Source organism: Caryophanon tenue (assembly GCF_001700315.1).
Lineage (GTDB): Bacteria > Bacillota > Bacilli > Bacillales_A > Planococcaceae > Caryophanon > Caryophanon tenue.
On the sequence record NZ_MASJ01000012.1, the window covers coordinates 1 to 57,671 of the forward strand.

The following is a 57,671-nucleotide window of genomic DNA, read 5'->3' on the forward strand; positions in this document are numbered from 1 at the left end:
AATCAATTATCCGGTATTAGCTCCGGTTTCCCGAAGTTATCCCAGTCTATAGGGTAGGTTACCCACGTGTTACTCACCCGTCCGCCGCTAACGTCATTGAGAATCAAGCTTCTCAAGTCAGTTCGCTCGACTTGCATGTATTAGGCACGCCGCCAGCGTTCGTCCTGAGCCAGGATCAAACTCTCCAAAAAGAATTTGAGTTAAGCTCAAATTTTTCATCTCAAACCGAAGTTCTCAATGTTGCTGGCATCATTTAAGATGTCATAATTTTGTCGGTTAAACCGACTATGTTTCATCAACGTTTGTTGTTCAGTTTTCAAGGTTCATGTAAGCGCTCTAAATGAGCTAACTTTTAAAATGATACTCTACCATCGATCTATTTGTCAACAGCTTTTTTCATCTCATTTGTTTTGGCGTCCTCTTAAGGACAAGTAATACTATATCGCACACTATTCACTTTGACAAGTACTTTTTTAAAAAAACTTTTTAAGACTTTTAATATCAACAACAAACAGCATAATTCCCAGCAAAATAACGACACCACCGAGTAGCTGCAACCAAGAAATTCCCTCGTTCAATATAATATATGCTAATATTGCCGCTCCAATTGGTTCAAATAAGATAGCAATTGAAATCACATTCGTGCTGACATACGCGATTGCCCAGTTAAATAATGTATGTCCTAAAAGGTTTGGCACAATCGCTAATAATAAAAACCAAAGCCAGTTCTCTGCAGAGTATGGACCGAATGATTCGCCTTTTCCTACTATATAGAAGAACAACGTAATGGTACTCGCCGAATAAACAATCATTGTATACGTCATAAGCGAAACACGTTGACGCACATCTTGACCAAATAATAAATACCCCGTAATTAACGCACATGCAATAAGCGCTAAAATATCACCATATAAAGCAGAACCACTTACTTGGAAATCGCCCCACCCAATTAAAAAGCTACCGCAGATTGCAATCAGTCCGGCAATGAATGTTTGAAGGGTAATTTTTTCTTTAAAAAATAAATACGTACCAATAAACGCAAACAATGGCTGCATTGTTACGAGCACAGTGGAACTTGCCACCGATGTATAATTCAACGACTCGAACCATAAAATAAAATGAAACGCTAAAAAGACACCTGCGATTCCTGAAAACAACCAGTCTTTTTTCGATAGCGTTGTCAGTTCATGCCGATATTTCACTAAAAAAAACGGTGCCATTAACAACACAGAGAACAGCATCCGGTAAAAAGCAATGACGCCTGCATCAGCTGTAGCGAGTTTCACAAAAATTGCGGACATCGATACAGAGAAAACGCCAATTGCAATTAAAATATATGGATTTACTTTCATCTAGTAATTCCCCACCTAACTACTGCCAAGCTTTCGTGTACAATACAGTAAATGCGGTTTTATTCTCTCACGTTCGTATGTTCCTCGCAACTAAATACAGAGGAGGCTACTTTATGCTAGCATCTATTACTGACATTATTTCATTAGAAACATTATTTAAATTAATCATTGCTTGTATTTTAAGTTTAGTCATTGGATTAGAACGGGAATTAAAAAAGAAGCCAGTTGGGTTAAAGACAAGTCTTGTGATCGCTAGCTTTAGTTGCTTATTAACGGTCATTTCAATTGAAACGGCTTATTCAATGCCTGGACGCGAAGATATTAATATTACGATGGACCCGCTTCGATTAGCGGCACAAATTGTAAGTGGTATTGGCTTTCTAGGTGCTGGTGTCATTTTACGCCGTGGGAACGATAGCATTTCAGGGCTAACGACAGCTGCGTTAATTTGGGGTGCAGCTGCGATTGGTATTGCAGTCGGTGCAGGGTTTTATGCCGAAGCTTTCATCGCCGCCGTTATTGTGCTTATCGGCATTGAATGGCTTGCTCCATTTTTAACGCGTATTGGTCCAAAACGTTTACGCATGAAAGAAATTTCGCTTATCGTTCAAGTAGCAGACATTCATCAATTACAAGATGTCATGAATTATTTGGAAAAGGCGCAATTACTTGTTGAGCATGCGCACGTAAAAGACCGTTACGATTCACAGCTTGTGTGTCGGCATGAATTGCATTTACGTTTAGCAGCGCCCGCTTCGGTTAAGACAATTGAACTTTATCAACAACTGTACGAATTACCATACATTCAACGAGTAGAAATCGAGTTATTGTAAATGGGAGGTACTGCGTATGGGAGAACTTTTTGCATTATTAAAAGATGGGAACCGTCCATCGTTGCTCGCAGCTTGTGTGAACTTCTTTTTAGGCTGTATTAAAGGTGTTGCATTTTTCTTTACTGGAAATGTTGCAATGTTCGCGGAGATGATGCACTCGTTTGGTGACTCAGCTAACCAATTTTTCGTCTTTATCGGTTCAGCGTTATCGAAAAAAGCACCAAGTCCGCGATTCCCAAATGGTTTTGGACGTGTCGTCAATCTCGTCTGTTTAGGGGCCGTTTTAATTGTTGGGATTTTAGCGTATGAAACGATTCGAGAAGGTTGGCATCACTTCCGCCATCCTGCGACAGAGTCAACAGGTATGTGGATTGCACTTGGTGTATTAGCACTTGGTATTATTTTAGAAGCAGTTGTACTTCATAAGGCAGCAAAAGAAGTGTTACATGAAGTAGGGGTTGAATCAAAGGGTATCATGTCCATCCCTGAATCCGTTAAATATTTAAATCGCGCAAAGCCTGCAACAAAGCTTGTTTGGATGGAAGATTTAGTGGCAACATCAGGAAATATTCTTGCCTTTTTAGCAATTGTCATTGCAAATGCGACAGGCTATTTTGCACTTGAAGGTATTATTTCGATGGTGATTGGATTAATGATGTTTTATGTTGTGGCACGTGTCTTCTTAGATAATGCGCGTGGTGCGATTGGTGAAACGGATGGCATTATGCTCAACCACATTGCGCACTTAGTAAGTGACCATCAAGATATTCGTGATATTTCACGCTTAGATGTCGTCAAAGAAGGCGAGTTCCTGCACGTCGATTTAGTGGCAGAAACAAACCCAGCTTTATCACTTGCCTACTTAGATGATGTCCGTGACCACTTAACAGAGCTGATTTTAAGCCAGCCAGGTGTCACAAAAGTGATGATTTACTTTGATGAGGATGACGGTACACAGCAATGGGTTCATCGCGGAGAACGTCCGACGGTGCTCCATAAAATTCGTCCGTAATATTTAAAAGGGGTTCGTTCCACGTCGTCATTGGCGTAGAACGAACCTCTTTCATGTATTATAATGATTTCTCTAAAATCTCATACACATCTTCAGAATCTAATCGTGCAAAATGTCCAAACGGGCCATCGATTAATGCATGCTCCACCATACGATCAATTTGCGATGCATCAATGCCATAATCCGCTAGACGGGTCGGCGCACCAATGGATGTCCAAAATGCGCGTAATGCTGCAATCCCCTCTTGCGCGACTTCTTCAATCGTCTTTCCTTCAGGCGTCACATCAAATACACGCACTGCTAACTGCGCAAAACGCTTCGGGCTAATACGTACATTATGCTGCATCCAATTTGGGAATAAAATCGCTAAACCGCCACCATGTGGAATGTCGTATACAGCAGAAACAGCATGTTCAATGCCATGCGTTCCCCAATCACCAACAGAGCCCATTCCTAAACTATTATTAAGCGCCACTGTCCCCGCAAGTAATATCGTTTCGCGGTATTCGATATTTTCTAAATCGGCTAAAAGGAGTGGTGCTGTTTCGATTACAGTACGTAACACGCCTTCACACATGGCATCGGTTACTTTCGTATTCGTTGCGTCATGGAAATATTGTTCAAATACGTGCGACATAATATCAACGATGCCGTAAATCGTTTGGTCGCGTGGCACTGATAGCGTATAACAAGGGTCTAAAATTGAAAAGGCTGGAAATACATATTTACTTGCCCAATCAATTTTTTGCAGTGTTTCGCCATTTGTAATAACCGAACTAGCATTCATTTCTGAGCCTGTTGCCGCCAGCGTTAATACCGTACCAATCGGCAACGCTTCCGTTACTTTCACATTTCCACGTACAATATCCCATGCATCTGCTTCCACTTTCGCAGCTGCTGCAATTAATTTGGAGCAATCAATGACTGAGCCACCACCAACTGCTAGTACAACATCAATTTGATGTTCCTTACAAAGTGCCGCTCCTTGACGCGCTGTTTCAACGCGTGGATTCGGCGCAACACCGGCAAGCTCAATAATGTCAAAGCCCTCTAACTGTGCTCGAACATCATCGTATACACCATTTCGTTTAATGCTGCCACCACCATACACAAGCAAAACTTTTTGACCGTATTTTGCGACCTCTTTACGTAATTTTTTCACAGATTGCTTCCCAAAAATTAACTTCGTTGGGTTTTGAAACGTAAAGTTATGCATCTGTAATACCTCCTTTAATTATGTAATACATGTCTTCTATTTATAAGTTCGCGTCGTCTAGCTAAAATTCCTTGTCACAATGAAAAAAAGCATCAAAAGCACGAGTGCCTTTAATGCTCTTTCTATTACTTTACTAGCTGTTTACACCCATCCGCGGAAGCGAGAAGCTTCTGCTGTACGACGCACACCAACCATATATGCAGCTAAACGCATATTAATATTACGTGTTGTTGCAGTTGTGTAGACGTTTTCAAAAGCGTCTACCATTTTACGATATAATTTTTCACGTACTTCTTCTTCTGTCCAGTAGTAACCTTGGTTGTTTTGTACCCACTCAAAGTATGATACCGTTACACCACCAGCTGATGCTAATACATCTGGTACTAAAAGAATGCCACGTTCTGTTAAAATTTTCGTTGCTTCTGCTGTTGTCGGACCATTTGCCGCTTCAACAACGATTGATGCTTTAATATCGTGTGCATTATCAGCTGTAATTTGATTTTCAATTGCAGCAGGCACTAAAATATCACATTCTAACTCTAATAATTCGCGGTTTGAAATTGTATTTTCAAATAAGTTTGTTACCGTACCAAATGAATCACGACGGTCTAATAAATAATCAATGTCTAACCCTTCTGGATCATGCAACGCACCGTGTGCATCTGAAATCCCGATAACTTTTGCACCTAAATCATGCATAAATTTCGCTAAGAAGCTACCTGCATTCCCGAAACCTTGGATAACAACGCGCGCGCCTTTTACTTCTAAACCGCGCTTTTTCGCTGCTTGTTCAATCACAATCGTTACACCTTCTGCCGTTGCACGGTCACGACCTTGTGAACCACCAAGTACAAGTGGTTTCCCTGTAATGAAGCCTGGAGAGTTAAATTCATCAATTCGGCTATATTCATCCATCATCCATGCCATAATTTGCGCGTTTGTAAACACGTCTGGCGCTGGAATATCTTTTGTTGGACCTACGAATTGGCTAATTGAACGTACGTAGCCACGGCTTAAACGTTCGATTTCACCCATAGACATTTGACGTGGGTCACAAATAACGCCACCTTTACCACCACCATATGGTAAATCAACGATGCCGCACTTTAACGTCATCCACATAGATAATGCCTTTACTTCTTCTTCGCTTACCATTGGGTGGAAGCGTACGCCACCTTTTGTTGGTCCAACTGCGTCATTATGTTGTGCACGGAAACCTGTGAACACCTTAGTCGTTCCGTCATCCATTTTTACTGGAATACGTACATGTAACATGCGAAGTGGTTCTTTTAATAAATCGTACATGCTTTCATCATATCCTAGTTTACCTAATGCTTCGTGAATTACTTCTTGCGTCGATGTGAACAGGTTTAAATTTTCAGCCATTTCATTCTCGCCTCTTTATCCTAAATTGGTTGTATTCCGCATCATTGTAACACATTCTCTATCGTTTATGCAGAAATTAAGTTAAAAAATCTCCATATTTCTAGCAATCTATCATACGAGTAATTGTATTTTTCAATGCGATGTAAAAGTACCCTCATTTTTGCATTTCATCCATAAAAACGCAAGTATTATTCAATTAATTTTTCTATAGAAGATTAGCATCAGTTCCATCGAATTTATCGCATATAAAAAGCATGCGTACGCCGTTCCGTGTACACATGCTTTTTCCGCTATTTACTGACCTGATTGATCGATCCAATCTTGCAATTTGTTTCTTAACGAATTAAAACCATTTGCATCATTTTCATCGACATGGTCTTGCAATGTTTTGCGTGGTGTCGCTTCTCGTCGTTTGACAGGTGGCTTTTCTTGTAGCGCTCGAATTGAAAGACTAATTTTTTGCGCTTCATCGTCAATTTCGAGCACTTTCACTCGTACATCTTGACCGACTGTTAATAAATCACCTACATTTTTGACAAAGCCATACGTAATTTCTGAAATATGCACAAGTCCTTGTGTTTGTTCGTCTAGCGCTACAAACGCCCCGTATGGTTGTACGCCGGTTACGGTACCGGTTAAAACGTCACCTACTTTGTATTGTTTTGCCATCAACCGTTCCTACTTTCTATTACATACATGTTTAAAATATCAGTTAAATTATAACAGACCACTGGTAACGTGGCAAAACATCGCATTGAGCCATGCTCGGATTATGTGTTGAAGTGGCGATGTTCTCGCTTAAATCTTGATAGAATTACTCGGTACGTCGCCAAGCACCATCTATCTTTTCAAACATAACAGATGCCTTACCGTCTGCTGTTTGAATATTCGCTTTCATCTGCTCCTCTTCAGAAACAATATAATCGATGCCAATAACAGCGGATGTATCAATCGGCAATGTGAACTCTTGACCGTTGTGTAAATACGCCACCATATCTTTCTGATTATTTTCTTGTGCATAGACATAATATAAAATGATTGCCAAATCCGACAATGCATTTATTTGGTCGATTGAGTAGTTTTCCCACGTTTGTACATCTTGGCTTTTAAAATAATTCGTCACACCGCTCGACCATGAACCACTATTTTCTAGTACATGTGGCTTTGGTTGCTGATGCTCCGCAATAATCGCTTCAATATCTTCATATGTTAATGCGTCAGCTGTCGTCGTGACACCGCGTTGTAATTCCTCAGAAATCGTTGCTGCAATCTCCGCAAAAATTGGCGGCTCTGCATCGATCAGTTTTTGCAGTACACGTTGATTCAACGGATAATCCGTTGTCCCTTTTAACATCCGTGTGATAGCAATGACATATTCGAGTTCAAACGCATCATAGACATCAACACGCATATTTAACTCCGCACGGTTACTACTAAAATAAAGTAACGCATTTGTCATCTCACTATAGTACGCTAATATATCTTCTGGTGCGTAACGAATATCATCTGCAATATAAAGTGGCTCCTGAAACTCCGCAAATGCCAGCAAACCTTGGAAACCACCAAACTGTGCTAAGCTTGCTCGGTAACGCTCTGCAAACTCGTCATAGCGAAAGTTAATGGTGCTTCCGTCTTCATATAAGCCTTGGCGCGCTAACACAGCTGCGTCATTATTAGTACGTGACGTGTAAGTAGCCGTAAGCTGCTCTAAACGCGTCATCATAAACTCAATAATCGTGACGCTTATTTCATCGCCAAAGCTTAAACCTGCCGCTTCTTTTCCTCGTTCGGCAAGCATCGCTGGTGTTGCATAATCTAAAAAGATGCTGTCTTCATCTCTAAAAATAAAATCGTATTTCTCCATTTCCGAAAGGGCTTGTGCAAATGCTTTATCTGCTGAAACGATATATGGCACAGCATTCAATTCTTCATCGTTAAGTCCAAGCTCTTGCTGAACATCTGCACGTAATGTTTGCTGATATACCGTTAAACGTTCCATCACTTCATCATTATTAGGTAACAGTGGCATATCTGCCTCACTGCCGTAATACTCTACAACATCAAGAGGCTCTGCTTGCTCCGTCTGCCCTGTATCCATTTCTACTGAACGCGTCTCAATAACAGACTCACTTTCTTGTTCTAAAATATATGGGCTCACTAACACGCCGCCAATAAACATCGCAGCTGCCCCTAGTCCCCACACCCACATTTTTTTCGGTTGTTTATTGATAACGGGCTGTGCATTCGCGTTTTCTTCCTCATCAATCTTTTGCATAAGGGCATCGACATCTAAATGCTGTGGCATACGATGATACGATTTATCGAGTAGTTGTAGTTTTTCTTCTAATTGCTTATCGTCCATATGCCGAACCCTCCTGTGTTATTAAAATTTGCTTTAGTTGCTCTTTCGCTCGGTGAATGCGTACTTTCACATTCGCGAGTGTAAGGCCGAGCACTTCTGCGATTTCTTCATATTGCAATTGGTGAAAGTAAAATAAAATAAGCGGCATACGGTATTCTTCTTTTAGTTGAACAATCGCTTCGTGTAGCTCGCGATCTTCTTCATACGCGAGTAGATGCAATGTATCTTCCTCAAGCAATGTTTGTTGCAGTTTTTGTTCCTTCTTTGTTTCCCGTGCTTCTTTACGATAAAAATCACGCGCTGTATTTAACGTAATTTTATAGAGCCATGTCGTAAAACGCTCTTGGTTAAATTGATGCAAAAAACGATAAAGCTTTAAAAATACTTCCTGCGCGACATCCCCGATATCATTCGGATGAACACCACACTGATACGCAAAACGCTCAACGGTATGCCCGTAAAACAGCACAATTTCACGGTACGCTTCTTTATCCCCTTGCTGTGCCCGCGCAATGATTTGTTGATCCATAGTCCCCCTACTCTCTACTTGTTCTAGTTATGTTACGATTTTTATTACCGTTTTGTTACAATTCATTCGCTTTATTATGTTTTCTTTCTACTCGAAATATCACGAAACTTTAATTTTGCAAAAATTGCGCAAATCTTTTTACCCATTTGACTTCACTTTGTTGTATTATATTGTTCTATACACTTTAGGAGGTTAAATTGTGTCATCAAATAGAGATCAATTCACATCTAAGATTGGATTTATATTAGCGGCTGCTGGTAGCGCTATTGGTCTCGGTGCTATTTGGAAATTCCCTTACACTGTAGGGACAAATGGTGGTAGTGTCTTCATTTTACTATTCATCTTATGTACGTTACTAATCGGCTTACCGATTTTAATGTCTGAATTTTTAATTGGGCGTCGTAGCCAAGCAGATGCTGTATCGGCATTTAAAAAAGAAGCACCCGGAAAGCCTTGGTTTTTAGCTGGCTGGTTAGGTGTTATCGTATCTGCACTTATTTTATCGTTTTACGGAGTTGTTGGTGGATGGATTTTAAGTTATTTATTCCGTGCTGTGACGTTCCAGTTAAACGGTGGTTCTGAGGAACATTACGGAGAATTATTCTCCAGCTTGATTGCGAACCCTTGGGAAGTTATTTTCGCACAAGCCATGTTTATGTTTATTACCATTTTCATCGTACAAAGCGGCATTAAAGGCGGCATTGAACGCGCCGGTAAATGGATGATGCCTGCTTTATTTATTTTCTTCATTTTATTAGCCATTCGTTCACTAACATTAGATGGTGCAATGGAAGGCGTTAAATTTATGTTTGTACCTGATTGGTCATACTTAAATATGGAAACATTATTAAACGCATTAGGCTTAGCATTCTTCTCGTTAAGCGTAGGTGTGGGTGCGATGATTACGTACGCATCATACTTACCGAAAACAGAAACGATTACAAGCTCAGCGTTTAACGTAGCATGGATGAATATTGCGATTTCAATTTTAGCAGGTCTTGTTATTTTCCCAGCTGTGTTCGCATTAGGTTATTCACCGGCACAAGGACCTGGTTTAGTATTTATTATTTTACCAGCTGTGTTTGAACAGATTCCAATGGGTAGCGTATTAATTATCATATTCTTTATTTTACTATTATTCGCGACATTAACATCTTCTATTTCATTACTTGAAATTACAGTGTCTGTGTTCGTGAAAGATAATTACGAAAAACGTCGCTCTCGCGCATGGATTGTCGGTCTTGTTATTTTCTTAGCAGGTATTCCAAGTGCCTTATCATTTGGTGTATGGTCAAATATTTTCATTATGGATAAATCCATTTTTGATTTCATTGACTATATAACAGCGAATGTCGGAATGCCAATTGGTGCGTTAGCGTTCTCATTATTCGTAGCGTATTACTACAAAACGAATGTCACAAAAGCAGAGCTAAACTTACCAAACGCGGGCTATTGGTTATGGCGTACGATTGTATGTGTCATTGCACCAATCGCGATTATTACCATTTCACTGTATAATTTATTTGCGTAACAAACAGATAGAGACAAAAAATATCCTTCAGCAACGATAACTGCTGAAGGATATTTTTTTGCTTTTAGTGCGACGCCACATAGCGGACGCGTTTCGCGGTAAACACAACGTGGCATTTTATCCAAATGCCTTTTTAAATAATACACTTCGCTTCGAATTTAATACCGATGAGCTTGTAAGAAATCTCTACGCACTTTTCAAATGGAATCCATTCTTCAAACGAATGTTCATATACTGATTGAATAACTTTCGCTAATGCAGATGGGTCGTCGATGCTTTGTAATGCCGCTACCACATCTGCTGTTTCAGTTTCATAATTGTCATCACCGATATTAAAAGGGTCCCAGCTCGCAAGCGTTGCTACTGCTTTACGATTCATCTCGATATTTTCCATAACATCACCTTGTTCGTATATAATAGTAATTGTAATAATAACATGAATTGCCAAAAAGGAAAGGATGTTTATAAATGTTTGATTTCGATAAAGTATATGATCGTCGTCCTACTTCCACATTCAAATGGGATGCTTTACCTGATTTATTTCAGACGCCAACCGATGCAAATGTCATTCCAATGTGGGTAGCTGATATGGATTTTGCAGTCGCACCTGTCATTGAAGAAGCATGGCAAGCACGCATGCAACACCCAATTTATGGCTATACAAAAGCACCTGATAGTTTATATACAGCCATTACTCATTGGCAAGCTCGCTACGGATGGACGATTCACAAAGAAGACATTCTCTTCTATTCAGGTGTAGTACCAGCACTTGCAGCTATTATTCGCGAATGCACGCCCGCTGATGCTACTATTGTGATTTCCACACCGGCTTACTATCCATTCAAAGATGTGCCCGAGCGTTTAGGACGAACAGTAGTAGAATGTCCACTAACAATCGGCAATGAACGTTTTGAGTATGACTTTGCTGCATTAGAGGACATGCTAAAAACGAGTGATGCTTATATTTTATGTAATCCACATAACCCAGGTGGTACAGTGTGGTCACAAGAAACGCTTGCTCGTATCGTTACACTTTGTCGTCAATACGATGTGCTACTTATTAGCGATGAAATTCATGCTGACTTAGTATTCGCACCACATACACATGTGCCTGCTATGCCACTGACAACAAAAGAAGATCGCTTCATTACCTTAATCGCGCCAACAAAAACATTTAACCTAGCAGGCATTCAATTTGCAGTCGCTGTTACAGCGAACAAAGACATTTATACAGCACTCCAAACAGCTGCTACGAATGCGGCGCAATCGGGTCCACATATTTTTGCAATTGCTGCCACAGAAGCCGCTTATACGCAAGGGCAACCGTGGTTAGACGCGTTAATGGATTATTTAGCGGAAACGATTCACTATGTAAAAGCAGAACTAGAGCAAATTGACGGCATCCGTGTGTGGGCGCCTGAAGCCTCTTACTTAATGTGGATGGATGTGCGCGGTGTAGACATTACGGAAAAAGAATTAATGCAACGTTTCAAAGAACAAGGCGTAATTATTTATCCTGGCTCTAAATTTGGCGTCACTGGTGAAGGATTTTTCCGCATCAATATCGCCTCACCACGCAGCGTCATTAAAGAAGCAGTTGTACGTATGAAACGCGCGCTGCAACACGCTTAATTCCATACATCAATCTATCAATACACAAAAAAGCCGCGGTGAACATTATGTTCACCGCGGCTTTCTTTAATTCAGAGAAAGGTTTTGTCCTTATCTCTTTATTTCACCGTCAATCTTGCAAATGTTGTGACTTGCGTTGCTCTAAAATTTGTTGTTCTAACTCTTTTGTGCGTAGCTCTTGCTTTTTCGAGATTTTTTGAAAACCGATAAACACGATAACACATAGTACGAAGAAAAATGCAAATTCTAAAAAAGCTGGAATATATTCTGTCTTATTCTCCGGAAAGTATAAAAACATCATATAAAACGCTGATAGATTCATCCGCTCACAACCTTACATTTGATTATTGTAAAACTGTAATTTTTTCGATAACGATATCTTCTTTTGGCTTGTCTTGGAAACCTTTTTCAACAACAGCGATAGCGTCGATAACATCCATACCTTCTACAACTTGACCGAATACAGTATGTTTACCGTCTAACCAAGGAGTACCGCCCATTTTTTTGTAAGCATCTACAGCTTCTTTTTCCCAGCCGCGTACTTCCATCTGTTTTAACATTGGCACTTGAACTTTTTTCGCTTGTACGATGAAGAATTGAGAACCGTTCGTACCAGGACCCGCGTTCGCCATTGATAAAGCACCACGTAAGTTCATTAATTCAGGTACACACTCATCTTCAAATGAATGCCCCCAAATTGACTCGCCGCCCATACCAGTACCAGTTGGGTCGCCACCTTGAATCATGAAGTCTTCAATCACACGGTGGAAAATAATACCTTCGTAATAACCAGACTCTGCATGACCTAAAAAGTTTTCAACTGTTTTTGGTGCTTGCTCTGGGAATAATTTAATTTTGATTGAACCCATTGATGTTTTCATTTCAACTAGCTTTTCGCCAGCTTGAACTTCTGTTGTTAATTGTGGAAACATAGATGTCTCTCCTTTAAATATCAGTTTATGTAAAGCATTTACCTTTTACTTTGTTAGTTTACCATATTCCTCACCATTTTTCAGTTATAAACAGCAAAACTGCGATTTTGCAAGCATTTCGTTCGCCAATCAAACTATTTGGTTCGCAATACGAAATAAGTTATAATGGAAGTAACATCACATAAGAAAGCTGGGATGCATTTTTGAAACACAATCGAAACTTTATAATTATCCTTATTGCGAACTTCCTCGTTGCAGGTTCGATGACGATGATTATGCCGTTTTTATCGTTATACATTGAAACATTTGGTAACTTCACGGATGAGTACGTTCAACGCTGGGCAGGGTTAATTTTCGCCGCAACCTTTGTCACAGCTTTAATTATGTCTCCGATTTGGGGGCGTATTGCCGACCGCTTCGGCTACAAACCTATCTTAATTATGAATAGTATCGGTATCGGTGTCAGTGTCTTTTTAATGGGCTACGTGAACACCGTCGAACAATTCTTTCTTCTCCGTTTATTTATGGGTATCGTAACAGGCTTCATTCCCACATCAATTGCATTTATTAGCAAACATACACCACGAAAAGAAGCCGGTAAAACACTCGGCACCATTCAAATGGGTAGCACAGCCGGTACATTATTTGGTCCGGTCATTGGTGGTTTACTTGCCGACCAAGTTGGCTTTACGTATACATTTACGTATATTGCCATTGCGATTAGCATTGCCGCACTATTTATTATATTTGGTGTGCGCGAACCAAAATTAGCCCCGAAATCACAAAAGAGTGTGTACAACCGCAAAAATATTGTATGGAGTATTTTCCATCACCGTACAATGTTTAGCATTATGTTTATTGCGATGCTTTTACAAATTGGTAACTTTAGTATTCAACCGCTACTTTCTTTATATGTATCTGAACTATCACCTACTGCGGAAGTCGCGCTTCTTGCCGGCATTACATTCAGTGCGACAGGTGTTGGTAACTTACTCATGTCACGCTACTGGGGCAAGCTCGGAGATGATATTGGCTATGAGAAAATTTTAGGTATACTGCTTGCGGTTAGTATTGTCGTGATTATTCCACAAGCATTCGTCACAGAGCTATGGCAGCTCATTGTACTACGCTTTTTATTTGGCTGTGTTGCTGGTGGCTTAATTCCATTAACAAACGCGATGATTCGTCGTGAAGCTCCCGCTGAAGTACAAGGTGAAATTATGGGTTATAACCAAAGTTTCCGCTTCCTCGGTAATATCGCAGGGCCTGTTATTGGTGGATTCGTTGCAGGTTTTGGTGGCATTTCTGCAGTGTTCTTTATTACGGCTTCATTTTTCGCGCTCGGTTTCTTTATTAACTGGTATGCGCAGCGAACACCCGTTCAAAGCTTTGATGAATTAATAAAATCGCATTAAATTATCGCAATAGCATATTTCTCCTAGGAGAAATATGCTATTCTTTTGTTAATTCTATATATTTGGAGGGCGTTTTTATGCGTAGTCGTTTTGGCTTCTTATTAATTTTTACAGCCATTCCTGCCCTACTTGCGATTAGCACTTTATTCGTTAATGAGCTTCGCTTTGCGGAGGCACAACAGTATGCAATTGAAGAAAAAATTATTATGCCGGATGTCGAGACGCCACTGCCCGTTCGAATGACGGACCGAGAAGGCACACTGTTTAGCGAAGAATATGTCAATTTGCATGAACCGTATGCACTTGATGATATTCCGTATTTTATGCAACAACTTTTTCTATTAAATGAAGATGAGGAGTTTTACAATCATATTGGCTTTGACCTGAGTGCCATTACGCGTGCGTTTATTTCAAATGCCCAAAGTGATGATATTCAGCAAGGTGGTAGTACGATTACACAGCAACTTGTGCGTATGCGTTACTTAACGACCGAAAAATCATATGAGCGAAAAATTACCGAGCTTTTTTATGCGTATGAGCTTGAGAAAACGCATGATAAAGACGTCATCTTAGAAATGTACTTAAATGAAATGTACTTCAGTAATTTAGTCTATGGTGTTGGTGCTGCGGCACAGTACTATTTCCAAAAGGATTTACCACAGCTATCAAAAGCGGAAATGGCATTTCTTGCAGCGATTCCAAATAATCCGTCGATGTATAACCCACTGAAAAATTTTGACGCCACAAAAAAGCGCCAAGAACTATTAATTGATGGCTTAGTACGCACAAACTTTATTACAGCAGACGAAGCAACGCAATTTAAAGCGGAAGCTATTACGTTAAACGTCAAAGAAAAAGCACAACAACATCCAATGTACACAACCTATGTATTACAGGAGTTTGAATGGCTCGTTGCCGAACAAGAAGGCTTTGCGCAACAATTGAAAAAAGCAGAGGGCGACACTTATGACGTCATTTATGCGAAGCTACAGCAACGTGTTCGTGAATTGCTTGATGCGGGCATAACGATTCACACAGCGCTTGATACGTCACGCCATGCACAAGATGTGACGAAAATGGATCGTGTGCTTCATCATTATTCTGCACTACAAGGCGCTGGTGTCGTTATTGATAACCAATCACGTGAAATCGTTAGCTTATATGCAGGAAAAGACTATGAAAAATTTGATTTTAACCGCGCATATCAAGCTATACGACAACCTGGCTCAGCGTTTAAACCACTCGCTGTTTATGGACCATACATTGAAGAAACGGGTGCGTATGCATCACAAACAGTGAATGCGGCACCTATTTGTGTCGGCAACTTCTGTCCACAAAATTACGGTGGCTATACATATGGACGCACCGATATGACGAGTGCATTCCGCTGGAGTCATAATACAGCGGCACTGCGTCTATTTTATACAATGGGCATTGATACTGCCTTTAGCTATATTGACCGCTTCCACTTCTTATCGCTTTCAGAAGAGGACCGTAATTATGCCACATCACTTGGTGGCTTAACGTATGGGGTAACGCCTGTTGAATTAGCCGATGCATACGCGAGCTTCTCAGATGGTTCGTATGTACGCGCCCATGCCATTCGCTCAGTGAAAAATAAAGAAGGTGAGCTTTTATACGAATGGCCAGCAGAACGAGATACAATTTGGTCAGCCCATACGGTAGCACAAATGAAAAAAATGCTTGCTGATGTTGCGATTAACGGTACAGGCGAAGGCGTTTATTCAACAGATGGCTATGTCGGCGTAAAAACAGGTACAACAAACCGCTATCATGATTTTTGGCTTGCCGGTCTAAGTAATAACTATACCGTGTCTGTGTGGATTGGCTATGATGAGCCTGCTAGTATGGAACGCTTAGAAAAACGAAAAATCCACCATCAACTCTTTAATATTTTACTGAATGATTAAGTACGGAAAGAGTGCACCTGAGAAAAAACACAGAGGTTGGGACAAAAAGAAATATCCTTCAGCAACGATAACTGCTGAAGGATATTTTTTTGCTTTGGGTGCTACGCCACATAGCGGACGCAAATTCTTCTCATCTCCATACACGTATTTTCATCAGAAATAGGGTTCTGTCCCAGTCTCGTATTTTTTTAAAGTCTAATCCTCCTCTTCCCCATTTACCTATATAACTAGGCATTCCATCGCATCTCTTTCATGTTTAAAAGAAGCATCTTTTGGCGTAATTTAATCTCCGCTAATACGGGTACTATATAAATATCAGTTGTTTTTAGACATAACAGCAGAAACATGTATAAATGGGGGTAAATGATATGAAAAAATTATTTTTAACGATGACAGCCGGTGCTGCTGTTTTTTCACTTGCAGCATGTGGTGAAACAGATACCGAACAAGCTGTTACATCGACAGGCGGCGAAGAATTAAGCGCAGAAGATGTGTTATCGAAAACGATCGAACGTCAACAGGCGATGGAAAGTGTTTCGGCTACGATGGAAACGACACAAAACATGCATGTCGAAGCAGATGGCGAAACGCAGGAAGTAAAGACGACGATGAACGGGACAATTGATACGATTATCGAACCATTAGCCTTAGCGATGGATACAACCATGAATATGCAAATGGGCGAAGAAACAGTCGATATGCCCATGAAGATGTACTTAAACGCCGAGCAAGGTTTCTTCTATCAAGACCCAACATCGAATACATGGCTAAAGCTTCCACAAGAGCAAGCTGACGCTATTTTTGAAAGTGCAAATATGGCGAATGTGGACCAAACACAACAGCTTGAACAACTAAAAGAGTTTACAAATGATTTAACGGTTGAAGAAGACGGAGATAACTATGTACTCAAGCTTACGATTGAAGGTGACAAATTCAATGCGCTCGTACGTGAGCAAATGGAAAGCATGATGAATAGTACAGCTGGTGGCGAACCGTTAACAGAGGAAGAATTACAAACAGCAATGGATGCTGTCGACATTACAAGTGGCGACTATGAATATGTCGTTAACCAAGAAACATTTGATATTCAAGATGTACTGGTAAATTTAAATATGACAATGGATATGGAAGGTCAGCCAATGACCGTAGAAACGACAACGAATATGACGTTTACAGACTATAACCATTTAGACACAATTGATATTCCACAAGAAGTTATCGATACTGCAGTTGATGCCACACAGCAGTAAGAAAAAACGCGCAACTCATAACGAGCATGCGCGTTTTTGTTATGTATTTAATGAATGGGTAAGCTCGATAAAATACTGTTATACAACTTCATAATCACGTATCCAATAGATAATAGCATAACTGCCCATACTAAAATCTCAAAAAACAACAGACCGACTAATCCCGTTGTCGACATCGCATCACTCATTTTGTACACAACAAACATAAAGTAGACAATCATCGTCGCAACAAAAATAAAACCTAACACACTCAATGAGCTCATGCCAAATGCAGAAACGATTGAGCCGAAAAATACAATCGTTGAAGCCGACTTCGCACTGCTATATGTTTCAGGCTGTAAATCTTTCGCAAACAACAGCATTCCGATTTCGTGAATCGTTTCTCCAACTAATTTTAATGCAGAAAACAACATAAAAAAACAGCCCATAAATACGACTAATAAAAAGATGCGAATTTCAAAATCAGATAAAAATTGTGCCATTCCACTGTACACACCAATTACTTTGAATAATTGAATCGATTCAGTCACTGCGTAAACACCGAACGTCAAACTAAACAAAACAACCGAAATTAAAGGTAAATAGCCATACAAATACGGATTTTTCATTAAATTTTTTCCTCTTTTTTTCTGGTCTTCTTTCCTATTTATAATACTCTATATAAATCCTTTTGTTCAACCTCTCCTTCCCCGCCTTGTTCATGCAGAGCCTAGAAAAATGCGCTATAATTACTAAGCATAACGACCATTCTTCATAAAAAGGGGGATTCTAATGAATCTAGTGTTAGCAATTTTCATCCCACTGATCGTCGCAATTGTCGTACCATTTTTGTATAAATCATTTAAACATATTCATACTGGCTGGTTTGTATTAGCCGTACCGCTTACGTTGTTTCTGTTTTATACAAGCTTTATTCAACGCGTCGCAAATGGTGAGACTTTTTCAGACACATTGCATTGGGTAGAATCATTGCAACTATCATTTATATCGTACATAGATGGATTAAGTTTGTTATTTTCTTTATTAATTACCGGAATCGGAACGCTTGTCGTGCTGTATTCGATTTTTTATTTAGATCGCACAAAAGAACAACTTCACAACTTCTATGTATACTTGCTGATGTTTATGTCAGCGATGCTCGGCGTTGTGCAATCTGATCATGTCATTACGCTCTATTTATTTTGGGAATTAACATCCATTTCATCATTTTTATTAATCGCCTATTGGTTTCATAAAGATGCCTCACGCTTTGGCGCATTAAAATCAATGATGATTACAGTATTTGGTGGACTTTTAATGCTCGGTGGTTTTGTGTTACTTAGCATTATGGGCGATACGTATTCTATCCGTGAATTAATCGCGCAAGCACCGGTATTATTTGAACATGATTACTTTACGTGGGCGCTTATTTTAGTGTTATTTGGTGCGTTCACAAAATCTGCACAAGGACCATTTTACATTTGGTTACCAGATGCAATGGAAGCACCCACACCCGTTAGTGCCTACTTACACTCGGCAACGATGGTTAAAGCCGGCATTTATTTAGTTGCCCGCTTCACACCCATTTTCGCAGCATCTGAGTTGTGGATTTGGCTCGTTACGGCCACTGGTTTACTCACACTAGTTTGGTGTTCATTCTTTGCGCTGAAACAAACCGATTTAAAAGGCATTTTAGCATTTTCTACGGTCAGTCAGCTTGGCTTAATTATGTCACTACTTGGCGCTGGTGCGATGGCGTATCATGTGGAAGGTGCTGCTGAAACGGTATTTAAGTATGCCGCATTCGCTGCGATTTTCCATTTAATTAACCACGCAACCTTCAAAGGTAGCTTGTTTATGATTGTTGGTATTATCGACCACGAAACAGGCACACGTGATATTAAAAAGCTTGGTGGGTTAATGAGTTTAATGCCGCTTAGCTTTACCGTTGCCATGATTGGTAGTTTATCTATGGCAGGTGTACCATTCTTCAATGGGTTCTTAAGTAAGGAAATGTTTTTAACGGCGATGCTGTCGATTACAGAATTTGGCTTCTTCCACTTTGATACATGGGGCGTACTATTCCCGATCATCGCATGGGTTGCCTCTGTCTTTACATTCGCATATAGCTTATACTTCGTCGCACATACATTCCTTGGCAAACATCAGCCAGACCAATTACCAAAAAAAGCACATGAAGCACCAATTGGGATGTTAGTTTCACCCATTATTTTAGCAGTGCTTGTTGTAACGATTTTCTTTATTCCAAATATCGTCGCAACGTACTTTATTAAACCAGCTGTTATCGCTATCCAACCTTTCTTATATAGCACTACGGCGGATATTGACGTACACATTAGCGCATGGCACGGCTTTAATACAGAGTTATTGATGACGCTTGGTATTTTTGTAGTAGGTTTCGTTGTATTTATGACCTTAACGAAATGGCAACACCACTACAATAAAATGCCGAACGGACTGAACTTCTTATACGACGGCATGATGACGCTTAGTGACCAAGGCATGAACCGCTTATCAAATATGTATATGGGCAAGTCCAACCAAACGTATTTACTGTACATGCTCGGTAGCTTTGTTGTGCTTGTACTTGGGACATTATTTACACAAGGTGGCTTTGCGTTCTCTACAACACATACAGCGCCTGTTCGCTTTTATGACATTGTCATTATTGCGGTTCTTGTCGTTGGAACACTCATTACCATCTTTACAAAATCACGCTTAACATCAATTATCGGTCTTGGTGTTGTTGGGTATACAGTGGCGTTATTCTTTGTTATTTTCAACGCACCTGATTTAGCCTTAACACAATTAGTCATTGAAACGATTTCAGTAGCACTGTTTTTACTGTGCTTCTATCACTTACCGAAAAATAGTCGGAAAGAAAATCGCATGCGCTTCCAAGTGAATCGTTTTATCATTTCACTTGCTGTCGGCGCAACAGTTACGATTGTTGCCATTGCTGCACAGTCGCAAAAGCTCATGCCATCCATCTCTGAATATTATAAAGAAACGGTGTACTCATTAGCAGGTGGGGGCAATATCGTTAACGTTATTTTAGTAGATTACCGCGGCTTTGATACATTATTTGAAATTGCCGTGCTCGGTATTGCCGGCATTGGTATTTACGGATTAATTAAGTTGCGTTTAGATGCAAAAGGAAAGGAGAAAAAACATGCTGAAAACAAATGATGTCATTTTGCAATTTACGGCAAAAATTGTGTTTTTCATTATTTTTCTCTTCTCCATTCATATTTTTATGGCTGGACATTACACACCAGGAGGCGGCTTCGTCGGGGGCTTATTAACGGCAAGTGCGATTGTGCTCTTAATTTTAGCGTTCGATTTGAAGACCGTACAAACCGGCTTTAATATTAACTATCGCCTGCTTGTTGCAACTGGTTTATTACTAGCAGTAGGTACGGCAAGTTTCCCAATGTTTGTCGGCGAGCCGTTCTTTACACATTTTTATGATTATTTCGAGTTACCGTTCTTTGGCAACACATCGCTCCATACAGCCATGCTGTTTGACGCAGGTGTATATTTAGTTGTTGTCGGCGTTACGCTCACAATTATTCAATCAATCGGGGAGGATGAATAAATGGAAATCGTTATGGCTTTTGTCATTGGCTTCTTGTTTATGGCCGCCACTTATTTAATGCTCTCTCGTAGTTTATTACGGATTATTATCGGTACAGGCTTACTCAGTCACGGTGTACATTTACTCGTATTAACAATGGGGGGGCTTGGCGGTGAAGCTCCGCCTGTATTAGCAGATGGTGTCGAAGCAAGTCAATTTGCAGACCCACTGCCACAAGCACTTATTTTAACAGCCATCGTTATTGCCTTTGGTGTGACAGCGTTTATTTTAGTTGTCGCCTACCGTGCGTACCAATCACTTGAAACCGATAATACGACGCACATGAAAGGAAGTGACAGCGATGAATAATAATGTAGTATTACTTCCAATTTTAATTCCGTTTTTAACAGCGATTATTTTAATGTTTGCACCGAAAAAAATTATATTCCAACGTACGGTGTCACTCCTTGGTTTACTCGTTGCACTTGGTGTGTCGATTTCATTAATGATGACCGTTCAGCAAGAAGGGCCACAAACATTAACATTCGGTAGCTGGCCAGTGCCATTTGGGATTACGATGGTGTCGGATATGGTGTCGGTTTTACTTGTTACGACCACGCTTCTCTTAACGATTTTTATCGTGTGGTATAGCTTTTCTTCAATTGGAAAAGAACGTGAACAATTTTATTACTACGCTGGCATTATGTTTATTATTACCGGTATTAACGGCGCATTTACAACCGGTGATATTTTCAACTTGTTCGTGTTCTTTGAAGTGTTTTTAATGTCATCATATTTATTAATTGTGCTTGGTGGCGAGAAAAAACAACTCCAAGGTTCGATTCATTATTTACTGATTAACATTATTTCATCGGGGTTATTCGTCATTACAGTGGCATTTTTATACTCGGTGGTTGGCACACTTAGCATGGCGGATATTGCGCAAAAAGTCGCAACACTTGAACAGCCTGCCATTTTAACAACGATTGCAGTGCTATTTTTAATCGTGTTTGGCTTAAAAGCAGCGATCTTCCCGTTATTTTTCTGGTTGCCAAGAGCGTACGCAGCAGCCCCAACACCTGTATTAGCACTGTTTGGCGCACTGCTTACAAAAGTCGGTGTTTATGCGATTATGCGTACATATACATTAATTTTCATTCACGACCAAAGCTTCACACATGAATTGTTAATGATTTTAGGCATCGGCACAATTCTTTTCGGTTGTATTGGTGCACTTGCCTATTTCGATGTTACAAAAATTATTATTTACAATATCGTAATTGCAGTCGGCATTATTTTAATTGGCGTATCGCAAATGAATACAGCAGGTGTAGAAGGTGCAATGTACTATATCGTGCATGATATGCTAATCAAAGCGGCACTATTTATGCTAGGCGGTACAATTATCGCGTTAACGGGTACAGCCAACTTACGTAAAATGGGTGGCTTAATGAAACGCTATCCGGTATTTGGTTGGACGTATTTAGTCGCGGCATTTAGCTTAGCTGGTATTCCCCCACTTAGCGGTTTTATCGGAAAATTACTCATCGTACAAGGTGGTTTTGAAGCGAATAATCCTTGGATGAGTATCGTGATTTTACTATCATCCCTTGTCGTACTACTGTCTGTTATTCGTATTTTTATTTATGCCTTTTGGGGCGAGGAACAACCGGCTACGATTTCGATTTCACAAACGACATATCAACGACAATTACTCCCGACCATTGTATTAGTCGCTATAACGGTTGCTTATGGCGTTGGTGCTGAAGCAATCGCGCCGTATATGGCAGATGCTGGTGAAACATTGCTGAACCCAGCGATTTATATTAACGCTGTGACAGGGGGCGAATAATATGGCATTTCAAATTTTATTAAACTTCGGTGTCGCATTCGTCTGGATGTTTATCGTACAAAATTTTAGCGGTCAAGGCTTTATTGTCGGATATGTACTCGGTTTAATTTTACTCATTGGTATGCGCCGCTTCTTTAGAAGCCGCTTGTACATTCACCGCGTATGGGCAGCGATTAAGCTAACATGGCTATTTATCGGTGAGTTAATTAAAGCAAATATTGCCGTATTAAAAGTGGTGTTAAAGCCACAGCTTGATATGCAGCCCGCATTTTTTGCATATCCAACTGATTTAAAGGAAGATTGGGAAATTGTCCTGTTATCAAGCTTAATTACGTTAACACCGGGAACGGTTGTGATTCATGTATCTGATGATGCGAAAACATTATATATCCATGCGATTGATTGCACCGATGTTGAAGGTGAAATTGATGGCATTCGCACATCGTTTGAACGAGCGATTAAGGAGGTGAGCCGCGCATGATGGTATTTATTTGGATAGCGATTTCGCTTATCGCGATTTGTATGATTTTAATGGTATACCGTATGGTGAAAGGACCTGATGCGTCTGACCGTGTTGTTGCACTCGATGCGATCGGGGTCGCGCTCATTTCATTAGTCGGCTTGTTCTCGATTATGGCGGATACATCGTATTATTTAGAAATTATTTTATTGCTTGCGATTTTATCCTTTATTGGTACAGTCGCCTTCTCAAAATTTATTGAGAAAGGAGACATCATAGACCGTGACAATTCTCGCAAATAGTTTAGTCATTTTCTTCATTAGTATTGGGGTTTTATTTATCGTCGTCACTGCTATTGGGCTTGTTCGTTTACCCGATTTATACACGCGCGCACACGCTGCATCGAAAAGTGCAACGCTTGGGGTCATGTGTATTTTACTCGGTGTATTCTTTCACTTTTGGTTAATTGAAGATGTCTTTAATCCACGTATTTTATTAGGGGTTTTATTCTTATTTATTACCGGACCAGTTGGCGGTCATATTATGGGGCGATCATCGTATATTGCTGGTGTGAAACCGTACAAAAACACAAAGCATGATGATTTAGCTGCTGAAATTGAGCGCATGAAAAAAGAACAAGGCGTGAAATAAAAAAGTGGTAGGAGAAGTATCAACATTTCTCTTACCACTTTTTTTTGCGCTTTGTGTTACACCACTTCACGGGCATCGCATGAGCCAAACACGATGTTTGGCACATTTGCGTTGTGCATCTTTCTTATGCTAAATCTTCCACAAACGCAGCGAGTGTACGTACCATTACGCCTGTTCCGCCTGCTGTGCCTGTTGCATACGCCGATTTTGTATCGGACGTTCCTGCGATGTCTAAATGAATCCAAGGCATATCCCCAACGAATTCTCCGACAAAACCACCACCAAAAATCATATGACCATCGCGACCTGGTGAATTATTATAGTCTGCTACGTCTGATTTACGAATACGTTTTTTATCATTTTCTGTTAATGGTAAACGCCAAATAAATTCATCCGTATCCATCGATGCTTCTAATAACGTTTCAAATAACTCGTCATTATTTGTTAACGCACCTGTTTTATCCATACCAAGCGCAATAATGACACCGCCTGTTAATGTTGCAACATCTACAATTGCTTCCGCACCTTGCTGCTGTGCATACACAACAGCATCTGCTAACACAAGACGACCTTCTGCATCTGTATTTAATACTTCGACTGTTTTGCCGTTATACATTGTAATAACATCATCTGGCTTAATCGCTTCGCCTGAAATCATATTGTCCGTTGAACCAATTACCGCAACGACATTTTTCGCTGGTTTCACTTGTGCGATAACGCGCATTGCGCCAAGTACAGCTGCTGCACCGCCCATATCACCTTTCATACCAACCATGCCGTCTTTTGGCTTTAATGAGTAACCGCCTGTATCATACGTTACGCCTTTCCCAACTAAGCCAATTACATTGTCCCAAGAATCTGTGCCTTTGTATTTCAACGTAATAACACGTGGCTCTTCAACAGACCCTTTATTCACCGCTAAAATACCGCCCATGCCAAGCTCGACGATTTCCGATTTTGTTAATACTTCCACTTCTAAGCCAAATTCTTCTGCCATATTCACCGCGTAGTTCGCCAGCTCAGTTGCTGTTAACAAATTTGGTGGCATATTTACTAAAGAACGTGCTTCATTTTGCGCTTCTGCGTAAATGCGTCCTACTGTGAAGCTTTCGATAACTTCCTCTTCATCAGCTGCTGATACAAGTTCTACAGTTGTTAATACAACGTCTGGTGCGTTCGATGTTGTTTTATAATTCGGCACTTTATAGCCGCCTAACACTAATCCTTCAGCCGCTAAATACGCTACTTGCTGCGCATCAATTGTTGCTGTTATAAATGTATCAAGGGCAATCGCGACGTTATCCCCTTTTAAAGCTTTCGCTGCTAAGCCAAAACCGTTACGTAATGTTGCTGTCGATACGTCTTTGCCGTCACCAATACCGATAAACATTAGACGTTTTACCGCCGTATGTACAACAGGAATGGTCGTGATTTTTTCAGCGCCAGTGGCAATATCCTCTGATTTAATCCATTCTGCGACATCAACACCGTATACTTTTGCTACGTCAATCGTTGCTTGTGATGGATGCTTTGCGACACCAATTACTAATGTGTTTGCTGTTAATTGTTTGACTGCTGTCATTGTTATTTGCATATATATGTGCCTCCACTATCGTAAAGTTGCACCGTCAAGCGATGCGTTCGCTTTTATTATACCGTAAATTCACCGCCCAACGAATATTTCGCCTTACGAATTTTTTTAATGTTTTAGAAGCAGATTGGGTATACTACTAATAACGATTGTTGAGGGGTGAGCATTTATGGAATTATTAATGAATAAACCATTATTACTTGCACTTGCTTGTGTAGTCATTGCCCAGCTATTAAAAGTGCCGATTCAGTATATGTTAACGCGAAAATTTGACCTTTCCCTACTTAACTCGACAGGTGGTATGCCAAGCTCTCACTCCGCTGCTGTTTGTGCGCTTGCTACAGCAATTGCCTTTGAGCATGGCTTAGGTTCTTCCATTTTCGCACTCGCTGCTATGTTTGCCATTATTGTCATGTACGATGCGACACATGTCCGTTATGAAGCAGGACAACATGCCGCGAGTATTAACGACTTGTACAAGCAAATGACGAAGCTGTTTGATGATTTACGGATGACAACTGGAGAAACGCGTGATGCAGCCATTCGCGACGATTTAAAAACCTTGCTCGGTCATAAAAAAAGCGAAGTGTATGCAGGCTGTTTAACAGGTATTGTGATGGCGAGTAGCTACTATTTATTTTTCCAGAGCTAAATATTCCTGTGATATCAAAAAAACGCAAACCGCCAGATGTCGGTTTGCGTTTTTTGATATCCATATATGTACATTAAAACATGCGATACCCTGCAGCGCGCAGTACACGCATCGTAATGCCTGATACAATCGCACCGACAAAACCGCCACATAAAATAACAATATCGACTATTTGCAACGCTGTAAAACGTTCAATAAGTGCCGGCCATGCCATGGTTGGCTTAAAAATATAGTCGAGCCAGCTCACTTCATCAATAATAAACATCACAATAACGGGATAAATCAATGCCATCATCCATGTTACACGCAGTAACATATTGAGTAAAAAACCAATGCCAAAGAACATCACAAAAAATAATACAACCGATACGATCATTTGCACTAATGAGATTTCATTCACATGACACGCCCCCAATCCTCTTACAATAAGTGTACATGAACGCGCATTTCATTACAATAACGCAAGAATTTATAAAAACACTTTATACTCCGTATACCCAAAAATAGGGTCTGCAGTAATCGTCTCGCGCGCCTTTAATAACTCCTGCAAATTCCCTTCCGTCGCAAATGCTCGAATCATAAATGATGAAACAGGGTCATCGACAAGCGCTGTTGGATGAATCCAACATGCTTCTTGAATTTCTCGCTCTTGAATACAAATCACTTGTTGCTCATCATTCGCTGAGGCTAAAAAGACTACCATGTTGTCACTAATATCGTCTTGTAATACCCCACTGCGAATGCCGTATACACCTTCTATCTGACAATCAATGCCCGTTTCTTCTTTCACTTCACGCTTCGCTGCGGTATCAAGCGTTTCCCCTGCATCAACAAAGCCTGCTGGAATTGACCACACACCTTTTAAGCCACCATATGTTTTTTTTACTACGAGCCATTCACCTTTCGTATTCGTCACAATTGTGCCTACTCCGAGCCATACTTTTCCACGTTCTTTTTTCACCTATCTCACTCCTTGTCATCAAAAAAAGCGTCCCTCGATTGACTCTCGGAACGCTTGTATGCATGTTCACCGTTAAAACGGCTTAAACTTCCCTTTTTTCGCTACAAGTGCTGGACCACCAATTAATAAGAGCGCTCGGTTATCAACAACCTTTTTAAGCGCTGCTGCTGGCTTACCAACGAGTTTTTGTCCAAAAGGTGCACCAATTGCTGAGCTATGCCCAAGTGAGCACACAGCGCCTTTATCGCTATATACGAAATGCTCTAATGCTTCACCATGCATTAGGTGACGAATATTTTTCGCAATTGTCACCGCTTGCTGCATCGCAATTTGTGCGGTTGGTGGATATGGACGCTCCGTTTCAGGATTTAAAATAACTGCACAGTCGCCTACAATAAATACATCATCGTAGCCTGGTGCACGTAAATCTTCACGTACCATAATGCGTGCGCGGTTATTTTCAATACCGCTTGATTCAATTAATGAATTTCCGCGTACACCCGCTGCCCAAATAACCGTACCCGCTTCAATAAAATCAAATGCATCCTCACCTGTTTTAATTTTCACACCCTCTGCTGTTGCTTCAACAACCGGTGTGCCAATTGAAAACTCAATTCCTTTTGACGTTAAATAATCTTTTGCATAAGCTACCAGTTGCTCATCAAAACCTGGTAAAACAGTCGGTGCTGCCTCTACACAAATGATACGTACTTTATCGTGTGGAATGTGGAACTCCTCACAAAGCTCAGGCACACGGTTCGCTAACTCCCCTAATAGCTCGATGCCAGTAAAGCCTGCGCCACCAACAACAATTGTTAATTTCGTATCATCTTTTTCCTCGTCTTTTGCCCACGATGCAAATTGGTACTCAATATGCTCGCGTACATTTCGTGCTGTATTTAAATCTGCAAGTGCTAACGCATGTTCCTTTAACCCTTTAATGCCAAATGTTTCGCCCTCGAAGCCTAAGCCAATGACTAAATAATCATATGTAAGCTCGCCTTCTGTTGTCGCAATTGCTTTATTTGCGACATCAACATTCGTCACCGTTGCTTTTAAAAACTGTACGCCACCACCAACAATATCCGTTACTGAATAGCTTGCTCGTTCTGGTGAAATGGTTCCCGCTGCTACCTCATGTAGCCACGTTGTTTCATAGTGATACTCGTTTTTATTGACCAAAATAATATCTGCATGTTGTGTGCCCACGATTTTCTTGACGTTCACTGCTGTCGTTAAGCCACCATATCCTGCGCCTAAAATCACAATTTTTGGTTTTTTCACTTCTCACAACCACCTTTTCATATTTTGCACTAAGTCAACTACTGTACTTAGCAAAAATTACTTTCAAGCATTTTCCTATAGTTTTATTCTATTTGTTTCAATATGGTTTTTCAACTTATAGTCGTAATTTGCAAAAACAAAAGCAATTGAGACCAAAAGAAATATCCTTCAGCAACGACAACTGCTGAAGGATATTTTTCTGCTTTTAGGTGCTACTTATGAATCCATACTGAATTTTATAAACGTATACACGCTTCAAATAACACGACAAAAACAACATAAAAAAGCCTCCTTCATTTGTGATGTTTTGCAACATACAAACCAAGAAGGCTTGGCGTACCCAGTTTGATCGCTGTGTACATACCGTATTCAGCTGTTATTTACAAGCCACCCTCACAACTATTACTCACAAGGTTGTGGCTCTGCTGGGCGTGCTGCTGCTTTAAAGCTTGTACCACAGCCGCAGTTCGCGATGGCATTCGGGTTGTCGATTGTGAAGCCGCCACCCATTAATGATTGTTTGTAATCAATTTTTGTACCCGCTAAAATTGGTGCGTCTTCGCCAGCGACTACGATTTCTAAACCATGTTGATTATCTAAAATGTCATCGTCATTTTTCTCTGTTGTGAATGACATGCCGTATGTTAAGCCGCTACAGCCTCCACCATTTACGCCAACACGTAAAAATGCACCCTGCTCTTCGTTATGCTCCATCATTTCTTTAATGCGAAATGCTGCTGCTTCTGTAATGATGACTACTTGTTTTTCTACTGCCATTACTGGTCACCTTCCTTTATATTCTTATTATCTATATTTGTGCGTGTTTTTTCAATTATTTCGTTCTAAATAGAAGAACTGTGTCTTTCGTTCTGATATAATATAACCACTAATTCATTTCGTTAAGTAAGTAAAAACACACAAAAAGGAGGCGGCATATATGGAACTTTCTCCATACTATGAAAAGAAAGTGGATTGTCTGCACTGTAAACGTTCATTTAAATCATTGAAGGTTCGCAAAAATGCGATTCGCATTGCGTCAACAGATAGTGATTTTCGCCCAACGTATGTCGATACGTCGGTCAATGGTCTATTTTATAATGTCTTCGTCTGTGAACATTGCGGTTATTCATTTACGGAAGACTTTACACCTTATTTCGCTCCAGGCGTTCTACAACAATTAAATGAACAAGTATGTGCGCGCTGGATTCCGCATCACTTTAATGGTGAGCGTTCTACCCACCAAGCAATCCAATCCTATAAGCTTGCCTTCCTATGTGGTTCGATAAAAAAAGAGAAGCATATTATTTTAGCCGGTCTACTTTTGCGTTTAGCTTGGCTATATCGTGATTTACAAAACAAGCCACAGGAGCAACGTTTTTTACGTATGGCACGTCAGCACTATAGCGATTCGTATTCAAATAGTGACTATGAAAAAATGCAAATGTCCGAAATGCGCGTGCTCTATATGGTTGCTGAGCTATCCTTCCGTCTCGGTGATATTGAACAAGCCACACGTTATTTCTCACGTATTATTGAGCGACAATCTATCGGTGGCGACGCCAAAATTGTTGACCTCGCCAAAGAACGTTGGGAAAAGGTTCGTGAAATTCGCGAGCGGCAACGTGCACAGCAACATGTATAATCAAAGAGCTCTTCACAGTTTCGTTGTGAACAGCTCTTTTTTCATTTCAATACATTATGTCTATTTGGTACACTAACAATAAAAAGGAAGATTTCACCATGCCAATTTACAATAAATTAGTACGCGATGGAATTTTAACAATCATTGAGCAAGATGGTCTACGTTATCATGCGAAAACACTTGAGCCACAAGAACATTTACACCATATTCAGCAAAAATTACTTGAAGAAGTGCAGGAACTTTCTGCAACGACAACTACAAAAGAGGCGGTCGAGGAACTAGCGGACATTTTAGAGCTAATTCACGCAGCATTAATACGTTACGAAACATCCTTTGACGAGCTAGAAGCTGTACGCCTAACGAAAAAACAACAGCGAGGCGGATTTGAACAGGGTATTTATTTAATCGATGTGGAGGATTCTTAAATGAAGCTCATTACAACAAATTTAGTGCATGACCTACAACAACTTAGTGACGATGCGACACATATTGCATGGGTAACGGCGTTCGCGATGAAGTCAGGCGTACAACTCATGCTGCCAACGCTTCAACGTGCGAGTGAGCAACAGTGTACCATTCAGCTACTAATTGGTGACTATTTAGCCATTACACAGCCAGATGCCCTTGAACTGCTGCTAACTGAATTGCCCCATGCAGAGTTACGCCTTTATGAAACATATGGACAAGCCTTTCATCCAAAAGCGTATTTATTTCAGCACCGTCAGACACAGCATGTCATTGTCGGCTCGTCAAATTTATCGAAGTCTGCAATGACAGCTGGTATTGAGTGGAATTTACATACTGTCGACGCTACTACGTTCGAACATGCGGTCGAGGAATTTCAACAGCTTTTTTATGCACCACAAACGGTACCGTTAAATACGATGACACTTGCTCAGTATCGCGAGCGTTATGAACGAGCGAATACAGTACGCCCTTTATCTAACGCTTGGAATGAAGCAGACGAAACAACGCTTATGTACGGCGCAACGTCCACACATGTGTCCTATACATATGAGCACGCTGAACCGCTTCCTGTCATTGCACCGCGCCCTGCGCAACAGCTTGCATTACAGGCACTATACGAGACTGTGACACAAGGCTATTCAAAAGCGCTCGTTGTACTGGCGACAGGTCTTGGTAAAACGTTTTTAGCCGCCTTTTTTGCACAGCGCTACAAACGTATTTTATTTGTCGCACACCGCGATGAAATTTTACAGCAAGCACATGAAGCGTTTTCGCTCATTTATCCTGAACGGACGCGTGGCTACTTCCATCGTACCGAAAAGAATACAACATGCGATATCGTCTTTGCATCGATTTATACACTTAGTATGCCGACACATCTCCATAAATTTGATGCGCGTAATTTTGATTTAATCATCGTTGATGAATTCCATCATGCAGTAGCACCGACATACCAGCGACTACTCCAGCATTTTTCACCGCAATTTTTACTCGGTATTACGGCAACACCAGAGCGTACAGATAATAAAGATGTATATGCTTTATGTGATGGCAATGTCGCGATAGAAATCCACTTTTTAGATGCCATTAGTAAGCAGTGGCTAAGTCCATTTCAGTATTACGGTGTGCGTGATAGGATTGATTATCGTTCGATTCGCTGGCTTGGGACGAAATATGACGAGCAACAATTAATAGACGCACAACAGCAGCATGACGTAGCACATGCCATTTTCCAAAAGTGGCAAATGTACAAACAAAGCCAGACGATTGGTTTCTGTTCATCGGTTGCACAAGCTCGTTATTTAGCCCACTATTTTTCAGAGCAAGGCGTTCATGCGCGAGCATTAACAGGCACAGATGACTTACCTTACCGCCAACACATACGCCAACAGTTACGAGACGGTACCATTGATATTATTTTTACGGTCGATTTATTTAATGAAGGTGTTGATATTCCAACCGTTGATACACTCTTATTTGTGCGCCCTACAGAGTCACTAACGATTTACACGCAACAAATTGGGCGTGGCTTACGCTTAGCAGAAGGAAAATCACATTGTGTCATCATTGATTTTATCGGCAATTACCGCAATGCTGAACGTAAATTACGCTTATTTTACCCAAATCTACAGCCGACTGAGTCGCTACCGATTAGCACATATACACAAATTGACGGCACAGCGTGTACATTACAGTTCGATTTAGAAGTGATTGATTTAATTGAGGAAATGACGAAAAAACAGCAATCGTATCGACAACAAATTATCGATGCCTTCTCTCATTTACAAGCCGACCTTGGTACACGACCGAGCTATTTACACATGCATTTGTATAGCGGTTTTCGTGCGCTGAACTTAGCAAAAGAATTTGGTGGCTACTTTGCCTTTTTACATGCCATCGGACAACTATCTCCCAGTGAGCAACACATTTACGAGACGTACGCAGCATTATTAAAGGACATCGAAAAAACAGCGATGACAAAAAGTTATAAAATGGTGTTACTGCGTGCGATGTTACTGCGTGGCGAAACATTGTGGCACACAGCGATTGAAGCATCTGAAGTCGCTCCTTATTTTTCCGCCTATTTACAGCAAGCACCGCAGTCACATATTGATGTGATTGACCACCAACCGTCCAAAGTTCGTTCGTTAATTAAACGGATGCCGATGTCAACATGGGCAAAGAGCAGTAAAGGTCTTGTCCAGTTTGATGGCACGACCTTTTCATTCACGTCAACCATTGCTACAGAACATCAAGCAGTGCTATACGACTGGGTACAGCAAATTTGTGCATTCCGTTTGCATACGTATTTTGAAAAGAAAAGCATATAAAAAAACCTTGAAGGAACTCATCCTTCAAGGTTTGAATGTGTATTAGAATACTTGCTCTACTTCAATAATACCTGGTACTTCTTCTAATAATGCGCGTTCAATACCAGCTTTTAATGTGATTGTAGAAGATGGGCAACTACCGCATGCGCCTAATAAACGTAATTTAACGATACCGTCCTCGATGTCTACTAATTCACAGTCGCCACCATCACGTAATAAGAATGGGCGTAATTTATCTAAAACTTCTTGTACTTGGTCTCTTTGTGCTGCTTCTGTCATTTGTCTCTCGACTCCTTTCTTTATAATGATTATAATTGTAGATAAGAAAAAAATCCATTATTGAATACGAAAGGTTGGAATTTTCATGACTATTACAGAACCAATCATTGAAATCTTTGGCGCAGACATCATTTGTGCTAGCTGCGTTAATGCCCCTTCTTCAAAAGATACGTACGAGTGGCTAGATGCTGCAATTCGACGTAAGTACCCGGAACAATCATTTATCATTCGCTACATTGATATTGAGAATGCCTTAACGGATGCGCGTGAGCAAGACTACGCAGCTCGTATTCAAGATGATGAATTTTTTTACCCGCTCGTATTAATTAACGATGAAGTAATTGGCGAAGGCTATATCCAGCTGAAGCCCGTGTTTTCAAAGTTAGAGGACCTTGGCTTTACAGCACCACAGTAATGATAGGAGCTAGCGCTAAACATCATTTAGCCTATAGCATTATTGGTTGTACTTTTATGGAAGCTAGGCGCGACTTCTGCAAAAGAAACGTCGCCCTTCATATAGCCAATTTATCAAAGAACGAACGAAAGAGGTTTGAACAGAACCTTATTTCTGATGAAAATAAGTTCATTGAGATGATAAGAATTTGCTGGTGCGTCCCGACACAAGCGGCGACTTCTGCAGGAAAAGCAATGTTTTTCTGCGACGAGGTACCGCATGCGCATGCGCTTTTAATAGAGGAACATCTGCCAAAAACGCCACGTCGTGTGGCAAGGCAGATGTGACAAACATCGTGTTTGCCTCAAGCCATGCCTGCGAAACGCGTCCGCTATGTGGAGTAGCACCCAAAGCAGAAAAATATCCTTCAGCAGTTGTCATTGCTGAAGGATATTTCTTTTTGTACCAATCTCTTTCGTCATTTTAGTGGTAGGTGTTCGTTTAAACGCCTGCCTCTTTTACATTGTATTAGTTCGTATTTTGACGTTTGTACATCCATAATAAACCTGATTTCATTAAACGTGCAATACGGCCTGTTACTGTCGTATCTGCTAAGTGTACGAAACCTTGCTTTTTCCCTAGAGAGCCCATGAAGCCTTTTAGCTTAATTTCTGGCATTTTCTCTGGTAATGGTTGGTTCATCCAACGTGCTTTTAATACTTTCACAACAACTTCGCCTTGCTCTTCTGCAAGCTGTGCAGTTGGTGCTAATGTTGATGATGCACAGTCACCGATTACGTATACATGCTCATCATCTGGTAAGTTCATATATTGTGTTACAACTGGGCGGTTAAACTTATCTTTTTCCGCTTCCATATCACGTACGATTTTCACTGGTTGTACACCAGCCGTCCATACGATTTCATCACACTTAATAATTTGGTCATGGTTATGCACTTCGCCTGGGCCTACAGCCGTTACGTTCGCTTTTGCAATTACTTCTACGTCATGCTTTTCAAACCATTGTTTAATGTATTCACTTAACTTCTCTGGGAAGTCACGTAAAATGCGGTGAGAACGGTCAAATAATTTAATGTTTAAATCTGAACGACTTTCACGTAATTCACTTGCTAGCTCAATCCCACTTAAACCAGCACCGATAATGCCGACTGTTGAGCCTGGTGGTAAACCACATAATTTTTCAAACGTGCTACGCGCTTTTGCGATTGTTTGGATACTATGTGTGTATTCTGGCGCACCTGGTACACCATGGTATTTATCTTCACAGCCTAAACCAATGACTAAATCATCATAATCAACGACTGTCCCGTCTGCTAATAATACTGTTTTTTCTTCACGATCAATTTTCACGATTTCCCCATAAACGTGCTTTAATCGTGCGTTATCTGGAAAGGCTACACGCACTTCCTTATCCGTTGATGTACCCGCAGCTAACGCATAAAATTCTGTTTTTAAGCTGTGGAATGGTGTGCGATCTACTAATGTAATTTGCACATCATTAGGTAAATTGTTTGGTAAAAGACGCAGTAAAACGCGCATATTACCATAGCCGCCACCTAATAATACTAAGTTTCGCATATTGTTCTGTTCTCCTTCGAAATTCATTGTTCACTATATTGTAACAAAGCTCAAGTATGAGTATATAACATTGTGATAACTTTCACAAGCGCTTTTACTTCTATTTGACGTAGAAAAAAAAACAGAGTAGCATAACGTATAGTGAGGTGAAAAATCCATGAATCCAATGGTGGAATTTTGCATTACGAACTTGGCAAATGGTGCACAAGACGTATATGACAAACTAGAATTAGACCCTAATGTCGACGTGTTAGAATACGGATGTTTAAGCTTTTGTACGGAATGTGCAGAAGGATTATATGCCGTTGTAAACGGTGACCTTGTAACAGGCAATGACGCAACCGATTTACTTCAAAATATTTATCAATATATCGAAGAAAACCCGATGTGGTAAATCGTTTACACATAAAAAAGCAACGGCGACATGACGTAGTAGTCTGTTCCCCGTTGCTTTTCTTTTTAATCACATTGAATCTTCAAGTGCCGCGTATGCATCCATATTTTCAACAAGAATGCTCGGTGGTTCTGGCTTATCAAATACTTCATGAGCAGGTGTAACGCCCGTGTTCACATGAATCGTATCGATCCCAAAACGAATCCCACTTAAAATGTCGGTATCATAATTGTCGCCAATCATGACCATGTCTTCTTTTTCAAAGCCATGCATATCTGCAATCAGCTCCAGCATGACTGGTGATGGCTTGCCAATATAAATCGGCGTAACACCTGTCACACCTTCTACAAGACGTGCTAGCGAACCGTTACCGGGTACAAAGCCGTTTTCATTTGGAAACTTCACATCGCCATTTGTTGCAATAAATACCGCTCCACTTTGCACCGTTAAACAAGCATTCGCTAATGTTGTATACGTTAATTCACGGTCAATGCCCATCATAAAAACATCCGCTTCAATCGTATCGACTACTTGTAAATCAAGTGCCTCCGCTGCTGTAAGAAGCCCATCAGACCCCATCAAACGAACGCGTGCCTCTGGATAATGTAACTTTACATATTGCGCCGTTGCCATTGCGCTTGAATACAGATGGTCAATTGGTGCTGTAATACCAATCGCCGCTAATGATGCTTGCAATTGTTCAGGTGTTTTCGATGAATTGTTCGTTACATAAAATGGCTCAATGCCACGAGCTTGTAAACGATGTATGTAACGTACCGCGCTTTCAATGGCAGACTTCCCTTTATAAACCGTACCGTCTAAATCAAAGCAATACGCCTTATATTGTTTCATCTATTCTTTCTCCGGTAAAAACGCTGATACAGGCCCTAATTCGTTTACTAAATAATCTTGTACAAGTCCTGAGAAGCGCTTTAATTGTGGTAAATTTTCGCTAAATACCGTATATACTTTATCGTTGTCCACCGCAATAAAATCACGCACAAGCATTTTGCGTAAATCAACAACTGCTTTTAATGGTGCTTCCATATCTGCTGGAATAACTTTTTCATCTAATAAAATATCAATAATATCATCATAGCTACCTGGGTCGCGCATTACGAAACCATCAATCATGACGTTTCCGACATCCATCATCGCTTCCATAGCATTGTGGGCAATGCGTTGTAACGCTAATTGTGCAACAGCGTCTGTTGTCCAATTGTCCTGTGCTTCAAAAATAGCTAAAATCTCATCTAAATGTTTACATGTTGCTGTAATTTTTGTACGATCTACGAAATACATAGTAGAATCCTCCATTTCCGACTCTTCCGAAATACCCCGCGCGTGAAATTTCAGTTGCGGCTCTTTTCCTTTCTATAGTACCATATCTGTAGAATTGGTAGGTGATGAAAAATGGAACGTTTTTTCTTGTATGATGACGTAGAAGATTCGAAAACGCGCTTTGTAAGCTTTACCGGTAGAAAACTGCGCTATGATTTAGCAATTGTGCAATCAAGTCGCTTCTTTGGCAAAGTATTGGTGCTCGATATGCAGATGGGTAATTTTGCTATTATGGGGCCTGATGATGTAGAAGAAGAAGGCTATATTGAGCACGTGTATAAACGTACGGAAGAAGAGGCTGAAGATTTACGTGAATACTTACGTGAATTATTAAATTAGTCGTTCGATATTGCAAAAGGCTGTGCTAACCGTCATTTTGACGTGTAGCACAGCCTTTCTCAGTTTTTATACACCTTACTGCTCTACATCAACCACTACTTCTGCTGGTGGAATAAAGGCATTTGTTGGCATCTCCAGTGATGGCGCTGATTCTGCTATCGCGCTATTGTCCTCCACCGCTTGAACCGATGCACTTTCAACTACAGGTGCTGCTACTTTCCCTACTTTACGCAGGACAAAATACGCACAACCAAAATTACAATACTCATACAAATAATCGGCAAGTGTACTAATTTTTGTATCAAATGATGCCTTTTGATTTTTATCTTCAAAAAAGCCTTTTAGTCGAAGCTGACCGTAGCCCCAATCGCCGACAATATAATCATATTTATTCAAAATTTCCGCATAGCGGCCATTAAAATCTTCCTGCTTAAAAGCATCGCGGTAATCTGTGATCAGCTCATACTCAAATCCATCTATTATTACCAAGCTTTTCACCTCATTAACTAATTTCGATTCGTTTTTCACCTTGGCGCTGACGCTCTTTCGCAGCCGCATTTACTTGCTCATCCGCATGATAACTACTACGAACAAGTGGGCCTGCTTCACAATGGCTAAAACCTTTATCCATTGCAATTTTACGTAGCTTGCCAAATTCAAGTGGTGAATAATATTTTTGTACAGCTAAATGCTTTTTCGTCGGCTGTAAATATTGACCAATCGTCATAATATCGACGTTGTTTGCACGTAAATCGTCCATTACTTCGATAATTTCTTCCCACGTCTCACCAAGACCAATCATTAATGATGATTTTGTTGGCACATCTGGTTGCATCTCCTTTGCACGACGTAAAAATTCAAGTGAACGGTCATATTTAGCACGCGCGCGAACTCTTGGCGTTAAGCGACGAACCGTTTCGATATTATGATTTAAAATATCTGGCTTCGCATCCATTAGCATTTGTAAATTTTCTTCAATTCCACCCATATCAGATGGTAATACTTCAATTGATGTAAAAGGCATACGGCGGCGAATCGCGCGCACCGTTTCAGCAAATACAGCTGCTCCACCGTCCTTTAAATCATCACGAGCTACTGCTGTTACCACAACATGCTTTAAATTCATTAACTCCACTGAATCTGCTACACGTTCTGGTTCTGCTAAATCAAGCTCATTTGGTAACCCCGTTTTCACTGCACAAAAACGACATGCGCGTGTACAAACTGCACCTAAAATCATAAATGTCGCCGTACGACGTTCTCCCCAGCATTCATGAATATTTGGACAACGTGCTTCCTCACATACAGTATGCAAGTTTTTTTCACGCATTAGTTTTTTCAAACCTTTGTACTCATCATTTGTATTCAGTTTAATTTTTAACCAATCCGGTTTTCGTAATTGCTCACTTTTTCCATTTGTTGGTTTACAAGATGTCATACTTCTTCCGCCCCCATTGTGTTAGTTGTATGTATCAATGAAGTCAATGTAACATACTTCCCACGCGCCAACAAGTGTTATAGCCGAATGTTTTTATACAAAAAAAGGAAACGAAAATGACGTCTCCTGTTGTAGCACACTATGTTTCCTCTGTTGTCGGAGAATAATTCAATTCCATCGACTCTATCATAACACCGGGTGCTTCATGTAAATTAATTTCATAAGTAGCCACGACCACCTGTTGATGCTCTTCAAAAATACGAATCCATGGCATCGCAGGAATCGTCGTATTTTGACGCGAAATAACGCCGCGACGACCATCCGATAGCTTTACGACGGTACCGTTTGGATAATGGACAACGGTACACTTTAACGCAGCAACCACTTTTGCGTCATACAATGTTCCTTTGCCATTTTCAATAATTTGTAAAGCTTTCACAGGCATCATTCTTGAACGATATACGCGTGTCGATGTCATCGCATCAAACACATCCGCTACAGCAATAATTTTGGCATACGGATGAATTTCAAAATCGACAAGCCCTCGCGGATAACCACTGCCGTCTAAACGCTCATGATGTTGGAATGCACAGTGCGCTACAATTAATGAGATGGAGTGCAAATTGCGTAAAATATCAAAGCCAAAGCGCGCATGCTGCTTCACTTCTTCAAATTCCTCATCTGTTAAACGCCCAGGCTTTTGTAACACGTCTGTTGAAATCATCATTTTCCCAACATCATGTAAAATCGCACCTAATCCGATAATGCGTAATTCATTCGCATTGTAACCAAGTTCTTGTCCCATTGCTAGTGCGTACATCGCGACTTGAAATGAATGCTGGTAAATATATTCGTCATATAAATAAGCATCCATTAATACCGTTAACATTTCTTCACTATTTAAAATAGATTGCAATAAATCTTCCACTAAAAAGTTCAGCATTTTCGTCTGTTGATCAAGCACATACGATGCTTTTTTCGGATCCATTTTGCGAATTTTTTGGAAGGAATCTGTAATGTTAGAAACGACCTTTTTTCGAACATGACTAGGTATAGACTCCTGAATTTCGATGCCTTTTGTCAGCTCATCATCAATATACATATATTTAATTTGCAGCTGCTTTAAGCGATTAATAATCGTAGGGGATACGGCTACACCTTGTTGCAGAAGCGGATGTCCTGCTTCATTCCATATCGTTCTTCCAATGATCATTCCTACTTTTAGAGCATCGATTGATATCAATCGCATCCCATCACGCCTTCCTCCCTAGTCATAAGTAACTAATCTCATTATATAGTTAATACCGTAAATAAGAAATATTTATTCAATCTTTACACAAATATTTTTTGTGCATAATGACGGAATATGTCTCGTAAAAAATACGGTAAAATATATTCTTTCTTTGCATATTTAAAACTTGGAAAGAAAAAGCCAAATGTATACATATCAAGTGTAATTAATTTATATACCTTTTGTGGCTCTACAACTTGCCCTTGCACTTCTAGCTCATGCTGCGCATTTAAATACATGCCGTAGTGAAGCATATTACCTAACACTACACCACGAAAACCTAACCCTTTCATTTCCTTCCGCGGCCATTCATCATTAAAGGACTGTAAATACGCTTCTTTTAACTGTGCGCCTGTTAACTCCACGACACATACATTAATTGGATGTGGCAGCACCTTATGCAAATCATACGCAGTAACAGCGCCTGCTTGTAAATCATACTTAAAAATGCCCGCATGGAACATGACACAATCACCATCCACTTGCTCAAATAGCGCTTTAGCAAAAAAGCGTGATAACTGCGAATGATGATACCACTCTTTATTAAAATACGTTGGCAACTCAAACAATATCTCGGTATGCTGCTGACGCGCAAGTTCGACTAATTGTGTATCAAAAGATGCGTCGTGCGGCTGCTGAGGGAGCTGTGAACAGTCTAATAATCGCTCATGTCGGGATACGACACTTTTCTTGTTGTGGTCGTAGCCAATCGTTAATTCACCAATGTATTGCCCGTACTTGCCACCGCCCGTTAACAGCACATCATTATGCATCTCGCCATGCAAAAATACATGGTGTGTATGCGCACCAAAAATAACAGTTAGCTCTGGACATTCTTGCGCTAACAATTCATCTTCCCGAAAGCCTAAGTGAGATAAGCACATCACAATATCAACATCGTGCTGAATGCGCTGCACCTCTTCTATAATCGCTTGACGTGGCTCAGTTGTTGTCCATCCGAGACGCTCATAAAAGACACGAAAATCTGCCGTTGCTGCGACGAAACCAATTTTTGTACCTTGCTTTGTTGTATAAATTGTAGACGGCTTTAACCACGCAGGGTCTTTGCCGTTTTTACTCGTTAAGTTCGCCACAATAACATCAAATTCAGCCTCATCATATAAATGTACCAAGTCGTCATGGTCTAATGTAATGCCTTCATTATTGCCAATCGTTGCGATATGATAGCCCGCATTATTTAACAGTTCGACATTTCCTTTTCCAAGTGTCGCCTCTGTAAAAAAGTTTGAGCGGTCCATATGGTCACCTAAGTCAATAACAATCGTGTCATGACCTAGCATATTCGCTTGCGCACGTGCCGTTTGAATAAACCGTGCCGTTTGTTGCCAATACGTAAAATGGCTATGTAAATCATTTGTATGTAGTATTTGAATAGTTTCAATCATGCCATCGAGCTCCTTTTATACGCTACCCATTATTCCAATAATAACAGAACGCACCCCCATAATGAGTAAAACGATACGCAAAATTATGACAAGTGTTTGCGATTGTAATTTTTTCGTCATGGCTGCGCCAAGCTTCCCACCGATGTACCCTCCAATCACCACGGGTAAGACATTTGCCCATGGAATATTGCCAAGCGTCATATGACTGCCTGCATTAATCAACGAGCTTAAAAAGACTAAAAACATCGACGTTGCAACCGCAATATGTGGTGGAAAATGAAATAGAATCAGCATCGCTGGCACAAGTAACGCGCCGCCACCAATGCCAAATAATCCAGACAACATCCCAACAAAAAATGACAGTACAATCGCAAAAGATATCGGATAGCCGTACGTAAACTGTTTGCCATTTGCATCGGTAAAATGGCGTACCTTACTACGACGAACAAACCAATGAATCGGTGTTAACTTATCACGCACAATCATAATCGTAGCTAATGTGATTAACAACACACCAAAAAATAAATGGAATGAATCTTTATCAAAATACCCATTTAATAGCGCGCCAACTACAACGCCCGGCGCTGCGCCAACAAAAAAGGTCAGCCCTGCCTTATAGTCGACAAGCCCTGATTTCATATACGACATACTCGACCCAAGCCCTGTAAAAATCATCATCATGACCGATAAAGCAACGGCAGATTGCGGTGTTAATGTCGCTATCCACGTTGTATGCTCACTCACATATAAAGAGCCAGGGACAAGTATCACACCGCCCCCAAGCCCTAATAACGCGCCTAAAAACCCTGCACAAATAGCAATTAATGCTAGCACCACTACGCCCATTAAAAATCTCCTTCAAACAAACCGATTTGTTTCGGTGATAAATGTGTATACTCAATATTCATCATCTCTTGGAATTGCTTCGCATTTTTCGCTGCATGCCCACCTGAGTTATTGTTGAAAATCACAAATACATCATTCGCTTGCTTCATCAACGTTTCAGTATGTGCTACAAGCTGCTGTAACTCTTCTTCATTATAATCATACAGAGTACGCACTTTACGCCAATCTGCTGCATTTCCAATATTGCGCCAGCCGTGCAAATTACGCCCGTGCAAACGGAAAAATGCTTTTGGAGCCGTCGCTACAGGCACAAGTGGTACTGAACCACTGCCTGCTTGTGGCTCATCACACACAACATGAATAAACTGCTGATTACGTAAAAACTGAAGCGTCCCTTCACGGTATTTGTCTTGATACCACGTTTCATTACGAAACTCAATCGCTACTGGGTAATCTGCTAATTGCTGGCGCAAATAACGTAAATACGTAATATTTTGCTTTTGACAGTCAAACCATGGTGGAAACTGTGCTAAGACGCAGCCTAGCTTGCCATGCTTTACAAATGTATCAAGCGCTGTACGATAGGCATTAAACATATCATTTTTCGTTTCAAATGGATTATTTTCTCCGCGCTGATGTCCCGTAATTCCTTGATACGCCTTTACGATAAATTGAAATTTATCGGGTGTTTCACTGCACCACTTATCGACATTCTCTGGGCGCGGAATAGCATAAAAGGACGTATCTAATTCCACACATGGAAAATGCCCGCTATAATCGAATAATTTATCACGCGCGGCTGTTGCCTCACTATATAATAACGGATGGTCACTCCATCCTGTCGCACCAATATAAATCAAAAAATCACCTCTCTTTAATAATAGGAGAAAGTGTCCTTTTTCGCAAAGAACAGATAAAAAAGCCCCCATGCATACGCATGAGGGCTTGTAAGGTTGTGTCGGAATTATCCGATAGAACCTTCCATTTCGAACTTGATTAAACGGTTCATTTCTACCGCGTATTCCATTGGTAATTCTTTTGTGAATGGCTCGATGAAGCCCATTACGATCATTTCTGTCGCTTCTTCTTCAGAAATACCACGAGACATTAAGTAGAATAATTGCTCTTCAGATACTTTTGAAACTTTCGCTTCGTGCTCTAAAGAAACTTGGTCGTTTAACATTTCGTTGTATGGAATTGTATCAGATGTTGATTCGTTATCCATGATTAAAGTATCACACTCGATGTTCGCGCGTGCACCTTTAGCGTTTTTACCGAATTTCACTTGACCTAGGTAAGTTACTTTACCGCCTTGTTTGGCAATCGATTTAGAAACGATTGTTGAAGACGTGTTTGGCGCTAAGTGAATCATTTTTGCACCAGCATGTTGGTGTTGACCTTTACCAGCAAGTGCGATAGATAATGTCATACCACGTGCACCTTCACCTTTAAGGATACATGCAGGGTATTTCATTGTTAATTTAGAACCGATATTACCATCGATCCATTCCATTGTACCACCAGCTTCTACAACTGTACGTTTTGTAACTAAGTTGTATACGTTATTAGCCCAGTTTTGGATTGTTGTATAACGGCAGTAAGCATCTTTACCAACGATAATTTCTACTACAGCTGAGTGTAAAGAGTTCGTTGTGTAAACTGGTGCTGTACAACCTTCTACGTAGTGTACAGAAGCTTCGTCATCAACGATAATTAATGTACGCTCGAATTGACCCATGTTTTCAGAGTTAATACGGAAGTACGCTTGTAATGGCGTATCCACTTTAATACCTTTTGGTACGTAAATGAATGATCCACCAGACCACACTGCAGAGTTAAGTGCAGCGAATTTGTTATCTGTGTAAGGAATTACAGTACCCCAGTATTTCTTGAAAATTTCTTCGTTTTCTTTTAACGCTGAATCCGTATCTTTGAAAACGATACCCATATCTTCAAGGTCTTGCTTCATGTTGTGGTAAACTACTTCTGATTCGTACTGTGCAGATACACCTGCTAAGTACTTTTGCTCGGCTTCAGGAATACCTAATTTATCAAATGTTGCTTTGATTTCTTCTGGTACTTCATCCCAAGACTTTTGCGTTGCTTCAGATGGCTTTACGTAGTACGTAATTTCATCAAAGTTTAATGATGAAAGGTCTCCACCCCATTGAGGCATTGGCATTTCATAGAATTTGTGTAGAGCTTTTAAGCGGTAGTCTAACATCCACTGTGGCTCTTCTTTCATATTTGAAATTTCACGAACGATTTCTTCAGTTAAACCACGTTCTGAACGGAAAATTGATACGTCCTTGTCATGGAAACCATATTTGTAATCGCCGATATCTGGCATTTTTTTCGCCATGTTGTTCTCCTCCGTTCGATTTCAATTACTCTCCAGTCGTAAGGGACACATGCCCCTTACTTGTATAGAGAAATCGATATTCTTATTCTTGTACGCCCTTTTGCATTGCTTTCCATGATAGCGTCGCACATTTAATACGCGCTGGGAACTTTGCAACACCTTGTAATGCTTCCACATCACCTAGGTCGAATTTTTCGTCATCATATTCTTCGCCAAGCATCATTTGAGAGAAAATCTCCGCAAGCTCGTTTGCCTCTTCGACTTTTTTCCCTTTAATGATTTGCGTCATCATAGATGCTGAAGACATTGAAATTGAACAGCCTTCACCGTCAAATTTTGCATCTTTTACAATGCCGTCTTCTACTAATAACGTTAAGTGGATACGATCTCCACACGTTGGGTTATTCATATCAATCGTTACACTTGTATCATCTAAAGCCCCTTTATTACGAGGGTTTTTATAATGATCCATAATCACTGAGCGGTATAGTTGATCTAAATTATTAAAAGACATCGTTGAAATACTCCTTCGCCGTACGCAATCCTGCAACAAGCTTGTCAATATCCTTCTCATCGTTGTACACGTAGAAGCTTGCACGAGCTGTTGCCGACACATTTAACCATTTCATTAGCGGTTGAGCACAGTGATGACCAGCACGAACGGCAACACCGTTCATATCTAGTACCGTCGCGACATCGTGTGGGTGAACATCATCTAAATTGAATGTCACTAAACCACAACGTTTATTCGCATCACGTGGTCCGTAAATCACAAGGCCATCAATTGTTTCAAGTTGGTCCATTGCATAAGCTGCTAATGCATGCTCATGTGCTGCGATATTATCAAGGCCGATTTCCTCTAAAAAGTCGATAGCTGCACCAAGACCTACTGCACCTGCAATAATGGGTGTACCACCTTCAAATTTCCAAGGAAGCTCTTTCCATGTTGCATCGTATAAACCTACGAAATCAATCATTTCTCCGCCAAACTCAACTGGTTCCATATTTTCAAGGATTGCTTGTTTACCATATAGTACACCAATACCCGTAGGAGCGCACATTTTATGCCCAGAGAAAGCAAGGAAATCACAGTCTAAATCTTGTACATCAATGCGTAAATGTGGTGCGCCTTGCGCTGCATCTACTACCATGATGGCACCGTTTTCGTGTGCGATTTGTGTTACTTCTTTGATCGGGTTAATGCTGCCCATAACGTTTGAAGCCATACCCATTGCTACGATTTTCGTATTTGGTGTAATTTGTTTACGGACATTTTCTAATGTAATTGTGCCGTCTGCTTCTAAATCAATGTATTTTAACACCGCGCCTGTTGCCTTTGCAGCTTGCTGCCAAGGAATTAAGTTCGCATGGTGCTCCATATACGTAATGACAATTTCATCGCCTTCTTTTAAGTTTTGACGTGCGTAACCGCTCGCCACTAAGTTAATTGAAGTCGTTGTTCCACGTGTGAAAATAATTTCTTTTGTTGATGTTGCGTTAATGAATTTACGTACTTTATCACGAGCACCTTCATACGCATCCGTTGCGCGATTCCCTAAAGAATGCACGCCACGGTGAACGTTTGAGTTATCTAGCTCATAATAGTTTTTCACAGCTTCAATGACCTGAATTGGCTTTTGTGAAGTTGCTGCGCTATCAAGATAAACAAGCGGATGCCCGTTTATTTCTTGATTTAAAATTGGGAAATAGCTTTTAATGTCTTTTAGCATTATCGAACTTTCCTTTCGATAACCTCCGTCAGCTGCTTTTTAACGCCTTCGATTGGCAGATTATTTACAACTGGCGCAAGGAATCCGTGAATTACAAGGCGCTCTGCTTCTGCTTGTGAAATACCACGGCTCATTAAGTAGTAAAGTTGAGCTGGGTCAACACGACCAACAGATGCTGCGTGTCCTGCTGTTACATCGTCTTCATCAATTAAAAGGATTGGGTTAGCATCGCCACGTGCGCCTTCAGAAAGCATTAATACGCGAGACTCTTGCTCTGCATTTGCTTTTGTACCGCCGTGCATAATGTGACCAATACCGTTAAAGATTGATTGCGCTGAATCCTTCATTACACCGTGTTTTAAAATTTGACCATCAGAGTTTTTACCCCATTGGCGAATTAACGTTGTGAAGTTTAATTTTTGAGAACCTGTACCAACTGTTACCATCTTGAAGTCAGATGTAGAGTTGTCACCAACTAAGTTCGTTGTGTTTTCATAAATTGTATCTGAATCTGTCATTAAACCTAATGCCCAGTCGATTTTCGCATCACGTTCAGCGTGACCACGACGGTTCATATAAGCTGTGAAGCCGACAGTTAAGTTATCCACTGCACCGAATGTAACTTGCGCGTTATCTTTTGCAATTACTTCTGTTACAACGTTTACTAAACCTTTTGCTTCTTCTACAGTAGAGATATACGTTTCAACATATGTTACTGCTGAAGATTCTTCTGCCACTACTAATACGTGGTTGAATAAAGAAGCTTCTGCATTGTCGTGTACGAATACTACTTGAATTGGCTCTTCCACTACTACGTTACGTGGTACGTATACGAATACACCACCGTTAACAAGTGCAGCATGGTAAGCTGTTAATTTATGCTCATCTACTTTTACAGCAGTTGTCATGAAATATTTTTCAACTAAGTCAGCGTGATCGCGAACTGCAGTTTGAATATCTGTAATAATTACACCTTTTGCTTGTAATTCTTCTGAAATACGTGTGTATGCAGGTGTGTTGTTGCGTTGGATATAAAGGTTAGCTTGCTCTGCATCTACTACTGCCTTTACCGCTTCTGGTAACTCATCTAATGAAGCGTATGCTGCGCTTTCCACAGTGTGTGCTGGGAAATCGATGAAGTTCCATTTTGTAATATTTGTGCGATCAGGTTTTGGGAAGTTTAACGCAGTCGCTTGCTCTAATGCGTTAGCGCGGAAGTCAGCGAATGCTTGTGGCTCTCCGTGTTGTTGTGAGAACGCGCGAACTTCTTCTACCGATAACGCTAATTTTGTTTCAACCGTCATCTTGAACGTCCTCCTTAAATTATGCTTCTTCTGTTACTGCGTCTGCGTCTTCGATACCTAATTCAGCTTTAATCCACTCGTAACCTTCAGCTTCTAGTTTTTGAGCTAATTCTTGGCCACCAGATTTAACTATTTTACCTTGCATCATTACGTGAACGTAGTCAGGTGTGATGTAGTTAAGTAAACGTTGGTAGTGAGTGATCATTAAGCAGCCGAAACCTTCGTCGCGCATTTCGTTGATCCCTTTAGATACTACTTTTAATGCGTCGATATCTAAACCAGAATCGATTTCATCTAAAATACCGAAAGTTGGTTTAATCATCATCATTTGTAAAATTTCGTTACGTTTTTTCTCACCGCCAGAGAAGCCTTCGTTTAAGTAACGTTGCGCCATTTCTTCTGGCATTTCTAAGAAGTCCATTGTTTTGTCTAATTCTTTGATGAATTTCATTAATGAAATTTCATCGCCTTCTTCACGACGTGCATTGATTGCAGAACGTAAGAAGTCAGCGTTTGTTACGCCAGCGATTTCTGATGGATATTGCATCGCAAGGAATAAACCTGCTTTTGCACGCTCATCAACTTCCATTTCTAAAACGTTTTCGCCATCAAGGAAAACTTCACCTTGTGTTACTTCATATTTAGGGTGACCCATAATTGCTGAAGCTAACGTTGATTTACCAGTACCGTTAGGACCCATGATTGCGTGTACTTCGTTTGTATTAATTGTAAGGTTTACACCTTTTAAAATCTCTTTACCGTCGATTTCAACGTGTAAATCTTTAATTTCTAAAGTTGCCATTATTATACCTCCGTATATGTTCATTATGAGAGAAATGCCCCTCATTTATCATCATTCACAATCTTAACTGAAAAGCAAAGTCAATGCAACAAATTAGAATCATTTTAATGTAAGAGTTTTTAAATTTTCTGCTTGCCTATGCAAAATAATTATACATATCACAGTAATAACAAGGATTTGGTGATTTTCCATGAACTTCATATTTTCAATAAGAATCACCTAATTGAGAATTAATTTCACTAATTGTGCATGTTTTTTAAACGTTGCTATCATTTTACTTATCATAATGCCTTCCGCTTCGAACATTTGCTATGGAACGCTAAAGAAGCAGCCTACGTGTTTATACGTAGACTGCTCAATCTATTAGAAAGAGGCGATACTTTGGGGGTAATGCCTCGTTTCTACCTATTAGATATGTTACAGAGACACAACTTCCTTCGCTAAAAACGTATGGATAGCTGCTGCGGCTTCGCGTCCTTCACGAATCGCCCATACTACTAAACTTTGTCCGCGGCGCGCATCTCCTGCTGTAAATACGCCTGGCACTGTCGTTTGGTAATCTTTAATTGTTGCTGCGACACGATTATTAATTAGCTCTACGCCAAATCGTTCTGGTAAGCTGCGTTCTACACCTTCGAAGCCGATTGCTACAAAGACATAATCTACAGGCCATACTTTTTCTGTACCTGGCAGCTCTTTAAAGTAATGGAAGCCGTCTTCACCTAAGATTTTTTCCATATAAATTGTGTGTAACTCTTTAATGTTGCCCTCTGTATCTGAGACGATTTTTTCCGTCTGGATACAATATTCACGTGGGTCACGTCCTAATTTCGCGTCCACTTCTTCGTAAGCATAATCAAATGTAAAAATGCTTGGGTCTTTTGGCCACATCGTTTCTTCTGTACGTGCATTTGGTAATTTTGGATGCTTACCAAACTGGACAACCGATTTACAGTTTTGACGAATCGCTGTTGCGACACAGTCTGCACCTGTATCACCACCACCGATAATGATAACGTTTTTCCCTTCTACATTCATCGCTTGCCCATCTTCAAAGTTTGAACGCACATAACTCTTTGTTACGCTCGTTAAATAATCCATCGCTAGTACCACACCGTTGCCTTCTGAGCCTTCAATACGTAACTCACGCTGCTTTTGCGCACCTGTCGCAAGTAATACGGCATCATACTGTGCGCGAAGTTCCTCCGCTGTAATGTCAACACCGACTGTTGTGTTGTACACAAAATCAATACCTTCTTGCTGTAACAAACGAATACGACGCTCAATAACTTCCTTTTCAAGCTTCATATTCGGAATACCATACATTAATAAGCCACCAGCTCGGTCATCGCGCTCATATACCGTTACGCTATGACCTTGTTGATTTAACTCGTCCGCTGCCGCTAAACCAGCCGGACCTGAACCGATAATCGCCACCTTTTTCCCTGTGCGAGTACGCGGAACACGTGGCATTACCCAACCTTCTTCAAAGCCTTTATCAATAATCGAACGTTCAATAGATTTAATGGCTACAGCGGGTTCATTAATACCGAGTACACATGAGCTTTCACAAGGCGCTGGACAAACACGCCCTGTAAACTCTGGGAAATTATTCGTTAAATGTAAACGGTCTAACGCTTCCTTCCACTGTCCACGGTATACTAAGTCGTTCCACTCGGGAATAACATTGTTGATTGGACACCCTGCTGCTGTACCACGAATTTCAATCCCCATATGGCAAAATGGTGTGCCACAATCCATACAACGTGCACCTTGTGTTTGCAAATCTTTATCCGATAGGCGTGTCGCATACTCTCCAAAATGCTCGATACGCGCTAATGGTGGTTGTTCTTTCGTTTTTTGTCGTTTATATTCGATAAATCCTGTTGGTTTTCCCACAGTGAACCCCTCCTTAATTACTTGAAGCTGCGTATTGTGTGCCTGTCGCTTTTGCAAACGCTTGTAGTGCCGCTTCTTTTTCTGTTGCCCCTTGCATTTTGAAGTATTCCATTTGGTCTAGCATGTCTTGGTAATCTGTCGGTACGACTTTGACAAAACGTTTCACCGTATTATCCCAATCCGCTAGTACATCTAACGCTTTGTTACTGCCTGTCATATTTAAGTGCTCAATAATTAATTGACGCACAACTTCTTTTTCAACGTCTAATTCTAACTGTTCAAAGCGAATCATCTCCATATTACATACCGCTTTAAAACTTTCTGCGTTTGTCGGTAGGACGTACGCAATACCACCTGACATACCTGCTGCAAAGTTTTTACCTGCATCTCCTAAAATAACGACTTTGCCACCTGTCATATACTCTAAACCGTGGTCGCCAATCCCTTCAACGACAACGTGTGCCCCTGAATTACGTACCGCAAAACGATGCCCTGCACGTCCATTCATAAACACCTTACCGCTCGTTGCTCCGTATAAGCAGACGTTACCACCGATAACGTTTTTCTCTTGCTCACCTTTAATTGGTGCAATCGCGGCAAGCTTACCACCTGATAAGCCTTTACCGAAGTAGTCATTCACATCGCCCGTACATGTCATGGTCATACCACGTGGGATAAATGCGCCAAAGCTTTGCCCTGCTGGACCTGTAAAATGCAGTTTTAACGTATCTTCTGGCAAGCCTTTTTCACCGTATTTACGTGAAATTTCACTACCAACGATTGTTCCAACAACACGGTCTGTATTTTTAATTGGGAACGATAACTCTACTTGTTCCCCATTTTGAATCGCTGGTTGTACAGCGTCGAATAAACGAGTCATATCAAAGCTTTCCGCAATAAAGTGATTTTGCTCTTCTTGCTTCGTACGGACACCATCTACTTGATGTAATAACTTCGATAAGTCAAGCTGCGATGCTTTCCAGTGTGCTTGTGCGCGTTCGCTTATTTGCAGCACATCTGTACGTCCAACCATTTCTTCTACCGTACGGAAGCCTAAGCTTGCCATAATTTCACGCATTTCTTGTGCGATAAAGCGCATATAGTTCACGATATGGTCTGCTGAACCAGTAAACTTCGCACGTAACTCTGGGTTTTGTGTTGCTACACCGACTGGACATGTATCTAAATGACATGCACGCATCATAATACAACCCATTACGATTAATGGTGCTGTCGCGAAGCCGTATTCCTCAGCACCAAGTAATGCTGCCATCACCACATCTTTACCCGTCATTAACTTGCCATCTGTTTCAAGTGTGACACGCTCACGTAGACCATTTAACATTAATGTTTGGTGCGCTTCTGCTAATCCTAATTCCCACGGCAATCCTGTATGTTGAATCGACGTTTTCGGTGACGCACCTGTACCACCATCGTAGCCTGATACAACGATGACATCTGCTGCACCTTTTGCTACACCAGCTGCAATTGTACCTACACCTGCTTTTGATACAAGTTTTACCGAAATGCGTGCATGACGGTTCGCATTTTTTAAATCATGAATTAATTGTGCCATATCTTCAATTGAATAAATGTCATGGTGCGGTGGTGGTGAAATTAAGCCAACACCTGTTGTTGAACCACGTACATCGGCTACCCATGGATACACTTTATTACCTGGTAACTGACCACCTTCACCTGGCTTTGCACCTTGGGCCATTTTAATTTGTAGCTCGTCCGCATTTACAAGATAATGTGATTTTACTCCGAAACGCCCTGATGCAATTTGTTTAATGGCACTACGGCGGTCATCACCATTTGCATCTTTTGTAAAGCGCGCTGGGTCTTCCCCACCTTCACCTGAATTTGAACGAGCGCCTAAACGGTTCATCGCAATCGCTAATGTTTCATGCGCCTCTTGTGATAGTGAACCAAATGACATCGCACCTGATTTAAAGCGTTTCACGATGCTTTCAATTGGTTCTACATCATCAATTGAAATTGCTGTGCGCTCACTAAAGCTAAATAAATTACGTAGGAAACCTAAGCTCTCCTCATTGGCCATCTCTGAGAACATACGGTATAGGCCAATATCATTTTTTCGTGCTGCCCATTGCAGTGTGTGAATTGTTTTCGGATTAAATGCGTGGTGTTCACCATTTGCGCGCCACTGAAATTGAGAGCCTGACTCTAGCTCATCTGTCGTTGCATGTGCTACTGCAAAACGACGTTTCGCCTCTTCACCAATCGTTGTTAAGTCGATACCATCAATTTGAGATGCTGTACCTGTGAAATGCTCATCAATCACTTCTTTTGCAATACCTACCGCTTCAAAAATTTGTGCACCTCGGTATGATTGCACCGTTGAGATCCCCATTTTTGACATTACTTTGACAACACCTTCACTTGCCCCTTTACGGAACTTGCGCACCGCTTTGTCATAATCAATGTCTAAGTGACCGTTTGTAATAGCTTCTTGAATCGTTGCATATGCTAAGTACGGGTGAATCGCATCAACACCAAAGCCGATAAGTGCTGCGAAATGATGTACCTCACGTGCTTCTGCTGAGTGAGCAATTAAGCTCACTTGTGTACGTTTTCCTGTACGCACTAAATATTGATGTAAGCTACTTACTGCTAACAACATCGGAATTGTCGGCGTTTTCGGATTGTCTAACTCGTCCGTTAATACGAGTAATGTCACACCTTGTGCAATTGCCGCATCCGCTTCTTGACGAATACGTACTAACTCTTTATCTAAATCTTCGGTAAATTGAAGTGAGATGGCCGTACCTTGGAAATCAAGCTCAATATTTGACGTAATTTGGTCGAACTCTCCAGACGTTAACACCGGTGCATCGAGTAAAATTCGCTTTGCATTGTCGGCTGTTGGATGTAATAAATCCCCCTCAGCACCAAGCATCGTCATTGTCGATGTCACGATATGTTCACGAATAGAGTCAATTGGTGGGTTCGTTACTTGCGCAAATAATTGCTTGAAATAATTAAATAATGATTGTGGGCGGTCTGATAACACAGCAAGCGGTGTATCATTCCCCATTGAGCCAAGTGGGTCTTTCCCTTCTTTTGCAAGTAGCACAATATACTTTTGAACATCTTCAAATGTATAGCCATATACTTTTTGACGCAGTGTTAATTCTTCAATGCGCGCTGGTACTTCCTCTTGTGATTTCACAGTCAGTAAGTTTTGCTCTAACCAATCTGCATATGGATGCGCCGCTGCCATTTCTGTTTTCAACTCATCATCTGACACAATTTTACCTGCTTCTAAGTCGATTAATAGCATACGTCCTGGTGCAACGTTTTCTTTGTACACCACTTCGTCCTCTGTCACGTCAACAACACCTGTTTCTGACGAGAAGATGATATGGTCATCTGTCGTTACGTAATAACGTGCTGGTCGTAAGCCGTTACGGTCTAAAATGGCACCAATTTGTTTGCCATCTGTGAAACAAATTGCAGTTGGTCCATCCCATGGTTCCATTAAGCTTGCATGGTATGAGTAAAATGCTTTTTTGTCGTCTGCAATATGTGGATTTTCTGTCCATGGCTCTGGAATTAACATCATCGCTGTGTGCGCTGGTGTACGTCCTGCTAACACGAAAAATTCAAATGCGTTATCAAGCATCGATGAATCCGAACCTGATGTATCAATGATTGGTAGTAATTTTTGTAAGTCGTCACCAAATGCTTCTGACACGAAACGTTGTTCACGTGCGCGCATCCAGTTAATATTGCCGCGTAATGTGTTAATCTCACCGTTGTGGATAATGTAGCGGTTCGGGTGGGCACGTTGCCAGCTTGGGAATGTGTTTGTAGAGTAGCGAGAGTGTACCAGTGCGAAAGCTGATACAAAATCTTCATGCTGTAGGTCTTCGTAGAATGTGCGTACTTCTTCTGGATTTAAAAGCCCTTTAAATACCATTGTACGGCTTGACATACTTGGGCAGTAGAATGTAAATCCTTGCTGTGTTGCCCAATGCTCAACTTGTTTGCGGATGATATATAATTTACGCTCGAACGCTAGGTCTTCCACCCCAACTGCACCGATAAATAATTGGCGAACGAACGGTGCTGTTTCTTTTGCACTTTTGCGTAAAGGCGTTGCATTTGTCGGAGCTGTGCGCCATCCGATTAATTGCTGCCCTTCTTCTGCGATTAATTCGTTAAATTTCGCTTCAATTTGTAGGCGTTCTTGTTCGTTTTGCGTAAAGAAGATTTGTGCTACACCATACTTACCACGTTCTGGTAAACTAAACTGTGTCACATGCTTTGTAAAGTACATATGTGGAATCTCCACCATGATGCCCGCGCCATCTCCTGTGCCATCTCCACCACGACCTGCGCGATGCTCTAAACGACATAACATTTCTAAACCTTTCAACACGATGTCATGTGATGGAATGCCTTTAATATTGGCATACATCCCGATACCACATGCGTCATGCTCATTTCCTGGATTATATAAACCTTGCTGTTCTGGATATTGATGAAAAGTCATTGTAAATCCCCCCAAAGTTTCTGTACGGTTTTCGTATTCTCATTTTAAAGTTTTCAAATTCATATAAACAATATATAATTTGGATAGAAACTATCTGAAAATTAGATTAATGAGGTGAAAAGTCTTGGAATTACGCCAATTACGTTACTTCGTTGAGGTAGCTGAACGTGAACATATTTCTGAAGCTGCTGAACATTTACATGTCGCGCAATCCGCGATTAGCCGGCAAATTGCCAATTTAGAGGACGAATTAGGAACGGCATTATTTGAACGAATCGGACGTAACGTCAAACTCACGCCCGTAGGTAAAATCTTTTTAGAGCACACATTAACCGCTCTAAAAGCAATTGACTTTGCCGAAAAACAAGTCGAGGAATTTTTAGACCCGACAAAGGGAACGATTAAAATTGGTTTCCCAACAAGTTTAGCTAGCTATTTACTCCCAACCATCATTTCTGCGTTTAAACGTGAATACCCTGATATTTCTTTCCAATTACGCCAAGGCTCCTATCGATTTTTAATTGAGTCTGTCAAAAATCGTGAAATCAATTTAGCCTTTTTAGGACCGTTACCACCAAAAGATGAAATGATTGAACCAGTCGTGCTGTTTAGTGAAAATATTTCTGCGCTACTGCCTGCCAATCATCGTCTCGCCAAAGAAAAAAGCATTAACTTAATTGATTTAAAGGACGAGGATTTTGTGCTCTTCCCCGAAAATTATATTTTGAATAAAGTAGCTGTCGATGCTTGCCGTTCTGTTGGATTTATCCCTAACATTACGTCTGTCGGCGAAGATATGGATGCCATTAAAGGGCTTGTTGCAGCAGGCGTTGGCGTCAGCTTATTACCCGAAAGTTCATTTTACGATTCAACGCCGCGCTTTACGACGAAAATTCCAATTGCTCTGCCGTCTATCCGCCGAACAGTTGGCATTATTTCACCGTTAAATCGTGAACTTGCACCGTCTGAAAAAGTGTTTTTAGAATTTGTAAATAGCTTTTTCTCTCGCTTAAGTCAGTTCCAGTAATCGTTATTTTATATGGGTAACATACATTTTCCACCGATAAAACGCTTAACTTTTAGTAAAAATTTGATTATTGAAACTACAAAAGAGACCGGGACAGACCTCTATTTCTGATGAAAATAGGTGCATTGAGATGATAAGAATTTGCGGGTGCGTCTTGACACAAGCGGCGACTTCAGCAGGAATAGCAATGTTTTTCTGCGACGAGTAACCGCAGGAGCATGCGCTTGAGACTACAGGCTCAAGCCATGCCTGCGAAACGCGTCTGCTATGTGGCGTAGCACCAAAAGCAAAAAATATCCTTCAGCAGTTGTCGTTGCTGAAGGATATTTCGCTCTGTCCGAAACGCTTCGTTTTATCTCACATTCCTCTTTTTAATGCCTTTGCTAGCTTCCTCGATATACTTGATAATTCCACGGAGAAACAATGAGTGGAATATGATAATGCTCTTGTTCATCTGAAATTTGAAAGCGTACAGGAATGTCACTTAAAAAATGTGGCTGCGCTAACGTAACACCTTGCGCTTCAAAATATGTATCAACTGAAAATGTCAGCTCATATTTCCCAGTAACCGCCTGTTCAAAAATTGGTGTGTCACAACGCCCTTGTGCATTTGTTTCAACCGTTTTTACCGTTTCCCAATGCCCCTCTACATACATCGAGGCTGTAATTTTCACCCCACTTGCTGGTCGTCCGTGATAAACATCTAGCACATGCGTTGTAATCGTCGTCATACACTCACCCCCACAATATCATCAAAACGGAAACGAGCAATTTGAATGACTTGTGCCAATGCTTCTGCAAACTCCGCTTGCCTTGTATTCGTTAAACGCTGCTGCATTAGCGCATAAATGGTATCAGCACTTTTCCCCTTTACTGCTACGATAAATGGGAAGCCAAACGTCTCTTCGTACGCTTTATTCACACGCTGAAAATTTGTATATTGCTCCTGTGTCAGCTGTTTCAAGCCTGCTTGTTGCTGCTCCGCTACAGAATGATTCGTCATTTGAATATTCGCACCTAAGCTTGGGTGTGCTTGTAGAAGCGCTACTTGCTGTGCCTCTGTTAGCTGCTGTACTTCATTAACGAACGCTTGAAATAATGTTTCTGCATCGGTATACTGCGCTCGTTCAAATACTTGTTCAACGATATATGATGAGTTTTCAAAAATATGTTCAAATTGCTGTGCTGTATACATGCCCAAATCCCCCTATACGTGTGCCATCGCCTCGTCTTTTAACTGTTGCTCTTTCACTTCTTTTGTTACTTTGTTTGCCTTTAGTCCACCAAGTGCAACATTTAAGAAAATCGCTGCTAAGCTTCCTGTAATAATGCCATCTGATACTAATGTTTTAATGCCTGATGGTAAGCCGGCAAATAATTCTGGTACAACTGTTGCGCCTAATCCTAATGATACTGCACACGCTACGATTAAAAGATTACGGTTATCATTAAAATCTACTTTGATCAACATTTTGATTCCTGATGACACAACCATTCCGAACATAACAACCGTTGCACCGCCTAATACTGGCGTCGGAATTAATGTCGCAAGTGCTGCAATTTTTGGCACTAAGCCTAATACAATCATAATACCGCCTGCACATACTGTAACGGATAATTTTTTCACACCGGACATTTGAACAAGCCCGACATTTTGTGCGAATGTGTTATACGGAAATGCGTTAAATAAACCACCTAAGACGAATGCCATACCTTCTGCGCGGTAGCCGTTACGTAATTCTTTTTTCGTTAAGTCACGACCTGTAATGCCACCGAGCGCTAAAAATGCGCCTGTTGATTCAATCATCACGACAATACCTACAAGAATCATCGTTAAAATTGGTACGAT

At 40.7% G+C, this 57,671-nt stretch carries 57 protein-coding genes and 1 rRNA gene (1 of these 58 running past the window's edge); 22 read left to right on the plus strand and 36 right to left on the minus strand.

From position 1 onward, the window contains the following. A 16S ribosomal RNA gene (locus A6M13_RS07635) occupies positions 1-191 on the minus strand; the annotation flags it as partial. A gap of 282 nt (positions 192-473) precedes the next feature. Then, positions 474-1,352 carry a DMT family transporter gene (locus tag A6M13_RS07640; protein ID WP_066544670.1) on the minus strand — a complete coding sequence of 293 codons (879 nt, stop codon included), beginning with the start codon at positions 1,350-1,352 and terminating at the stop codon, positions 474-476. A 113-nt stretch (positions 1,353-1,465) separates the two neighbouring features. Between A6M13_RS07640 and A6M13_RS07645 the strand changes: the two genes are divergently transcribed. Both A6M13_RS07645 and A6M13_RS07650 read left to right on the plus strand, forming a co-directional pair. Then, the gene (locus tag A6M13_RS07645) at positions 1,466-2,185 is read left to right on the plus strand and encodes an MgtC/SapB family protein (protein WP_066544672.1); all 720 of its coding nucleotides are present in this window, start codon (positions 1,466-1,468) and stop codon (positions 2,183-2,185) included. Positions 2,186-2,201: 16 nt separating this feature from the next. After that, complete coding sequence (locus A6M13_RS07650) at positions 2,202-3,197, plus strand: cation diffusion facilitator family transporter (protein ID WP_066544674.1); 996 nt, start codon at positions 2,202-2,204, stop codon at positions 3,195-3,197. Positions 3,198-3,255: 58 nt separating this feature from the next. Here A6M13_RS07650 and A6M13_RS07655 read toward each other — a convergent pair whose 3' ends face one another. The 5 genes from A6M13_RS07655 to A6M13_RS07675 all read right to left on the minus strand — a co-directional run bounded on the left by A6M13_RS07655 (position 3,256) and on the right by A6M13_RS07675 (position 8,690). Further along, a complete protein-coding gene (locus A6M13_RS07655) occupies positions 3,256-4,413 on the minus strand; it encodes an iron-containing alcohol dehydrogenase (RefSeq protein ID WP_066544676.1) in 1,158 nt (385 codons plus the stop codon). Between the two features lie 141 nt (positions 4,414-4,554). Beyond that, positions 4,555-5,799 (minus strand): Glu/Leu/Phe/Val family dehydrogenase, encoded by a 1,245-nt coding sequence (locus A6M13_RS07660; protein ID WP_066544680.1) that lies wholly within the window; start codon positions 5,797-5,799, stop codon positions 4,555-4,557. Positions 5,800-6,093: 294 nt separating this feature from the next. Further along, positions 6,094-6,468, minus strand: coding sequence for a S1 domain-containing post-transcriptional regulator GSP13 (yugI, locus tag A6M13_RS07665; protein ID WP_066544681.1), 375 nt, complete (start codon positions 6,466-6,468; stop codon positions 6,094-6,096). A 145-nt stretch (positions 6,469-6,613) separates the two neighbouring features. Then, entirely contained in the window at positions 6,614-8,161 is a 1,548-nt protein-coding gene (locus A6M13_RS07670) for a hypothetical protein (RefSeq protein ID WP_066544682.1), read from the minus strand. Continuing rightward, positions 8,151-8,690, minus strand: a complete 540-nt coding sequence (locus A6M13_RS07675) for an RNA polymerase sigma factor (RefSeq protein ID WP_066544683.1) — start codon at positions 8,688-8,690, stop codon at positions 8,151-8,153. The genes A6M13_RS07670 and A6M13_RS07675 overlap by 11 nt, the downstream gene beginning before the upstream one ends. A gap of 196 nt (positions 8,691-8,886) precedes the next feature. On the opposite strand from A6M13_RS07675, the gene A6M13_RS07680 reads away from it, so the two are divergent. Then, entirely contained in the window at positions 8,887-10,221 is a 1,335-nt protein-coding gene (locus tag A6M13_RS07680) for a sodium-dependent transporter (RefSeq protein WP_066544685.1), read from the plus strand. Between the two features lie 133 nt (positions 10,222-10,354). Here the strand turns inward: A6M13_RS07680 and A6M13_RS07685 are convergent, their stop codons facing one another. After that, positions 10,355-10,615 carry a DUF1871 family protein gene (locus A6M13_RS07685; protein WP_066544686.1) on the minus strand — a complete coding sequence of 87 codons (261 nt, stop codon included), beginning with the start codon at positions 10,613-10,615 and terminating at the stop codon, positions 10,355-10,357. Between the two features lie 74 nt (positions 10,616-10,689). Between A6M13_RS07685 and A6M13_RS07690 the strand changes: the two genes are divergently transcribed. Next, positions 10,690-11,853 (plus strand): MalY/PatB family protein, encoded by a 1,164-nt coding sequence (locus A6M13_RS07690; protein WP_066544687.1) that lies wholly within the window; start codon positions 10,690-10,692, stop codon positions 11,851-11,853. 109 nt (positions 11,854-11,962) lie between these two features. Here the strand turns inward: A6M13_RS07690 and A6M13_RS07695 are convergent, their stop codons facing one another. After that, complete coding sequence (locus tag A6M13_RS07695; RefSeq protein WP_066544688.1) at positions 11,963-12,175, minus strand: hypothetical protein; 213 nt, start codon at positions 12,173-12,175, stop codon at positions 11,963-11,965. A 22-nt stretch (positions 12,176-12,197) separates the two neighbouring features. Then, positions 12,198-12,785: a peptidylprolyl isomerase gene (locus A6M13_RS07700; protein ID WP_066544690.1), complete on the minus strand. Its 588-nt coding sequence runs from the start codon at positions 12,783-12,785 to the stop codon at positions 12,198-12,200. A 203-nt stretch (positions 12,786-12,988) separates the two neighbouring features. Between A6M13_RS07700 and A6M13_RS07705 the strand changes: the two genes are divergently transcribed. From A6M13_RS07705 to A6M13_RS07715, 3 genes are all read left to right on the plus strand, one after another. Further along, the gene (locus tag A6M13_RS07705; protein WP_066544693.1) at positions 12,989-14,200 is read left to right on the plus strand and encodes an MFS transporter; all 1,212 of its coding nucleotides are present in this window, start codon (positions 12,989-12,991) and stop codon (positions 14,198-14,200) included. 77 nt (positions 14,201-14,277) lie between these two features. After that, complete coding sequence (locus A6M13_RS07710) at positions 14,278-16,131, plus strand: transglycosylase domain-containing protein (RefSeq protein ID WP_066544695.1); 1,854 nt, start codon at positions 14,278-14,280, stop codon at positions 16,129-16,131. Between the two features lie 368 nt (positions 16,132-16,499). After that, positions 16,500-17,381: a DUF6612 family protein gene (locus tag A6M13_RS07715; RefSeq protein WP_066544696.1), complete on the plus strand. Its 882-nt coding sequence runs from the start codon at positions 16,500-16,502 to the stop codon at positions 17,379-17,381. A 47-nt stretch (positions 17,382-17,428) separates the two neighbouring features. On the opposite strand, the gene A6M13_RS07720 is transcribed toward A6M13_RS07715, so the two are convergent. Beyond that, the gene (locus tag A6M13_RS07720; protein ID WP_066544698.1) at positions 17,429-17,989 is read right to left on the minus strand and encodes a DUF5366 family protein; all 561 of its coding nucleotides are present in this window, start codon (positions 17,987-17,989) and stop codon (positions 17,429-17,431) included. A gap of 163 nt (positions 17,990-18,152) precedes the next feature. On the opposite strand from A6M13_RS07720, the gene A6M13_RS07725 reads away from it, so the two are divergent. The 7 genes from A6M13_RS07725 to mnhG are packed head-to-tail and all read left to right on the plus strand — an operon-like array spanning position 18,153 to position 23,921. Beyond that, positions 18,153-20,570: a Na+/H+ antiporter subunit A gene (locus tag A6M13_RS07725; RefSeq protein ID WP_066544702.1), complete on the plus strand. Its 2,418-nt coding sequence runs from the start codon at positions 18,153-18,155 to the stop codon at positions 20,568-20,570. Further along, positions 20,557-20,979: a Na(+)/H(+) antiporter subunit B gene (locus A6M13_RS07730; RefSeq protein ID WP_066544866.1), complete on the plus strand. Its 423-nt coding sequence runs from the start codon at positions 20,557-20,559 to the stop codon at positions 20,977-20,979. The genes A6M13_RS07725 and A6M13_RS07730 overlap by 14 nt, the downstream gene beginning before the upstream one ends. Further along, complete coding sequence (locus A6M13_RS07735; protein ID WP_066544704.1) at positions 20,980-21,327, plus strand: Na(+)/H(+) antiporter subunit C; 348 nt, start codon at positions 20,980-20,982, stop codon at positions 21,325-21,327. After that, the gene (locus A6M13_RS07740; protein ID WP_066544707.1) at positions 21,320-22,810 is read left to right on the plus strand and encodes a Na+/H+ antiporter subunit D; all 1,491 of its coding nucleotides are present in this window, start codon (positions 21,320-21,322) and stop codon (positions 22,808-22,810) included. Before A6M13_RS07735 ends, A6M13_RS07740 begins: the two co-directional genes overlap by 8 nt. A 1-nt stretch (position 22,811) precedes the next feature. After that, positions 22,812-23,291, plus strand: a complete 480-nt coding sequence (locus A6M13_RS07745) for a Na+/H+ antiporter subunit E (protein WP_066544709.1) — start codon at positions 22,812-22,814, stop codon at positions 23,289-23,291. Further along, on the plus strand, positions 23,288-23,572 hold the full coding sequence (locus A6M13_RS07750) for a Na(+)/H(+) antiporter subunit F1 (RefSeq protein WP_066544711.1): 285 nt from the start codon (positions 23,288-23,290) through the stop codon (positions 23,570-23,572). The genes A6M13_RS07745 and A6M13_RS07750 overlap by 4 nt, the downstream gene beginning before the upstream one ends. Further along, a complete protein-coding gene (gene mnhG, locus A6M13_RS07755; RefSeq protein ID WP_066544713.1) occupies positions 23,553-23,921 on the plus strand; it encodes a monovalent cation/H(+) antiporter subunit G in 369 nt (122 codons plus the stop codon). Before A6M13_RS07750 ends, mnhG begins: the two co-directional genes overlap by 20 nt. A gap of 124 nt (positions 23,922-24,045) precedes the next feature. Here the strand turns inward: mnhG and A6M13_RS07760 are convergent, their stop codons facing one another. Continuing rightward, positions 24,046-25,515 (minus strand): leucyl aminopeptidase, encoded by a 1,470-nt coding sequence (locus A6M13_RS07760; protein WP_066544716.1) that lies wholly within the window; start codon positions 25,513-25,515, stop codon positions 24,046-24,048. Positions 25,516-25,681: 166 nt separating this feature from the next. Between A6M13_RS07760 and A6M13_RS07765 the strand changes: the two genes are divergently transcribed. After that, complete coding sequence (locus A6M13_RS07765) at positions 25,682-26,164, plus strand: divergent PAP2 family protein (protein ID WP_066544718.1); 483 nt, start codon at positions 25,682-25,684, stop codon at positions 26,162-26,164. Between the two features lie 73 nt (positions 26,165-26,237). Here the strand turns inward: A6M13_RS07765 and A6M13_RS07770 are convergent, their stop codons facing one another. The 4 genes from A6M13_RS07770 to A6M13_RS07785 form a co-directional block, all read right to left on the minus strand. Further along, the gene (locus A6M13_RS07770) at positions 26,238-26,540 is read right to left on the minus strand and encodes a YuiB family protein (protein ID WP_211270301.1); all 303 of its coding nucleotides are present in this window, start codon (positions 26,538-26,540) and stop codon (positions 26,238-26,240) included. A gap of 93 nt (positions 26,541-26,633) precedes the next feature. Beyond that, positions 26,634-27,125, minus strand: coding sequence for an NUDIX domain-containing protein (locus A6M13_RS07775; RefSeq protein ID WP_066544721.1), 492 nt, complete (start codon positions 27,123-27,125; stop codon positions 26,634-26,636). Between the two features lie 72 nt (positions 27,126-27,197). After that, positions 27,198-28,409 (minus strand): NAD(P)/FAD-dependent oxidoreductase, encoded by a 1,212-nt coding sequence (locus A6M13_RS07780; RefSeq protein WP_066544722.1) that lies wholly within the window; start codon positions 28,407-28,409, stop codon positions 27,198-27,200. A 402-nt stretch (positions 28,410-28,811) separates the two neighbouring features. After that, positions 28,812-29,186: a HesB/IscA family protein gene (locus A6M13_RS07785; RefSeq protein ID WP_066544724.1), complete on the minus strand. Its 375-nt coding sequence runs from the start codon at positions 29,184-29,186 to the stop codon at positions 28,812-28,814. A 160-nt stretch (positions 29,187-29,346) separates the two neighbouring features. Here A6M13_RS07785 and A6M13_RS07790 point away from each other — a divergent pair, with 160 nt between their 5' ends. The 3 genes from A6M13_RS07790 to A6M13_RS07800 all read left to right on the plus strand — a co-directional run bounded on the left by A6M13_RS07790 (position 29,347) and on the right by A6M13_RS07800 (position 32,849). Continuing rightward, positions 29,347-30,051, plus strand: coding sequence for a DUF2225 domain-containing protein (locus A6M13_RS07790; RefSeq protein ID WP_066544726.1), 705 nt, complete (start codon positions 29,347-29,349; stop codon positions 30,049-30,051). Positions 30,052-30,149: 98 nt separating this feature from the next. Then, the gene (locus A6M13_RS16105; RefSeq protein WP_066544728.1) at positions 30,150-30,476 is read left to right on the plus strand and encodes a nucleoside triphosphate pyrophosphohydrolase; all 327 of its coding nucleotides are present in this window, start codon (positions 30,150-30,152) and stop codon (positions 30,474-30,476) included. Further along, positions 30,477-32,849 carry a DEAD/DEAH box helicase family protein gene (locus tag A6M13_RS07800; RefSeq protein WP_066544732.1) on the plus strand — a complete coding sequence of 791 codons (2,373 nt, stop codon included), beginning with the start codon at positions 30,477-30,479 and terminating at the stop codon, positions 32,847-32,849. A 42-nt stretch (positions 32,850-32,891) separates the two neighbouring features. Here A6M13_RS07800 and A6M13_RS07805 read toward each other — a convergent pair whose 3' ends face one another. Continuing rightward, the gene (locus A6M13_RS07805) at positions 32,892-33,128 is read right to left on the minus strand and encodes a NifU family protein (protein WP_066544734.1); all 237 of its coding nucleotides are present in this window, start codon (positions 33,126-33,128) and stop codon (positions 32,892-32,894) included. Between the two features lie 85 nt (positions 33,129-33,213). Here A6M13_RS07805 and A6M13_RS07810 point away from each other — a divergent pair, with 85 nt between their 5' ends. Then, entirely contained in the window at positions 33,214-33,543 is a 330-nt protein-coding gene (locus tag A6M13_RS07810; RefSeq protein ID WP_066544738.1) for a YuzD family protein, read from the plus strand. 507 nt (positions 33,544-34,050) lie between these two features. Here A6M13_RS07810 and A6M13_RS07820 read toward each other — a convergent pair. Beyond that, on the minus strand, positions 34,051-35,121 hold the full coding sequence (locus tag A6M13_RS07820; protein ID WP_066544741.1) for an NAD(P)/FAD-dependent oxidoreductase: 1,071 nt from the start codon (positions 35,119-35,121) through the stop codon (positions 34,051-34,053). A 157-nt stretch (positions 35,122-35,278) separates the two neighbouring features. On the opposite strand from A6M13_RS07820, the gene A6M13_RS07825 reads away from it, so the two are divergent. Then, positions 35,279-35,515, plus strand: a complete 237-nt coding sequence (locus tag A6M13_RS07825; protein WP_066544743.1) for a YuzB family protein — start codon at positions 35,279-35,281, stop codon at positions 35,513-35,515. A gap of 69 nt (positions 35,516-35,584) precedes the next feature. On the opposite strand, the gene A6M13_RS07830 is transcribed toward A6M13_RS07825, so the two are convergent. Together A6M13_RS07830 and A6M13_RS07835 are read right to left on the minus strand one after the other, a co-directional pair. Then, the gene (locus A6M13_RS07830; protein ID WP_066544745.1) at positions 35,585-36,367 is read right to left on the minus strand and encodes a TIGR01457 family HAD-type hydrolase; all 783 of its coding nucleotides are present in this window, start codon (positions 36,365-36,367) and stop codon (positions 35,585-35,587) included. Continuing rightward, positions 36,368-36,817 carry a DUF86 domain-containing protein gene (locus A6M13_RS07835; RefSeq protein WP_066544748.1) on the minus strand — a complete coding sequence of 150 codons (450 nt, stop codon included), beginning with the start codon at positions 36,815-36,817 and terminating at the stop codon, positions 36,368-36,370. Positions 36,818-36,928: 111 nt separating this feature from the next. On the opposite strand from A6M13_RS07835, the gene A6M13_RS07840 reads away from it, so the two are divergent. Continuing rightward, on the plus strand, positions 36,929-37,195 hold the full coding sequence (locus A6M13_RS07840) for a DUF3055 domain-containing protein (RefSeq protein WP_066544750.1): 267 nt from the start codon (positions 36,929-36,931) through the stop codon (positions 37,193-37,195). 75 nt (positions 37,196-37,270) lie between these two features. Here the strand turns inward: A6M13_RS07840 and A6M13_RS07845 are convergent, their stop codons facing one another. From A6M13_RS07845 to gltB, 13 genes are all read right to left on the minus strand, one after another. Then, positions 37,271-37,684 carry a YutD family protein gene (locus A6M13_RS07845; RefSeq protein ID WP_083998274.1) on the minus strand — a complete coding sequence of 138 codons (414 nt, stop codon included), beginning with the start codon at positions 37,682-37,684 and terminating at the stop codon, positions 37,271-37,273. Between the two features lie 13 nt (positions 37,685-37,697). Beyond that, positions 37,698-38,633 (minus strand): lipoyl synthase, encoded by a 936-nt coding sequence (lipA, locus tag A6M13_RS07850; protein WP_066544752.1) that lies wholly within the window; start codon positions 38,631-38,633, stop codon positions 37,698-37,700. Between the two features lie 139 nt (positions 38,634-38,772). Beyond that, positions 38,773-39,882 (minus strand): HD-GYP domain-containing protein, encoded by a 1,110-nt coding sequence (locus tag A6M13_RS07855; RefSeq protein WP_066544756.1) that lies wholly within the window; start codon positions 39,880-39,882, stop codon positions 38,773-38,775. Positions 39,883-39,965: 83 nt separating this feature from the next. Continuing rightward, complete coding sequence (locus A6M13_RS07860) at positions 39,966-41,330, minus strand: bifunctional metallophosphatase/5'-nucleotidase (RefSeq protein WP_066544758.1); 1,365 nt, start codon at positions 41,328-41,330, stop codon at positions 39,966-39,968. Between the two features lie 15 nt (positions 41,331-41,345). Beyond that, positions 41,346-42,176, minus strand: coding sequence for a sulfite exporter TauE/SafE family protein (locus tag A6M13_RS07865; RefSeq protein WP_066544760.1), 831 nt, complete (start codon positions 42,174-42,176; stop codon positions 41,346-41,348). Beyond that, complete coding sequence (locus A6M13_RS07870) at positions 42,176-43,036, minus strand: DUF72 domain-containing protein (protein WP_066544762.1); 861 nt, start codon at positions 43,034-43,036, stop codon at positions 42,176-42,178. The genes A6M13_RS07865 and A6M13_RS07870 overlap by 1 nt, the downstream gene beginning before the upstream one ends. Before the next feature lie 104 nt (positions 43,037-43,140). Then, complete coding sequence (gene sufB / locus A6M13_RS07875) at positions 43,141-44,538, minus strand: Fe-S cluster assembly protein SufB (protein WP_066544764.1); 1,398 nt, start codon at positions 44,536-44,538, stop codon at positions 43,141-43,143. Positions 44,539-44,620: 82 nt separating this feature from the next. Next, the gene (sufU, locus tag A6M13_RS07880) at positions 44,621-45,052 is read right to left on the minus strand and encodes a Fe-S cluster assembly sulfur transfer protein SufU (RefSeq protein ID WP_066544767.1); all 432 of its coding nucleotides are present in this window, start codon (positions 45,050-45,052) and stop codon (positions 44,621-44,623) included. After that, the gene (locus A6M13_RS07885; RefSeq protein WP_066544768.1) at positions 45,042-46,271 is read right to left on the minus strand and encodes a cysteine desulfurase; all 1,230 of its coding nucleotides are present in this window, start codon (positions 46,269-46,271) and stop codon (positions 45,042-45,044) included. The genes sufU and A6M13_RS07885 overlap by 11 nt, the downstream gene beginning before the upstream one ends. Beyond that, positions 46,268-47,572, minus strand: a complete 1,305-nt coding sequence (sufD, locus tag A6M13_RS07890) for a Fe-S cluster assembly protein SufD (RefSeq protein WP_066544769.1) — start codon at positions 47,570-47,572, stop codon at positions 46,268-46,270. The genes A6M13_RS07885 and sufD overlap by 4 nt, the downstream gene beginning before the upstream one ends. A 19-nt stretch (positions 47,573-47,591) precedes the next feature. Beyond that, entirely contained in the window at positions 47,592-48,374 is a 783-nt protein-coding gene (sufC, locus tag A6M13_RS07895) for a Fe-S cluster assembly ATPase SufC (protein ID WP_066544771.1), read from the minus strand. Between the two features lie 417 nt (positions 48,375-48,791). After that, a complete protein-coding gene (locus A6M13_RS07900) occupies positions 48,792-50,273 on the minus strand; it encodes a glutamate synthase subunit beta (RefSeq protein ID WP_066544772.1) in 1,482 nt (493 codons plus the stop codon). Positions 50,274-50,286: 13 nt separating this feature from the next. After that, positions 50,287-54,795 carry a glutamate synthase large subunit gene (gene gltB / locus A6M13_RS07905; RefSeq protein WP_066544773.1) on the minus strand — a complete coding sequence of 1,503 codons (4,509 nt, stop codon included), beginning with the start codon at positions 54,793-54,795 and terminating at the stop codon, positions 50,287-50,289. Positions 54,796-54,919: 124 nt separating this feature from the next. Between gltB and gltC the strand changes: the two genes are divergently transcribed. After that, complete coding sequence (gene gltC / locus A6M13_RS07910) at positions 54,920-55,822, plus strand: glutamate biosynthesis transcriptional regulator GltC (protein WP_066544774.1); 903 nt, start codon at positions 54,920-54,922, stop codon at positions 55,820-55,822. 383 nt (positions 55,823-56,205) lie between these two features. Here the strand turns inward: gltC and uraH are convergent, their stop codons facing one another. The 3 genes in view from uraH to A6M13_RS07925 are tightly spaced (at most 12 nt apart) and all read right to left on the minus strand, a layout consistent with a single transcriptional unit that may run on beyond the window. Next, positions 56,206-56,553, minus strand: a complete 348-nt coding sequence (uraH, locus tag A6M13_RS07915) for a hydroxyisourate hydrolase (protein WP_066544777.1) — start codon at positions 56,551-56,553, stop codon at positions 56,206-56,208. Next, on the minus strand, positions 56,550-57,017 hold the full coding sequence (uraD, locus tag A6M13_RS07920; protein ID WP_066544778.1) for a 2-oxo-4-hydroxy-4-carboxy-5-ureidoimidazoline decarboxylase: 468 nt from the start codon (positions 57,015-57,017) through the stop codon (positions 56,550-56,552). Before uraD ends, uraH begins: the two co-directional genes overlap by 4 nt. 12 nt (positions 57,018-57,029) lie before the next feature. Further along, positions 57,030-57,671, minus strand: partial view of a nucleobase:cation symporter-2 family protein gene (locus A6M13_RS07925; protein WP_066544779.1) — the 3' portion only. It continues 696 nt past the right edge of the window; only the last 642 of its 1,338 coding nucleotides appear in the window; the start codon falls outside the window, past its right edge; its stop codon occupies positions 57,030-57,032.

What these genes read in the sequence shown, in the direction of transcription:
- A6M13_RS07640 (WP_066544670.1), bottom strand. Translation starts at nt 1,352, where the DNA reads ATGAAAGTAAATCCATATATTTTAATTGCAATTGGCGTTTTCTCTGTA.
- A6M13_RS07645 (WP_066544672.1), top strand. Translation starts at nt 1,466, where the DNA reads ATGCTAGCATCTATTACTGACATTATTTCATTAGAAACATTATTTAAA.
- A6M13_RS07650 (WP_066544674.1), top strand. Translation starts at nt 2,202, where the DNA reads ATGGGAGAACTTTTTGCATTATTAAAAGATGGGAACCGTCCATCGTTG.
- A6M13_RS07655 (WP_066544676.1), bottom strand. Translation starts at nt 4,413, where the DNA reads ATGCATAACTTTACGTTTCAAAACCCAACGAAGTTAATTTTTGGGAAG.
- A6M13_RS07660 (WP_066544680.1), bottom strand. Translation starts at nt 5,799, where the DNA reads ATGGCTGAAAATTTAAACCTGTTCACATCGACGCAAGAAGTAATTCAC.
- yugI (WP_066544681.1), bottom strand. Translation starts at nt 6,468, where the DNA reads ATGGCAAAACAATACAAAGTAGGTGACGTTTTAACCGGTACCGTAACC.
- A6M13_RS07670 (WP_066544682.1), bottom strand. Translation starts at nt 8,161, where the DNA reads ATGGACGATAAGCAATTAGAAGAAAAACTACAACTACTCGATAAATCG.
- A6M13_RS07675 (WP_066544683.1), bottom strand. Translation starts at nt 8,690, where the DNA reads ATGGATCAACAAATCATTGCGCGGGCACAGCAAGGGGATAAAGAAGCG.
- A6M13_RS07685 (WP_066544686.1), bottom strand. Translation starts at nt 10,615, where the DNA reads ATGGAAAATATCGAGATGAATCGTAAAGCAGTAGCAACGCTTGCGAGC.
- A6M13_RS07690 (WP_066544687.1), top strand. Translation starts at nt 10,690, where the DNA reads ATGTTTGATTTCGATAAAGTATATGATCGTCGTCCTACTTCCACATTC.
- A6M13_RS07695 (WP_066544688.1), bottom strand. Translation starts at nt 12,175, where the DNA reads ATGAATCTATCAGCGTTTTATATGATGTTTTTATACTTTCCGGAGAAT.
- A6M13_RS07700 (WP_066544690.1), bottom strand. Translation starts at nt 12,785, where the DNA reads ATGTTTCCACAATTAACAACAGAAGTTCAAGCTGGCGAAAAGCTAGTT.
- A6M13_RS07710 (WP_066544695.1), top strand. Translation starts at nt 14,278, where the DNA reads ATGCGTAGTCGTTTTGGCTTCTTATTAATTTTTACAGCCATTCCTGCC.
- A6M13_RS07715 (WP_066544696.1), top strand. Translation starts at nt 16,500, where the DNA reads ATGAAAAAATTATTTTTAACGATGACAGCCGGTGCTGCTGTTTTTTCA.
- A6M13_RS07720 (WP_066544698.1), bottom strand. Translation starts at nt 17,989, where the DNA reads ATGAAAAATCCGTATTTGTATGGCTATTTACCTTTAATTTCGGTTGTT.
- A6M13_RS07725 (WP_066544702.1), top strand. Translation starts at nt 18,153, where the DNA reads ATGAATCTAGTGTTAGCAATTTTCATCCCACTGATCGTCGCAATTGTC.
- A6M13_RS07735 (WP_066544704.1), top strand. Translation starts at nt 20,980, where the DNA reads ATGGAAATCGTTATGGCTTTTGTCATTGGCTTCTTGTTTATGGCCGCC.
- A6M13_RS07740 (WP_066544707.1), top strand. Translation starts at nt 21,320, where the DNA reads ATGAATAATAATGTAGTATTACTTCCAATTTTAATTCCGTTTTTAACA.
- A6M13_RS07745 (WP_066544709.1), top strand. Translation starts at nt 22,812, where the DNA reads ATGGCATTTCAAATTTTATTAAACTTCGGTGTCGCATTCGTCTGGATG.
- A6M13_RS07750 (WP_066544711.1), top strand. Translation starts at nt 23,288, where the DNA reads ATGATGGTATTTATTTGGATAGCGATTTCGCTTATCGCGATTTGTATG.
- A6M13_RS07760 (WP_066544716.1), bottom strand. Translation starts at nt 25,515, where the DNA reads ATGCAAATAACAATGACAGCAGTCAAACAATTAACAGCAAACACATTA.
- A6M13_RS07765 (WP_066544718.1), top strand. Translation starts at nt 25,682, where the DNA reads ATGGAATTATTAATGAATAAACCATTATTACTTGCACTTGCTTGTGTA.
- A6M13_RS07770 (WP_211270301.1), bottom strand. Translation starts at nt 26,540, where the DNA reads ATGATCGTATCGGTTGTATTATTTTTTGTGATGTTCTTTGGCATTGGT.
- A6M13_RS07785 (WP_066544724.1), bottom strand. Translation starts at nt 29,186, where the DNA reads ATGGCAGTAGAAAAACAAGTAGTCATCATTACAGAAGCAGCAGCATTT.
- A6M13_RS07790 (WP_066544726.1), top strand. Translation starts at nt 29,347, where the DNA reads ATGGAACTTTCTCCATACTATGAAAAGAAAGTGGATTGTCTGCACTGT.
- A6M13_RS16105 (WP_066544728.1), top strand. Translation starts at nt 30,150, where the DNA reads ATGCCAATTTACAATAAATTAGTACGCGATGGAATTTTAACAATCATT.
- A6M13_RS07800 (WP_066544732.1), top strand. Translation starts at nt 30,477, where the DNA reads ATGAAGCTCATTACAACAAATTTAGTGCATGACCTACAACAACTTAGT.
- A6M13_RS07805 (WP_066544734.1), bottom strand. Translation starts at nt 33,128, where the DNA reads ATGACAGAAGCAGCACAAAGAGACCAAGTACAAGAAGTTTTAGATAAA.
- A6M13_RS07810 (WP_066544738.1), top strand. Translation starts at nt 33,214, where the DNA reads ATGACTATTACAGAACCAATCATTGAAATCTTTGGCGCAGACATCATT.
- A6M13_RS07820 (WP_066544741.1), bottom strand. Translation starts at nt 35,121, where the DNA reads ATGCGAAACTTAGTATTATTAGGTGGCGGCTATGGTAATATGCGCGTT.
- A6M13_RS07825 (WP_066544743.1), top strand. Translation starts at nt 35,279, where the DNA reads ATGAATCCAATGGTGGAATTTTGCATTACGAACTTGGCAAATGGTGCA.
- A6M13_RS07830 (WP_066544745.1), bottom strand. Translation starts at nt 36,367, where the DNA reads ATGAAACAATATAAGGCGTATTGCTTTGATTTAGACGGTACGGTTTAT.
- A6M13_RS07835 (WP_066544748.1), bottom strand. Translation starts at nt 36,817, where the DNA reads ATGTATTTCGTAGATCGTACAAAAATTACAGCAACATGTAAACATTTA.
- A6M13_RS07840 (WP_066544750.1), top strand. Translation starts at nt 36,929, where the DNA reads ATGGAACGTTTTTTCTTGTATGATGACGTAGAAGATTCGAAAACGCGC.
- lipA (WP_066544752.1), bottom strand. Translation starts at nt 38,633, where the DNA reads ATGACATCTTGTAAACCAACAAATGGAAAAAGTGAGCAATTACGAAAA.
- A6M13_RS07855 (WP_066544756.1), bottom strand. Translation starts at nt 39,882, where the DNA reads ATGCGATTGATATCAATCGATGCTCTAAAAGTAGGAATGATCATTGGA.
- A6M13_RS07860 (WP_066544758.1), bottom strand. Translation starts at nt 41,330, where the DNA reads ATGATTGAAACTATTCAAATACTACATACAAATGATTTACATAGCCAT.
- A6M13_RS07865 (WP_066544760.1), bottom strand. Translation starts at nt 42,176, where the DNA reads ATGGGCGTAGTGGTGCTAGCATTAATTGCTATTTGTGCAGGGTTTTTA.
- sufB (WP_066544764.1), bottom strand. Translation starts at nt 44,538, where the DNA reads ATGGCGAAAAAAATGCCAGATATCGGCGATTACAAATATGGTTTCCAT.
- sufU (WP_066544767.1), bottom strand. Translation starts at nt 45,052, where the DNA reads ATGTCTTTTAATAATTTAGATCAACTATACCGCTCAGTGATTATGGAT.
- sufD (WP_066544769.1), bottom strand. Translation starts at nt 47,572, where the DNA reads ATGACGGTTGAAACAAAATTAGCGTTATCGGTAGAAGAAGTTCGCGCG.
- sufC (WP_066544771.1), bottom strand. Translation starts at nt 48,374, where the DNA reads ATGGCAACTTTAGAAATTAAAGATTTACACGTTGAAATCGACGGTAAA.
- gltB (WP_066544773.1), bottom strand. Translation starts at nt 54,795, where the DNA reads ATGACTTTTCATCAATATCCAGAACAGCAAGGTTTATATAATCCAGGA.
- uraH (WP_066544777.1), bottom strand. Translation starts at nt 56,553, where the DNA reads ATGACGACGATTACAACGCATGTGCTAGATGTTTATCACGGACGACCA.
- uraD (WP_066544778.1), bottom strand. Translation starts at nt 57,017, where the DNA reads ATGTATACAGCACAGCAATTTGAACATATTTTTGAAAACTCATCATAT.